At 65.6% G+C, this 55,536-nt stretch carries 53 protein-coding genes and 1 tRNA gene (1 of these 54 only partly in view); 38 read left to right on the top strand and 16 right to left on the bottom strand.

Annotation, left to right across the window (positions count from 1 at the left end):
* Nucleotides 1–782, bottom strand: the 5' portion of a protein-coding gene (locus AC07X5_RS19960) for an acyltransferase family protein (protein WP_494771537.1). 343 nt of this gene lie to the left of the window's left edge; only the first 782 of its 1,125 coding nucleotides appear in the window; it begins with the start codon at nucleotides 780–782; the stop codon falls past the left edge of the window.
* A gap of 67 nt (nucleotides 783–849) precedes the next feature.
* Nucleotides 850–1,104 (bottom strand): hypothetical protein, encoded by a 255-nt coding sequence (locus tag AC07X5_RS19955; protein ID WP_409954460.1) that lies wholly within the window; start codon nucleotides 1,102–1,104, stop codon nucleotides 850–852.
* A 57-nt stretch (nucleotides 1,105–1,161) separates the two neighbouring features.
* Here AC07X5_RS19955 and AC07X5_RS19950 point away from each other — a divergent pair, with 57 nt between their 5' ends.
* The 5 genes from AC07X5_RS19950 to AC07X5_RS19930 all read left to right on the top strand — a co-directional run bounded on the left by AC07X5_RS19950 (nucleotide 1,162) and on the right by AC07X5_RS19930 (nucleotide 6,583).
* Nucleotides 1,162–1,392: a hypothetical protein gene (locus AC07X5_RS19950; RefSeq protein WP_007849068.1), complete on the top strand. Its 231-nt coding sequence runs from the start codon at nucleotides 1,162–1,164 to the stop codon at nucleotides 1,390–1,392.
* A complete protein-coding gene (locus AC07X5_RS19945; RefSeq protein ID WP_494771536.1) occupies nucleotides 1,389–1,883 on the top strand; it encodes a molybdenum cofactor biosynthesis protein MoaE in 495 nt (164 codons plus the stop codon). Before AC07X5_RS19950 ends, AC07X5_RS19945 begins: the two co-directional genes overlap by 4 nt.
* A 143-nt stretch (nucleotides 1,884–2,026) precedes the next feature.
* Nucleotides 2,027–4,636 carry an ATP-dependent chaperone ClpB gene (gene clpB, locus AC07X5_RS19940; protein ID WP_494771535.1) on the top strand — a complete coding sequence of 870 codons (2,610 nt, stop codon included), beginning with the start codon at nucleotides 2,027–2,029 and terminating at the stop codon, nucleotides 4,634–4,636.
* A gap of 53 nt (nucleotides 4,637–4,689) precedes the next feature.
* Nucleotides 4,690–5,031, top strand: a complete 342-nt coding sequence (locus AC07X5_RS19935) for a hypothetical protein (RefSeq protein ID WP_494771534.1) — start codon at nucleotides 4,690–4,692, stop codon at nucleotides 5,029–5,031.
* 109 nt (nucleotides 5,032–5,140) lie between these two features.
* Nucleotides 5,141–6,583, top strand: coding sequence for a coniferyl aldehyde dehydrogenase (locus tag AC07X5_RS19930; RefSeq protein ID WP_409964215.1), 1,443 nt, complete (start codon nucleotides 5,141–5,143; stop codon nucleotides 6,581–6,583).
* Here the strand turns inward: AC07X5_RS19930 and AC07X5_RS19925 are convergent.
* Nucleotides 6,552–8,396 carry an ATP-binding response regulator gene (locus AC07X5_RS19925; protein WP_494771533.1) on the bottom strand — a complete coding sequence of 615 codons (1,845 nt, stop codon included), beginning with the start codon at nucleotides 8,394–8,396 and terminating at the stop codon, nucleotides 6,552–6,554. The genes AC07X5_RS19930 and AC07X5_RS19925 overlap by 32 nt on opposite strands.
* Nucleotides 8,383–9,018, bottom strand: a complete 636-nt coding sequence (locus AC07X5_RS19920; RefSeq protein ID WP_409964217.1) for a response regulator — start codon at nucleotides 9,016–9,018, stop codon at nucleotides 8,383–8,385. Before AC07X5_RS19920 ends, AC07X5_RS19925 begins: the two co-directional genes overlap by 14 nt.
* Nucleotides 9,019–9,204: 186 nt before the next feature.
* On the opposite strand from AC07X5_RS19920, the gene AC07X5_RS19915 reads away from it, so the two are divergent.
* From AC07X5_RS19915 to AC07X5_RS19905, 3 genes are all read left to right on the top strand, one after another.
* The gene (locus tag AC07X5_RS19915; protein WP_409964218.1) at nucleotides 9,205–9,759 is read left to right on the top strand and encodes a hypothetical protein; all 555 of its coding nucleotides are present in this window, start codon (nucleotides 9,205–9,207) and stop codon (nucleotides 9,757–9,759) included.
* Between the two features lie 145 nt (nucleotides 9,760–9,904).
* Nucleotides 9,905–10,429, top strand: a complete 525-nt coding sequence (locus AC07X5_RS19910) for a GNAT family N-acetyltransferase (RefSeq protein ID WP_409964219.1) — start codon at nucleotides 9,905–9,907, stop codon at nucleotides 10,427–10,429.
* 6 nt (nucleotides 10,430–10,435) lie between these two features.
* Nucleotides 10,436–11,587: a methyltransferase gene (locus AC07X5_RS19905; protein WP_494771532.1), complete on the top strand. Its 1,152-nt coding sequence runs from the start codon at nucleotides 10,436–10,438 to the stop codon at nucleotides 11,585–11,587.
* Between the two features lie 25 nt (nucleotides 11,588–11,612).
* On the opposite strand, the gene AC07X5_RS19900 is transcribed toward AC07X5_RS19905, so the two are convergent.
* Complete coding sequence (locus tag AC07X5_RS19900; RefSeq protein WP_409964221.1) at nucleotides 11,613–12,179, bottom strand: hypothetical protein; 567 nt, start codon at nucleotides 12,177–12,179, stop codon at nucleotides 11,613–11,615.
* Between the two features lie 159 nt (nucleotides 12,180–12,338).
* Here AC07X5_RS19900 and AC07X5_RS19895 point away from each other — a divergent pair, with 159 nt between their 5' ends.
* Nucleotides 12,339–13,352 (top strand): tRNA dihydrouridine synthase, encoded by a 1,014-nt coding sequence (locus tag AC07X5_RS19895; protein WP_494771531.1) that lies wholly within the window; start codon nucleotides 12,339–12,341, stop codon nucleotides 13,350–13,352.
* Here AC07X5_RS19895 and AC07X5_RS19890 read toward each other — a convergent pair.
* From AC07X5_RS19890 to AC07X5_RS19850, 9 genes are all read right to left on the bottom strand, one after another.
* A complete protein-coding gene (locus AC07X5_RS19890; RefSeq protein ID WP_494771530.1) occupies nucleotides 13,300–15,153 on the bottom strand; it encodes a phospholipase D family protein in 1,854 nt (617 codons plus the stop codon). The genes AC07X5_RS19895 and AC07X5_RS19890 overlap by 53 nt on opposite strands.
* A 135-nt stretch (nucleotides 15,154–15,288) precedes the next feature.
* A complete protein-coding gene (locus AC07X5_RS19885) occupies nucleotides 15,289–16,491 on the bottom strand; it encodes an ammonium transporter (RefSeq protein ID WP_494771529.1) in 1,203 nt (400 codons plus the stop codon).
* A 154-nt stretch (nucleotides 16,492–16,645) separates the two neighbouring features.
* On the bottom strand, nucleotides 16,646–17,764 hold the full coding sequence (ribD, locus tag AC07X5_RS19880; RefSeq protein WP_494771528.1) for a bifunctional diaminohydroxyphosphoribosylaminopyrimidine deaminase/5-amino-6-(5-phosphoribosylamino)uracil reductase RibD: 1,119 nt from the start codon (nucleotides 17,762–17,764) through the stop codon (nucleotides 16,646–16,648).
* 51 nt (nucleotides 17,765–17,815) lie between these two features.
* Entirely contained in the window at nucleotides 17,816–18,250 is a 435-nt protein-coding gene (locus tag AC07X5_RS19875; protein ID WP_494771527.1) for a type IV pilin protein, read from the bottom strand.
* A 26-nt stretch (nucleotides 18,251–18,276) separates the two neighbouring features.
* Nucleotides 18,277–21,825: a pilus assembly protein gene (locus AC07X5_RS19870; RefSeq protein WP_494771526.1), complete on the bottom strand. Its 3,549-nt coding sequence runs from the start codon at nucleotides 21,823–21,825 to the stop codon at nucleotides 18,277–18,279.
* 15 nt (nucleotides 21,826–21,840) lie between these two features.
* The gene (locus AC07X5_RS19865; RefSeq protein WP_409964228.1) at nucleotides 21,841–22,641 is read right to left on the bottom strand and encodes a pilus assembly PilX family protein; all 801 of its coding nucleotides are present in this window, start codon (nucleotides 22,639–22,641) and stop codon (nucleotides 21,841–21,843) included.
* 22 nt (nucleotides 22,642–22,663) lie between these two features.
* A complete protein-coding gene (locus AC07X5_RS19860) occupies nucleotides 22,664–23,635 on the bottom strand; it encodes a PilW family protein (RefSeq protein ID WP_494771525.1) in 972 nt (323 codons plus the stop codon).
* Nucleotides 23,635–24,267 (bottom strand): type IV pilus modification protein PilV, encoded by a 633-nt coding sequence (pilV, locus tag AC07X5_RS19855; RefSeq protein WP_494771524.1) that lies wholly within the window; start codon nucleotides 24,265–24,267, stop codon nucleotides 23,635–23,637. The genes AC07X5_RS19860 and pilV overlap by 1 nt, the downstream gene beginning before the upstream one ends.
* An 80-nt stretch (nucleotides 24,268–24,347) precedes the next feature.
* Nucleotides 24,348–25,004, bottom strand: coding sequence for a GspH/FimT family pseudopilin (locus AC07X5_RS19850; protein WP_494771523.1), 657 nt, complete (start codon nucleotides 25,002–25,004; stop codon nucleotides 24,348–24,350).
* Nucleotides 25,005–25,408: 404 nt separating this feature from the next.
* On the opposite strand from AC07X5_RS19850, the gene rpsO reads away from it, so the two are divergent.
* The 22 genes from rpsO to AC07X5_RS19740 all read left to right on the top strand — a co-directional run bounded on the left by rpsO (nucleotide 25,409) and on the right by AC07X5_RS19740 (nucleotide 46,044).
* A complete protein-coding gene (gene rpsO / locus AC07X5_RS19845) occupies nucleotides 25,409–25,675 on the top strand; it encodes a 30S ribosomal protein S15 (protein ID WP_005793232.1) in 267 nt (88 codons plus the stop codon).
* 207 nt (nucleotides 25,676–25,882) lie between these two features.
* A complete protein-coding gene (gene pnp / locus AC07X5_RS19840) occupies nucleotides 25,883–28,096 on the top strand; it encodes a polyribonucleotide nucleotidyltransferase (RefSeq protein WP_494771522.1) in 2,214 nt (737 codons plus the stop codon).
* Nucleotides 28,097–28,244: 148 nt separating this feature from the next.
* Nucleotides 28,245–29,231, top strand: coding sequence for an NAD(P)H-quinone oxidoreductase (locus AC07X5_RS19835; protein ID WP_494771521.1), 987 nt, complete (start codon nucleotides 28,245–28,247; stop codon nucleotides 29,229–29,231).
* Between the two features lie 7 nt (nucleotides 29,232–29,238).
* Nucleotides 29,239–30,000, top strand: a complete 762-nt coding sequence (tpiA, locus tag AC07X5_RS19830; RefSeq protein ID WP_494771520.1) for a triose-phosphate isomerase — start codon at nucleotides 29,239–29,241, stop codon at nucleotides 29,998–30,000.
* A gap of 28 nt (nucleotides 30,001–30,028) precedes the next feature.
* The gene (gene secG / locus AC07X5_RS19825) at nucleotides 30,029–30,409 is read left to right on the top strand and encodes a preprotein translocase subunit SecG (protein ID WP_494771519.1); all 381 of its coding nucleotides are present in this window, start codon (nucleotides 30,029–30,031) and stop codon (nucleotides 30,407–30,409) included.
* Between the two features lie 115 nt (nucleotides 30,410–30,524).
* Nucleotides 30,525–30,609 (top strand) — tRNA-Leu (locus tag AC07X5_RS19820).
* 73 nt (nucleotides 30,610–30,682) lie between these two features.
* Entirely contained in the window at nucleotides 30,683–31,042 is a 360-nt protein-coding gene (locus tag AC07X5_RS19815) for an NADH-quinone oxidoreductase subunit A (RefSeq protein WP_007849128.1), read from the top strand.
* A 27-nt stretch (nucleotides 31,043–31,069) separates the two neighbouring features.
* Nucleotides 31,070–31,549: a NuoB/complex I 20 kDa subunit family protein gene (locus AC07X5_RS19810; protein WP_007849129.1), complete on the top strand. Its 480-nt coding sequence runs from the start codon at nucleotides 31,070–31,072 to the stop codon at nucleotides 31,547–31,549.
* A gap of 9 nt (nucleotides 31,550–31,558) precedes the next feature.
* Complete coding sequence (locus tag AC07X5_RS19805) at nucleotides 31,559–32,167, top strand: NADH-quinone oxidoreductase subunit C (protein WP_409958184.1); 609 nt, start codon at nucleotides 31,559–31,561, stop codon at nucleotides 32,165–32,167.
* 27 nt (nucleotides 32,168–32,194) lie between these two features.
* A complete protein-coding gene (locus tag AC07X5_RS19800) occupies nucleotides 32,195–33,448 on the top strand; it encodes an NADH-quinone oxidoreductase subunit D (protein WP_409958182.1) in 1,254 nt (417 codons plus the stop codon).
* Nucleotides 33,445–33,954, top strand: coding sequence for an NADH-quinone oxidoreductase subunit NuoE (gene nuoE, locus AC07X5_RS19795; protein ID WP_494771518.1), 510 nt, complete (start codon nucleotides 33,445–33,447; stop codon nucleotides 33,952–33,954). Before AC07X5_RS19800 ends, nuoE begins: the two co-directional genes overlap by 4 nt.
* Nucleotides 33,951–35,309 carry an NADH-quinone oxidoreductase subunit NuoF gene (gene nuoF, locus AC07X5_RS19790; protein ID WP_494771517.1) on the top strand — a complete coding sequence of 453 codons (1,359 nt, stop codon included), beginning with the start codon at nucleotides 33,951–33,953 and terminating at the stop codon, nucleotides 35,307–35,309. Before nuoE ends, nuoF begins: the two co-directional genes overlap by 4 nt.
* Before the next feature lie 15 nt (nucleotides 35,310–35,324).
* Nucleotides 35,325–37,466 (top strand): NADH-quinone oxidoreductase subunit NuoG, encoded by a 2,142-nt coding sequence (nuoG, locus tag AC07X5_RS19785; protein WP_494771516.1) that lies wholly within the window; start codon nucleotides 35,325–35,327, stop codon nucleotides 37,464–37,466.
* Nucleotides 37,463–38,545 carry an NADH-quinone oxidoreductase subunit NuoH gene (gene nuoH / locus AC07X5_RS19780; protein WP_494771515.1) on the top strand — a complete coding sequence of 361 codons (1,083 nt, stop codon included), beginning with the start codon at nucleotides 37,463–37,465 and terminating at the stop codon, nucleotides 38,543–38,545. Before nuoG ends, nuoH begins: the two co-directional genes overlap by 4 nt.
* Before the next feature lie 12 nt (nucleotides 38,546–38,557).
* Nucleotides 38,558–39,070, top strand: coding sequence for an NADH-quinone oxidoreductase subunit NuoI (gene nuoI, locus AC07X5_RS19775; protein WP_007849136.1), 513 nt, complete (start codon nucleotides 38,558–38,560; stop codon nucleotides 39,068–39,070).
* A gap of 57 nt (nucleotides 39,071–39,127) precedes the next feature.
* On the top strand, nucleotides 39,128–39,796 hold the full coding sequence (locus AC07X5_RS19770) for an NADH-quinone oxidoreductase subunit J (protein WP_494771514.1): 669 nt from the start codon (nucleotides 39,128–39,130) through the stop codon (nucleotides 39,794–39,796).
* Complete coding sequence (nuoK, locus tag AC07X5_RS19765; RefSeq protein ID WP_005793248.1) at nucleotides 39,793–40,101, top strand: NADH-quinone oxidoreductase subunit NuoK; 309 nt, start codon at nucleotides 39,793–39,795, stop codon at nucleotides 40,099–40,101. The genes AC07X5_RS19770 and nuoK overlap by 4 nt, the downstream gene beginning before the upstream one ends.
* A gap of 31 nt (nucleotides 40,102–40,132) precedes the next feature.
* Nucleotides 40,133–42,187, top strand: coding sequence for an NADH-quinone oxidoreductase subunit L (nuoL, locus tag AC07X5_RS19760; protein WP_494771513.1), 2,055 nt, complete (start codon nucleotides 40,133–40,135; stop codon nucleotides 42,185–42,187).
* Nucleotides 42,188–42,200: 13 nt separating this feature from the next.
* Nucleotides 42,201–43,676: an NADH-quinone oxidoreductase subunit M gene (locus tag AC07X5_RS19755; RefSeq protein ID WP_494771512.1), complete on the top strand. Its 1,476-nt coding sequence runs from the start codon at nucleotides 42,201–42,203 to the stop codon at nucleotides 43,674–43,676.
* 24 nt (nucleotides 43,677–43,700) lie between these two features.
* Nucleotides 43,701–45,194 carry an NADH-quinone oxidoreductase subunit NuoN gene (gene nuoN, locus AC07X5_RS19750; RefSeq protein ID WP_494771511.1) on the top strand — a complete coding sequence of 498 codons (1,494 nt, stop codon included), beginning with the start codon at nucleotides 43,701–43,703 and terminating at the stop codon, nucleotides 45,192–45,194.
* 22 nt (nucleotides 45,195–45,216) lie between these two features.
* On the top strand, nucleotides 45,217–45,522 hold the full coding sequence (locus AC07X5_RS19745) for a DUF2818 family protein (RefSeq protein WP_409964327.1): 306 nt from the start codon (nucleotides 45,217–45,219) through the stop codon (nucleotides 45,520–45,522).
* A gap of 45 nt (nucleotides 45,523–45,567) precedes the next feature.
* Nucleotides 45,568–46,044, top strand: a complete 477-nt coding sequence (locus AC07X5_RS19740) for a DUF1178 family protein (RefSeq protein WP_494771510.1) — start codon at nucleotides 45,568–45,570, stop codon at nucleotides 46,042–46,044.
* 67 nt (nucleotides 46,045–46,111) lie between these two features.
* Here AC07X5_RS19740 and AC07X5_RS19735 read toward each other — a convergent pair whose 3' ends face one another.
* Nucleotides 46,112–47,008, bottom strand: a complete 897-nt coding sequence (locus AC07X5_RS19735) for a LysR family transcriptional regulator (RefSeq protein ID WP_494771509.1) — start codon at nucleotides 47,006–47,008, stop codon at nucleotides 46,112–46,114.
* Nucleotides 47,009–47,107: 99 nt separating this feature from the next.
* Between AC07X5_RS19735 and AC07X5_RS19730 the strand changes: the two genes are divergently transcribed.
* Both AC07X5_RS19730 and AC07X5_RS19725 read left to right on the top strand, forming a co-directional pair.
* The gene (locus AC07X5_RS19730) at nucleotides 47,108–48,127 is read left to right on the top strand and encodes an SDR family oxidoreductase (RefSeq protein WP_494771508.1); all 1,020 of its coding nucleotides are present in this window, start codon (nucleotides 47,108–47,110) and stop codon (nucleotides 48,125–48,127) included.
* Nucleotides 48,128–48,137: 10 nt separating this feature from the next.
* The gene (locus AC07X5_RS19725) at nucleotides 48,138–48,269 is read left to right on the top strand and encodes a hypothetical protein (protein ID WP_494771507.1); all 132 of its coding nucleotides are present in this window, start codon (nucleotides 48,138–48,140) and stop codon (nucleotides 48,267–48,269) included.
* A gap of 16 nt (nucleotides 48,270–48,285) precedes the next feature.
* Here the strand turns inward: AC07X5_RS19725 and AC07X5_RS19720 are convergent, their stop codons facing one another.
* The gene (locus AC07X5_RS19720) at nucleotides 48,286–50,106 is read right to left on the bottom strand and encodes an ABC transporter transmembrane domain-containing protein (protein WP_494771506.1); all 1,821 of its coding nucleotides are present in this window, start codon (nucleotides 50,104–50,106) and stop codon (nucleotides 48,286–48,288) included.
* Between the two features lie 345 nt (nucleotides 50,107–50,451).
* On the opposite strand from AC07X5_RS19720, the gene AC07X5_RS19715 reads away from it, so the two are divergent.
* From AC07X5_RS19715 to AC07X5_RS19695, 5 genes are all read left to right on the top strand, one after another.
* A complete protein-coding gene (locus tag AC07X5_RS19715) occupies nucleotides 50,452–51,222 on the top strand; it encodes an ABC transporter ATP-binding protein (protein WP_409964321.1) in 771 nt (256 codons plus the stop codon).
* 169 nt (nucleotides 51,223–51,391) lie between these two features.
* Nucleotides 51,392–52,123: an ABC transporter ATP-binding protein gene (locus AC07X5_RS19710; protein ID WP_494771505.1), complete on the top strand. Its 732-nt coding sequence runs from the start codon at nucleotides 51,392–51,394 to the stop codon at nucleotides 52,121–52,123.
* A gap of 53 nt (nucleotides 52,124–52,176) precedes the next feature.
* Complete coding sequence (locus AC07X5_RS19705) at nucleotides 52,177–53,373, top strand: ABC transporter substrate-binding protein (protein ID WP_409964319.1); 1,197 nt, start codon at nucleotides 52,177–52,179, stop codon at nucleotides 53,371–53,373.
* Between the two features lie 54 nt (nucleotides 53,374–53,427).
* Nucleotides 53,428–54,312, top strand: a complete 885-nt coding sequence (locus tag AC07X5_RS19700; protein ID WP_409964318.1) for a branched-chain amino acid ABC transporter permease — start codon at nucleotides 53,428–53,430, stop codon at nucleotides 54,310–54,312.
* 17 nt (nucleotides 54,313–54,329) lie between these two features.
* Nucleotides 54,330–55,331 (top strand): branched-chain amino acid ABC transporter permease, encoded by a 1,002-nt coding sequence (locus AC07X5_RS19695; RefSeq protein WP_409964317.1) that lies wholly within the window; start codon nucleotides 54,330–54,332, stop codon nucleotides 55,329–55,331.
* Nucleotides 55,332–55,536 lie beyond the last annotated feature (205 nt).

The following is a 55,536-nucleotide window of genomic DNA, read 5'->3' as shown; positions in this document are numbered from 1 at the left end:
ATCAGGAGGAGCACCAGTGCCACAGGCCACAGAACGCTGCTGGAAATGCGGCGCAGGACCGGCTCGTAGCGGTAGATCACCGTGCCCATCACGAAGAAGTACAGGTAGCTCACGATGCTGGAATTGATGAGCGCGTGCCGCAGCGCCGGAGTGAACTCGATGCCGGCCTGTTGGGCCTGACCCAGGTACAGGATGTCGAGCAAGCCGGTCTTGGCTGTATTGATCCAGGCGACGGACATCAGCGTGGACAGCACCAGCACACCCAGCCAGAAATGCCGCCAGCGCAGCCGGTGCGCCAGCAGGGCCAGCACCACCACGATCACGTACCAGAACAGTTCCACGGTGAGCGTCCAGCCCACGTGCACGCGATCAAAGAACAGGATGCTGCGCAGGGACAGCTGCTGCAGGTTCAGCAGGTTGAACAGGAAATGCGGGTAGTCGTTGGCTACGATTTGCCGGAACCCGGGAACCAGTGCCACCTCGAGCAGCAAAATGCCCACCAGGGTCACCCAGTACACCGGAAAGATGCGAAAGAAACGCGCCTTGGCATAGTCGCCCAGGCTGTTGCGCTCGGCGCTCTGGATGATGAGGTAGCCCGAGATCAGGAAGAACAACTGCACGCCGATGCCGCCGCCGTCCGGGCCGAACAGGGGCACCTGGATGCCCGAGTACACCGAGAAATGGTGCAGCGCCACCGAGAGGATGGCCATGGCGCGCAGGATGTCGATGTTGTTGTCGTGCTCGACCGAGTGCAGGCGCTGCGTGATGTCTGAAAGTTTCATGGGGAGGGTTGTCGGTTGCCCGCAGGCGGCTACCGGGCCGCGTGCAGCTTCCGTTGTAGGGTTCGGTTCAGTCGGGCGTGAACAGGCGCTCGAACTTCGCCCGGTCGGCATCCAGCTCGAAGGTCACCACCTGGCCCATCTTCATGTCCGACAGGCGGCAGGCGGCAAACAGCGTGGTCCTGCCAGCCAGGTCCATGCTGTCCAGGTCGACCAGGGCATAGGGGTGGGGAATGAACACCTCGTGCGCGAAGATGTCCTTGCTGCGGTTGCGCGGCGACGGGTAGAGCTTGTATTTTTCGGTGGTGATGGTTTGTGTGGCCATGGGCGAAGGGGGTACAGTGCTGCCGGATGCTAAACGACGTTCAGAAAAAACAATTCCATGGCAAAACCCAAGAGTGAATGGCCCACGAAGGTACTGGCGTTGATCCAATCAGGCAACCACCCTGCTGCCATAGCGCAGGTCAAAGTGGCCCCGACGGTGACCGACGTCACGCGTTTGCAGGCCCTGGTGGCCAAGCTGCCGCGCACCCCTGCACTGGTGCAACTGGAGAAAGTGCTGGAGGAAGAGCGCGCCCTGCTGGCCGCCCCCCGCCTGCACCGCTCGCCATGACTTTGCCCGGGGCGCGCAGCAGCATCTCCATCCAGACGGCGGACTTCGACCTGTCGGCCGAGGTCGCCGCGCTGCGCCGCGGCGACCGCCGCGTGGGCGCGGTGTGCGCCTTCGTGGGCACGGTGCGCGACCGCAACGACGGCGACGACGTCGCCTCCCTGGAGCTGGAGCACTACCCGGGCATGACCGAGAAATCCATCGCTGCGATGGTCGATGCGGCCTTCGAGCGCTTCGAGCTGTTTGGTGCGCGCGTGGTCCACCGTGTGGGGCTGCTCGCGCCGCTCGACCAGATCGTGCTGGTGGCGGTCACCAGCGCCCACCGGGGCCAGAGCTTCGAGGCCTGCGAGTTCCTGATGGATTACCTCAAGACCCAGGCGCCGTTCTGGAAGAAAGAGGTCACACCGGCGGGCGCGCGCTGGGTCGATGCGCGCGTGAGCGACGACGCTGCGCTGGCACGCTGGGGCATTGCAGCGGCCAATACGCCAATGTAAGCATTGGTAAATGGGCATGCCGGCTGCAAATGCGGGTCTGCGGGAGGGGGATGGCACTGGCTGCAGGCCTGGTTGCGCCCGGGATGCTTGAAATGCTTGCCGAAAGTCCCCATGTGTGACGCAATTCGGAAGGACATTCACCCATGCGTCTCGACAAATTCACCACCAAGTTCCAGGAAGCGCTGAGCGATGCCCAGACGCTGGCTCTGGGCAATGACAACGCCTACATCGAGCCCGTGCACATGCTCGTGGCCATGCTGCGCCAGGAAGATGGGCCGCGTGCGCTGCTGCAGCGCGCCGGTGTCAATGTGCAGGGCCTGCTGGCCGCCGCAGAGAGCGCCGTCAAGCGCCTGCCGGCCGTGCACGGCCAGGACCAGGTGCAGGGCGGGCCCGAGCTCGGCCGCGTGCTGCAGGCCACCGAGAAGGAAGCCATCAAGCGCGGCGACCAGTTCATCGCCAGCGAGCTGTTCCTGCTGGCCTTGATCGACAGCAAGGGCGAGGCCGCCACGATTGCCAAGGACAACGGCCTCACGCGCAAGAGCCTGGAGGCGGCCATCGAGGCCGTGCGCGGCGGCCAGAAGATGGACAGCCCCGAGGCCGAGGGCCAGCGCGGCGCCCTGGCCAAGTACTGCCTGGACCTGACCGAGCGCGCACGCATCGGCAAGCTCGACCCGGTGATCGGCCGCGACGACGAGATCCGCCGCGCCATCCAGGTGCTGCAGCGCCGCACCAAGAACAACCCCGTGCTCATCGGCGAGCCCGGCGTGGGCAAGACCGCCATCGTGGAAGGCCTGGCCCAGCGCATCGTGGCCGGCGAGGTGCCCGAATCGCTCAAGGGCAAGCGCGTGCTCAGCCTGGACATGGCGGCCCTGCTGGCCGGCGCCAAGTACCGCGGCGAGTTCGAGGAACGCCTGAAAGCCGTGCTCAACGAACTGGCCAAGGACGAGGGCCAGACCATCGTCTTCATCGACGAGCTGCACACCATGGTGGGCGCCGGCAAGGGCGAGGGCGCCATGGACGCGGGCAACATGCTCAAGCCGGCCCTGGCGCGCGGCGAGCTGCACTGCGTGGGTGCCACCACGCTGGACGAATACCGCAAGTACATCGAGAAGGACGCTGCGCTGGAGCGCCGCTTCCAGAAGATCCTCGTGGGCGAGCCCACGGTGGAGGCGACCATCGCCATCCTGCGCGGCCTGCAGGAAAAATACGAGGTGCACCACGGCGTGGACATCACCGACCCGGCCATCGTGGCTGCGGCCGAGCTCTCGCACCGCTACATCACCGACCGCTTCCTGCCCGACAAGGCGATCGACCTGATCGACGAGGCCGCCTCCAAGATCAAGATCGAGATGGACTCCAAGCCCGAGGTGATGGACAAGCTCGACCGCCGGCTGATCCAGCTGCAGATCGAGCGCGAGGCCGTGCGCCGCGAAAAGGACGAGTCCTCGGTCAAGCGCTTCGGCTTGATCGAGGAGGAGATCGTGCGCCTGCAAAAGGAGATCGCCGACTACGACGAGATCTGGCAGTCCGAGAAGGCCCAGGCCCAGGGCAGCGCGCATGTGCGCGAAGCCATCGACAAGCTCAAGTTCCAGATCGAGGAGTTCACCCGCAAGGGCGACTTCAACAAGGTGGCCGAGCTGCAGTACGGCAAGCTGCCCGAGCTCGAACGCCAGCTCAAGGAAGCCCAGGCCAAGGAAGCCGGCAAGGACGGCGTGGCCAGCGCGCCGCGCCTGTTGCGCACCCAGGTCGGCGCCGAGGAGATCGCCGAGGTGGTGAGCCGCGCCACAGGCATCCCCGTGGCCAAGATGATGCAGGGCGAGAAGGACAAGCTCCTGCAGATGGAGGCCAAACTGCATGAGCGCGTGGTGGGCCAGGAGGAGGCGATTGCGGCCGTGGCCAATGCCATCCGCCGTTCGCGTTCGGGCCTGTCGGACCCGAACCGCCCCACGGGCTCGTTCCTGTTCCTGGGCCCTACGGGCGTGGGCAAGACCGAGCTGTGCAAGGCGCTGGCGGGCTTTTTGTTCGACAGCGAGGACCACCTGATCCGCATCGACATGAGCGAGTTCATGGAAAAGCATTCCGTGGCCCGCCTGATCGGCGCGCCACCCGGCTATGTGGGCTACGAGGAGGGCGGCTACCTGACCGAGGCCGTGCGCCGCAAGCCCTACAGCGTGCTGCTGCTCGACGAGGTGGAGAAGGCCCACCCCGACGTGTTCAACGTGCTGCTGCAGGTGCTCGACGACGGCCGCCTGACCGATGGCCAGGGCCGCACCGTGGACTTCAAGAACACGGTGATCGTGATGACGAGCAATATCGGCTCGCACCTGATCCAGGCCATGGTGGGGCAGGACACGGACGACATCAAGGAAGCGGTCTGGGGGGAACTCAAGAGCCATTTCCGACCCGAATTCCTGAACCGCATCGACGAGACGGTGGTGTTCCATGCGCTGGACGCGAAGAACATCGAGGCGATCGCGCGCATCCAGCTGCAGTTGCTGGAGGCACGCCTGGCCAAGATGGACCTGCAGCTGCAGATATCGGGCCCGGCGCTCGAAGAGCTGGCCAAGGTGGGCTTCGACCCGGTGTTCGGTGCCCGTCCGCTCAAGAGGGCCATCCAGCAGCGGATAGAAAATCCGCTGTCCAAGCTGCTGCTGGAAGGCCGGTTTCCGCCCAAGAGCGTGATCCCGGTGACGGTGGATCCGGTGCTCGACCCCGGGGTCTTCCAGTTTGGCGGGGCGACCGAGCCCGCTTGAGCTGGGGAAAAAGGGCGGTCCATGGGGCCGCCCGTTGAAAGGAAAGGTGTCGTTTGAACGATCTTGTTTCGGGTTTGCTGCGCTTTCTGGTGCGTGCCCTTGTGCTGGCCATGGGGCTCGTGGTGTTCCTGAGCCTGCTGGCCGCAGCGCTGGTTCTGGGCCTGGTATGGGCCGCGCGCGCCACCTGGGCGCGGTTCACGGGCCGGCCCATGGCGCCCTGGGTGATGCGGGTCGACCCGCGCACCGGATTCAGCGCCGCCATGCGCTCCCGGGCCCAATGGGGGGCTGCGCGGCCGACCGAGGCTGCCGCCGAACCGGCAGCGCCATCGCGGCGCGGCGGGGTGTTGCCCGGGGCCGTGGAGGTGACCGACGTGGAGCCGCGCGAACTGCGTTGAGAAGGCCGGTCCGAGGCCCCGAAAGGGGCCGCCGGCAGCGCTCGGCATGCCCCTCTGGACGCGCTGGCATGGCCCGGTCGCAGGCGCAGGGGCCTCTATCATGCGTTCCATGACACCAGCCGACATCCACGCCCTCTTTGAAACCCAGCGGCAGGCCAGCCGCACACAGGTCGAGGTGCCTCTGCTTGTGCGCCGCGAACGCCTGCTGCGCCTGCGCAAGCTGCTCGACGAAAACGGCGCCGTGCTGGCGGCTGCGGTACAGGCCGATTTCGGCATGCGCTCGCCGCGGCTCACCGAGGTGGCGGATTTCTTCGTGCTGCGCTCGCTGCTGTCGCACACCCTCTCGCACCTGGCGCGCTGGATGAAGCCGCAGAAGGTGCGCACACCGATCTACCTTCAGCCTGCCTCCGCGCACATTCAGCGCCAGCCGCTCGGGGTGGTGGGGGTGATCGCTCCGTGGAACTACCCCATCCAACTGGCCCTGGCGCCGGCCATCACGGCACTGGCGGCGGGCAACCGCGTGATGCTCAAGCCCAGCGAGCTCACGCCCCACACCTCGGCCCAACTGGCGCTGCTGGTGGCCCAGTTCTTTGCGCCCGATGAATTCTGCGTGGTGCAGGGCGATGCCAACGTGGCGGCCCTGTTCGCCTCGCTCCCCTTCGACCACCTGGTGTTCACGGGTTCGACGCCGGTGGGGCGCAAGGTGGCGCTGGCCGCTGCGCAGAACCTCACGCCCACCACGCTGGAGCTGGGCGGCAAGTCGCCCTGCATCATTGACGGCGATTGCGACATGCAGGATGCCGCGCTCAAGATCGCGCATGGCAAGTTGCTCAATGCCGGCCAGACCTGCATTGCGCCCGACTACGTGCTGGTACCGCGCGGGCGCGAAACCGAGTTTGCCAACGCCTACCGGGCCGCCGTGGCGCGGCTGTTCCCGACCATCGAGGGCAACCCCGACTACGCCTCCATCATCACGCCGCGCCACCACGCGCGGCTGCGCACCATGCTGCAGCAGGCGCAGACGCAGGGGGCCGAGGTGCAGGCCATCGACCCCACGGCCGGCAAGCCGGTGGTGAACACGGTGGGCACGCTGGGCGATGGCGTGAGCCGTCAGATGGCGCCTACCCTGGTGTTCGGCGTCACGTCGGACATGCAGATCATGCAGGAGGAGATCTTCGGGCCCGTCTTGCCTGTGATCTCGTACGAGCGCCTGGACGATGCCGTGGCGCACATCAATGCCGGCCCGCGGCCGCTGGCGCTGTACTGGTTCGGCCAGAGCGAGGCCGTGCGCGACGACGTGCTGCGCCGCACCGTGAGCGGTGGCGTGACCGTCAACGACACCCTCATGCACATCACCCACGACAACCTGCCCTTTGGCGGCGTAGGTGACAGCGGCTGGGGGGCCTACCACGGGGAGCCGGGCTTTCTGCGCTTTTGCCACCAGAAGTCGGTGCTGGTGCAGTCGCGCTGGGCAATGGGATCGGTGTTCTACCCGCCCTACGGCGCGCGCTTCGACCAGGTCATGGGCTTTCTTCGCCGCTGGGTGCTGTAGCCGGTCGCGCAGGCCCTGGTATGGCCGGGGAGGCACCGCTGACCAGCTGCACGATGGCATCGCGCAGCTGTCCCGTGGACACGGGCTTGTGCAGCAGCAGGGCCGAGGTGGTCTGCGCGTCGCGCAGGCGCTGGGGTGAGGTGTCGCCGGTCATGATGATGGCCGGCACGGGCACGCCCAGATATGCGCGCAGCGCCTGCAGCACCTGCTTGCCGGTTTCTTCGTGGCGCAGGCGGAAGTCGGTGATGATCAGGTCGGGCGTGCTGTCCTCGATGTGTTCCAGCGCATCGGCGCTGGATTCGGCCGTGGTGCAGCGGCAGCCCCAGCTTTGCAGCAGGGCCTGCATGCCCAGGCGCACGGATTCGTCGTCGTCGATGGCCAGCACATGCAGGCCGGTGAGGTCGTAGTGGCTGAAGGAGGGCGGTGCTTCGTCCTCCAGGGCGCCCTGCCACAGGTCGAGCCAGAGCCTGAACACCGAACCCCGGCCCGGGTGGGAGTTGATTTCCACTGCGGTCCCCATTTCGCGCACCAGGCGCTTGACGATGGCCAGGCCCAGGCCCAGGCCCTTGCGTCGGTCGCGTTCGGGGTTGCCCAGCTGGTGGAATTCCTTGAACACGTTGTCCCACTGGCTTTGTGGAATGCCGGCGCCCGTGTCCCACACTTCCAGGGCGATGCGCCGGCCCCGGCGCCGGCAGGCGATGAGCACACCGCCGCGCGCGGTGTAGCGCAGTGCGTTGGAGATGAAGTTGTGCATGACCAGCATGACCAGCGAGCGGTCGGCATGGGCCGCGGCCGAGGTTTCGTGTGTGCGGTAGACCAGCCCGGCATTGTCGGCCTGCACGCCGAACTCCTGCTCCAGTGCGGTCAGCAGGGGCTGCACGGCGAAGGCGGTGGGCCGCACCTTGACCACGCCAGCCTCCAACCGGGAATAGTCGAGCAGGGTGGTGAGCATTTCCACGGCTGCGCTGGAGGCGGCGTGGGCATGGCCCAGCACGGTGAGCTGGTGCGGGCTCATGGGGCTGCGCTGCAGGGTTTCCAGGAACAGGCCCATGGCGTGCAGCGGCTGGCGCAGGTCGTGGCTGGCGGCGGCCAGAAAGCGCGATTTGTCCCGGTCGGCGCGCTCGGCCTCCTCCTGCGCGGCCAGGGCGCGTTGCGATTCGGCGCGCAGCTCGGCCACCAGGCGCTCGTTCTCGAGCTTGAGGGCGATGCTGCGGCGCGTGGCCGTATCGCCCGTGCTGGCCTGCAGGCCGGTGAGCGCGTAGTACACCAGCACCAGGAACAGCGCCGGCCACATGGCCGGGCCGCCGCTCATGGCCACGGCCACGAAGATGCCCCCCACGGCGCAGGTGAGGTAGGTGATATAGGCGCGGTACAGCGGCGCGCCCAGGCCCAGCGCGCCTGAGGACACGGTGCTGACGATGCCGATGGCGTAGATCACGCTCTCGGGTGTGCCCCAGTACAGCACCACGTAGCCCAGGCTGCCCCAGCTCAGGCCCATGGCGGCCATGCAGGCCATGAGCTTGCGCGCCGAGTGCAGTACCGGGTCGCGCTGCGGCGCCATGCCGCGCAGTGTGGCGTACACCCCGACGACCACCAGCGCATGCGAGACCAGCCAGATACTGACCACCTGGGTGTCCGCCACGCGTGCCATCACCCACAGGGTGCCCAGGGCCGTGGCCAGCGACGCCAGCAGGGTCATGGGAAAGTTCTGTCGCAGCAGCGTGACCTGCTCGCGCAGGACCTCTTCGCGCTCCCAGCGCCGGCGCGACCAGGGCCAGCGCGGGATCAGCGGCAGGGCTTCAGACAAGGTCATGGAGCGGCGGCGTGGACAGGCCCAGGCGCTGGGCCGCCAGCAGCGCGGCGCTGCGGCTGTTGACGCCCAGTTGCGCGAAGATGGCGGCCACGTGCACACGCACGGTGTTCTCGCTCAGGCCCAGGTGGCGCGCGATGACCTTGTTGGGCTTGCCGGTGCACAGCAGCGACAGCACTTCGAGCTGGCGCGCCGTGAGGGTGGGTGCGGCGGGCGCACGCACGGTGGCGGCGTTTCCGCTGTTCGGCGGGAAGCAGGGCTGGCCCGAGAGGGAGATGCTGATCGCCTCCAGGATGTCCTCGCCGCTGGCTGATTTGGGCAGAAAACCGTCGGCACCGCGCGAGCGGGCCTCGTACACGGCGTCGGGCGCAATGCTGGCCGAGACCAGGACGATGCGGGCGCTGGGATAGGACTGGCGCAGCAGGCGCAGGCCATCAAGGCCGCTCATGCCGGGCAGCTGGATATCCAGCAGCACCAGGTCCACAGCGGCCGGGGCCAGGGCGCAGGCGTCGGCAATGGAGCCGGCCTCGGCAATGGAACCCACGGCAGGGTGGTCTTGCACGATCAGGCGCAGCCCGGTGCGAAACAGGGTGTGGTCGTCAATGAGCAGCAGGCTGGCAGGCATGCCCTGAGTATTGCGCACAACACCGGGTGAGGGAACCGGGACCAACTAGTCCATTTGTGCGATGGACGCAAGGGCAGGTGGTTTCTAGACTTTACCCCATGGACTGAGCACACTACCGTATGTTGCCAGTGCACTGTGGCGGTTGGCAGGGACCAACCATCCATCCAACCACCAGGGGAATACAACATGACTGCCAGCGCTTTCCAGAATCCGACGCCTTCATCGCCCGAGCACAAGCCCTCCGCCGGCGTGGGCGTGGGCGGCAACTGCATCGCACAGATCGTGCACGACAACTGTCCCGATCTGCTGGCCTCGGCGGGTGTGATCATCGAGCACCTGGATGCGCAGGCGGGCAATTGGCAGTTTTCCACCGACAACGGCCTGACCTGGCGCAGCGCCCGCACCGACCTCATCAACCGCCCGGGCTGCATGGGCCTGGCACTGGACCGCGATGCACGCCTGCGCGTGCTGCCCTTCAGCGGCCACCGGGTCAGCGGGGTGCGCATCGTGTTCCATACCGTGCAACGCAGCCATGGCCAGGGCAGCGGCAGCTACCGCGCCTATGCCCCCGACGAGCGCGATGGCGGCTCGCGCACCGTGACGCTGGTCGTGGGCCTGAACGCAATCAACGGCATGCCGCCCGAGGTGAAGGTGCCACGCCCGCGCAACAAGCGCGCACTGGCCCAATCGGCCCGCGAGCGCGCCGAAAACGGGCTTGGCGGCTCGATGGCCCTGGCCTGACGAGGCGTTCGGAACCCGCCTTTCAGGGGCTGTCGGCGGGCAACCCGCAGGCCCGGGTACCCTACCGGCGAGGGGTGAAAAACCGTTTGCGGCGACAATGCCGGTCCTTTCGTTTTTTCACACCCTGTTTTCGTTCGGTTTTTTCATGTCCAGTATCCAGGTTCGTCCCGCTACGCTTCGCGATGCCAAAGCCATCGCCCAGATCCACACCGTCTCCGCCCAAGAGGCTTACAAGGGGCTGGTGCCAGACGAGCAATTGAAGTCCATGTCCTCCGTCGACAAGCGCCAGGCCTACTGGCGCGAAGCCATCGAGTATTGCGAACCCCAGGTGCAGGTGGCCATCGATGGCGAGAAGATTGTCGGCTTCGTCGGCTATGACCGCTCGCGCGATGAGAAGTCCCGCCCCACCACCGGCGAAATCTGGGCTATCTACGCGGCCCCCAGCCACTGGAACCAGGGCGTCGGCCTGGCCCTGTGGGATGCCGCCCGCGATGGCCTCCAGGAAGAAGGCTGCACCAATGTCACCGCCTGGGTGCCGCTGCGCAACGAGCGCGCCATCCGCTTCCACGAGCTGGCAGGCTTCAAGCAGGAGCTCTCCACCGCCAAGACCAATGTGATCGGCGGCGTCAAGATCGAAGAAGTGCGCCTGAAGCGCCCGATCACCAACTGAGCCCCCATGATCGCGTGGAACCACCTGGGCCAGGCCCACAGTGCCCGGTGGCGCTCTGAAAGCAGCGCGCCGGCCCCGCGCCGGGTGGTGACCGCCGACGACACCCTGTCTGCCGATACCGCCTACCGCCTCGCTTGCGAGGGGACAGGACTGCTCTGGCAGGGGGATTTCCAGAATGCGCGCATGCTGCTGCAGGCGCTGATGCGCCGGGTGGACCGCAAACCGCGCAAGGCGGCTGCCAAGGCCGCCGAGAAGGCGGCCACTGCCACCCCGGCCCAGGCGTTTCACCTGCACCGCCAGGCGCAGGCCCAGCGCGCGCGGGTTCTGTCATCGATCCTGATCCCCCTTTCGCCCGACTACGGCATCGACCTGCGCCGTGCGCCCGACTGGCGCCAGGCCTGTACCGAGGCCTGGGGCCCCGCCGACGGCGAAGCCTCGGTGGCCACGCTGCGTGAGCTGCTGGGCCTGGTGGGCGCCTTCGAATGGCGCAAGAAGGGCGTGGAAGTGCCCGCGCTGGGCGCAGGCCCGCACAACCGCATCCATCCGCACTACGGTGTGTTCTCTCCGGTGCGCGGCGAGTATGTGGACCTGGTGGCCCAGACCTCGCTGCCCTCCACCGCACTGGCGTTCGACATCGGCGTGGGCACCGGGGTGCTGTCGGCCGTGCTGGTGCGCCGCGGCGTGCAGCGCGTGGTGGCCACCGACCAGGATCCGCGCGCCATGGCCTGCGCGCGCGACAACCTCAAACGCCTGGGGGTGGCGGACCGGGTGGAGTTGCTGCAGGAGGACTTGTTTCCGCCGGGCCGGGCGCCCTTGGTGGTGTGCAACCCGCCCTGGGTGCCGGCACGCCCGAGTTCACCCATCGAGCATGCCGTGTACGACGAGGGCAGCCGCATGCTGCGCGGCTTTCTGGCGGGCCTGGCGGCCCATCTGGAGCCGGGCGGCGAAGGCTGGCTGATCCTGTCGGACCTGGCCGAGCACCTGGAACTGCGCCCGCGCGAGCAACTGCTGGGCTGGATCGCCGAGGGCGGCTTGCGCATCCTCGGCCGCCACGATGTGCAACCCCGGCATGCCAAGGCCGCGGATGCCGCAGATGCTTTGCACGCCGCCCGTTCCGCCGAAGTGACTTCCCTCTGGCGGTTGGCAGCCATCGGCTGAACCTGCGGACCCGCAAGAGCCCGGCTCAGGCCTCTGAGGTGGTGCTTTCGGGTTCCCGGGGCAGCAACTGGTCCATGCGGTCGCGGATGGTCTGCGCGCGTTCGGCCCCAGCCATCTGTGCCACTTCCTCCAGCAGGGCTTCGCCCACGTCGAGCATGCTGGCACGGTCGCGCGCACCACGCAGGGCCTCGTGGAATTGCCTGGCCAGGGCCGGGTCCCGGCGTGCGAACATGCGCTCGCAGATGTCGAACAGGTACATGCGCGTGCCGGCGAGCGAACGCAGGGCATCGCTGGGGTCCTGGGGCTTGTGGGCTGCGGCCACGGGTTCCTGGGGCACTGCCTTGGGAGCCTCGGCGATGTCGGCCGGCGCCACGGCGGCGCTGGGCGCATCCGGCAGCGTGGCCGGTCCGGCCAGGTAGCCCTGGCGCATGAGGTTGTCCACGATCTGCGCGCCGATGCCGTTGTACATGGCCTGCAGGTCCGACAGCGATTTGCCGTCGGCCAGCAGCAGCAGGGACCGTTCGCGCAGGCTCAGGGTGCGGACCCCGGGCGAGAGTTCCAGGCGGGCTTTGTCGGTTTTTTGGAGCAGCATGATGGAGGCGCGGGCGGGTACGGGACGGTGTACCTGCCATTGCAGCATCCCGGCATGACGCTGTGATGACCCGGGTGCCGCAAAATGGAGGTTTGTCGACGGGGGGGGGCTGCTCCAGGCCGCCCCGCGGCATTTCCTGTTCTTGGTGTTTTTGGTGCGATGACCCTGCTGCTGGCCCCGATGGAGGGGCTTCTCGATTTTGTGCTGCGTGACGTGCTCACCCGGGTGGGCGGCGTGGACCGCTGCGTGTCCGAATTCATCCGCATCACCGGCACGCTGCTGCCGGACAAGGTGTTCCTGCGCTACCTGCCCGAATTGCGCAACGGCAGCCGCACGCTGGCCGGGGTGCCGGTGCGCGCGCAGTTGCTCGGCTCCGACCCGGTGAGCATGGCCGAGAATGCGGCACGCCTGGCGGCGCTGGGCCCCGAGGGGATCGACCTGAACTTCGGCTGCCCGGCCAAGGTGGTGAATCGCCACGGCGGCGGGGCGGCGCTGCTGCAGGAACCCGAACGCATCGCCACGGTGGTGGCGGCGGTGCGGCGTGCCGTGCCGGCGCACCTGCCCGTGTCGGCCAAGATGCGCCTGGGCTTTAACGACGCCGGGCTGATGCGCGAATGCGCGCAGGCCATGGAGGCGGGCGGGGCCTGCGAGCTGGTGGTGCATGCCCGCACCAAGGCCGATGGCTACCGGCCGCCGGCCTATTGGGAGCAAATACCGGCCATCCGTGCTGCTGTGGCCCTGCCCGTGGTGGCCAATGGCGAGATCTGGACCGTGGCCGACGCGCTGCGTTGCCGCGCGGTGTCGGGTTGCGATGCCTTGATGCTGGGGCGCGGCATGGTGGCCGACCCGGGGCTGGCGCGGGCCATCCGTGCCAGCGATGCCGGCACGCCGGGGGCCGACACTGTGGGGTGGGGCGACTTGCTGCCGCACATCGCCGCGTTCTGGCAACTGGTCTGCGACGACCTGGAGCCACGCCAGCGCGCCGGCCGCCTCAAGCAGTGGCTGAACCTGATGCGCCGGCGCTTCCCCGAGGGCGAGGCGGCCTACCAGCATGTCCGCACGATGACCGACCAGCGGGCCATCAGTGCCTGGGTGGCGGCGCTGCAGGAGGGCGGGTCTGCTACAGCAGGTGGTCCGGTGCCAGCGGACCGAGCAACTGCAGCATCAGCCTGAGCGGGGCGGAGGCGTCCGGCTCGGTGGTGCTGTCCTGCAGGCCGCTGCCCTGGGGTGCATGCCACAGCAGTCGGTTGCCGGGCTGCTGCAGCTCCACGCGCCAGGCCAGTTCGCCCAGGGCCGGCTCGAGCCGGGTGGTGATGCGGCGTGCCAGTTCGGTGCTGCGGATCAGCAGTGCGATCTCGGTGTTCTGCTTTTGTGAGCGCATGTCCAGATTCATGGAGCCGATGGCGACCAGGCGGCCGTCCATCACCAGCACCTTGGAGTGCAGCATGGCGCGGGAGCCGCCCACCGAACCGGTGGGCGAGGTGTTGCCGCCCCCGGAGGAGCCGCCCGGCATTCCCAGCGCCGTGCCCAGGCCTGTGAGCTCGCTGCGCATCTCGTAGAGTTCCACCCCCATGGCCAGCAGCTCGGGCCGGTGCCGGGCATAGCCGGCATGGGCGATGGGCGCGTCGTTGGAGGCGAGCGAGTTGGTGAGCACCCGCACCCGCACACCGCGTTCGCGGGCTTGGGCAAAGGCCCGTTTCATGTCCGGGCCGGGCACAAAGTAGGGCGAAATGATGAGCAGCTCTCGCCGGGCCTGGCCCATCAGGTGCAGCAGGCCATCAACCACCGTATCGCCTTCGCCGGCATCCGCCATGTCCGTGGAAGGCAGTGGCGCTGCTGCCGTGCCACTGGCGGCTGCGGGGGCACCGCCGCCTGCCGGAGGGGCGATGCGCGCGGCCTGCCGGGCATTGCTCGACGCACTGGCGGTTGCCGGGGCTGGCGAAGAGGTGCTGGCCTGGCCTTCGGCCGGGATCTTGGCGGGCTGGTCGACCAGCACCACCGCCGGTGCCCAGACAAAAGCCGCGCTGCCCAGGTCCATGGGCTGGTAGTCCCAGATGCGGCTGCGGCCGGCTTGCGCAGCCCTGGGATGGTCCTGGTTCGGGGCCGGTTCGTCGACCGGGGGTTGGGGCGTGCCCAGGGCCACCTGGCGCTCACGCTCGGCGGCATCGGCCGCTTCGTACTGGCTGCGCATGGTGTCCAGTTCCTCGCGCGTGACCAGCGACTGCACGGGGTAGGCGCGCTGGTTGTTCCAGTAGTGGTCGAAGCTGCGCGAGAGGTCCTGCACGATGGGGCCGGCGGCCAGTACGTCGAGGTCGACGAAGTTGCCGGCATCGGCCGTGCCGAAGTAGGCGTCGCCCAGGTTGCGCCCGCCGGTGACGCCCATGGCGTTGTCGGCAATGAAGAGCTTGTTGTGCATGCGCTGCTGGGCCCGCGAGAAATCGTTGGCCGCCCCGAGCATGCGGCCCAGCGTGGAGCTGCGCGCCCCGGTGAGCGGGTTGAACATGCGCATCTCGATGTTGGGCACGAAGGCCAGGCGCATCACCTGCGCATCCCGCCCGGCGCTGTGGAAGTCATCGAGCAGGACCCGCACCCGCACCCCGCGCTGTGCGGCATCCACCACACCGCGCAGTAGGCGCTCGGTGCTGGCATCGGCATGGATGGCGTAGTACTGCAGATCCAGGGTCTTCTGCGCCGCCTCGACCAGCGCCAGGCGGCTGCTGTAGGCCTCCTGGGGCCCTCCCAGCAACAGGAAACCCGAGGGGTGGCGGGCGCCTGCCGCCTTGCGGTTGGCCTCCACCAACTGCCCCAGCGGGGTGCTGGCGGGCGCCGAGAGGGCCGTGGACTCGGGGCGCGCCACATCCTGCGGCAAGCTGGTGCAGCCCGTGATCACCGCCATGGCAAGGGTGACCGCAAGACCCATCCAGCCGAACCGGGCGGTGGCTGCGAGGCTCTTCAAGGTGAGGGCGGTGGGCATAGGTGGGCGGCAGGCTTCTGGAGACTACCCAGGTATAGCCTGCCGCTTCACCGCAGGGTGTCGGACGGGGCGCCGATACGTAACGCTGTGTGAATGGCGCCACGCCGAACAGGCGCGGGTCGGCCCCTTCCGTGCCTACCAGCTCACTTCACGGTCCGGCGTGGCGCTGATCTTGTGGATGGAGAGGTCCGCGCCGTCGAATTCCTCTTCCTGCGACAGCCTGAGGCCCACCGTGGCCTTGAGGGCGCCGTACACCACCAGCCCGCCCAGCAGGGCCCAGGCCACGCCCAGGGTGGTGCCGATGAGCTGTGCGCCGAAGGCCACGCCGCCGAGACCGCCCAGGGCCTTGCTGCCGAAAATGCCTGCCGCCAGGCCGCCCCAGGTGCCGCACAGGCCGTGCAGGGGCCAGACGCCGAGCACGTCGTCGATCTTCCATTTGTTCTGGGTCAGGGTGAACAGCAGCACGAAAATGCTGCCCGCGATGGCGCCCGTGACCAGGGCGCCCAGAGGGTGCATGAGGTCAGAGCCCGCGCAGACTGCCACCAGGCCCGCCAGGGGGCCGTTGTGCACGAAGCCCGGGTCGTTCTTGCCCAGCACCAGCGCGGCCAGTGTGCCGCCCACCATGGCCATCAGCGAGTTGACCGCCACCAAGCCCGAAAGCTTGTCCACGGTCTGTGCGCTCATCACGTTGAAGCCGAACCAGCCCACCACCAGCACCCAGGCACCGAGGGCCAGGAAGGGGATGTTCGATGGCGGGTGGGCCGAGATGGCGCCATCCTTGCGGTAGCGGTTGGCGCGCGAGCCGAGCAGAACCACGGCCGGCAGGGCGATCCAGCCGCCCACGGCATGCACCACGATCGAACCGGCGAAGTCATGGAACTCCTCGCCCGTGAGCGACTTGATCCAGGCCTGCACGCCGAAATGCTGGTTCCAGGCGATGCCCTCGAAGAAGGGATAAACAAAGCCGACGATGATGGCCGTGGCGATCAGCTGCGGCCAGAACTTGGCGCGCTCGGCGATGCCCCCGGAAATGATGGCCGGAATGGCCGCCGCGAAGGTCAGGAGGAAGAAGAACTTGACCAGCGAATAGCCGCTTTGCTGGACCAGGGTGTCGGCCCCCACGAAGAAATGGGTGCCGTAGGCCACGCTGTAGCCCACCGCGAAATACACCACGGTGGACACGGAGAAGTCCACCAGGATCTTGACCAGTGCGTTCACCTGGTTCTTCTTGCGGACCGTGCCCAGCTCCAGAAAGGCGAACCCGGCATGCATGGCCAGCACCATGATTGCCCCGAGCAGAATGAACAAGGCGTCCGTGCCCTGTTTGAGTGCTTCCATACCATCTCCACGCGATTGTTTGATCTGTTTTGGTGCGCTTCACTGCGTCATGCAATGAATGCACCAATATAAAGCAAAAAATGCGCCAGCATGTGGCATGGCTCACCGTGGTGGTGCTGTACTGTTTTGGTGCGTGTGCAGGTTGGTAGCCAGGTCAGAAGCGGTCGCGCCCCTGAACCCGGGCAACGATGCGCAGATCGGGCCCGATCCGGTCCGCGGAGACGTAGTCGAGCGCGGTCCCATCCGCCAGCGCCTGCAAGGGGGTTGTCTGGGCCATGCCCAGGCCGGGGCCCAGCAGCCGGGGCGCCAGATAGAGCAGCAGCTCATCCACCAACCCCTCGCGCAGGAAGGATCCATTGAGCTTGTGGCCGGCCTCCACGTGCAGCTCGTTGACGGCTCGCTTGCGGCCCAGGTCCTGGAGCATGGCGCCCAGGTCCACTTTGCCCTGGGCATTGGGAAGGCGGATCACCGTGGCGCCCTGGCCCTCCAGGGCTGCTTGTTTGGCGGCATCGTCGCTGGCGGTGTAGATGAGGCAGGTGCGGCCCGGGATGGAGAACAAACGGGCCTGCAGCGGGGTCTGCAACTGGCTGTCGACGATCACCAGGTGCGGCTGGCGCGGCGTGGCGACATCGCGCACATCCAGCCGCGGGTCGTCGTCGAGCACGGTGCCGATGCCCGTGAGCACGGCGCAGGCACGCGCGCGCCAGGCATGGCCATCGGCCCGGGCCTCGGGCGAGGTGATCCACTGGCTCTGCCCGTTGGTCAGGGCGGTGGTGCCGTCAAGCGAGGCGGCCGTTTTCATGCGCACCCAGGGCGTGCCGCGCACCATGCGGCTGAAGAAACCGATGTTGAGTTCACGCGATTCCGCAGCGCCCAGCCCCACGACCACCTCCACGCCCGCCGCGCGCAGGCGCGCAAAGCCCTGGCCGGAGACCAGGGGGTTGGGGTCGGCAATCGATGCCACCACCTTGCCGATGCCGGCGCCGATCAGCGCATCGCAGCAGGGCCCTGTGCGCCCCTGGTGCGAGCACGGCTCCAGCGTGACGTAGGCGGTGGCCTTGCGCACATCATTGCCCCGGGCCGCCGCATCGCGCAGCGCCATGACCTCGGCATGCGGGCCTCCGGCCTGCTGGGTGAAGCCCTGGCCGAGGATGCTGCCATCAGGGGCGGTGATCACGCAGCCCACGCGGGGGTTGGGGTTGGAAAGAAAAAGCGCCTGAGTGGCTAGCTCAAGCGCTTTGGTGGTGTGCTGTTGTTCCGAAGAGGTCGCCATGGTGGCGTGCATGCTAGCGCATGCGGGGGCTGCTGTCGGAGGTTTGCGGGGTCACTTGTTCCAGCATTCGGCCGGGGTGAGGGTGGTGGTGCCCGTGGCCATTCCCTGAACGCCTGCCTGGGTAAGAGTCAGGTTGCCGCATTTATCGTTTGCCTGGGCGGTTCCTGCATCACGTGTGGCAGTGAGAGTGAAGGTGGTTGCGGTGGAGTTTGACACCGAAATGGTGTAGCGCTTGTCGGGGTTGTTGAGCCAAGTCAGGCTGGTAGGGAGGGGGGCGGCCGAAGTCACGACAGGGTAGGACCCCGTCGCAGTGGCCGCGCGCTCCATGTACTGGGCTGCCTGGAGCAGGCCGGCACGGGCGTCCGCGCGGTGTCCACGGCGCACATACTCGGCATAACTGGGTACGGCGATCGCTGTCAGGATACCGATGACCGCCACTACGATCATCAGTTCAATCAGCGTAAAGCCCTGGTTTTTCTGACGCATGGGGTGCCTGCTCCTGTAAGCGGTGTTCATTGCAGTTGGCGCCAGCTGGGGCGCATGGATTGCTCTGGCATGGTGTTGAACTCATCCTTCTGGCCCTTGCCATAGTTGATGATGCGGTTGCCCTTCTTGATCATGGTTTGCGCCCCTTTGGACACGCCCATGCGGGATACGCCCTTGTCCGCGCTGTTGTACTTGCCGTCGCCGGTCAGGTCCATCAGCGGAACGGTTGCAGGCTTTGCATCCATGATGTTGATCAATGTCAGATATTGACGCTCGGCTTCCGTGGAGGCTTCGCAGACTTCCACCGTCAGGTCCACTGCTTCGTTGCCCATGGCAGGCACCTGCGAATATATGGCCATGATGTTGCTGCCGTCAAAGAAGGACATGGGCTTGAGTTGCCTTTCGCCGGTGTCGGGCAGATCCAGATACCAGCCTTTCTGGGTGGTCCAGTCTACTGTCACGGTGCTGCCTTCCTTGGTCATGTTCCAGAAGGTGCGGCCGGCACTGGCCAATTGGCCCGCTTCGGACGACACACTCACAGACTGCTTGGCCAGGCTGCTGACGCCGGTTCCAACCGCCGCTGGGGCGGGAACACAATCGGCTCCTGATGGGCATGTGCCACCGCCGGGGTGCACTTCCAGGCGCTGTGCAGCACCGGTTCCCACGGTGCGGTAGCGGGTGTTGTCCAGTATGGAATAGATGCTCTGCACGGTAACGGCCCGACGGTCCGCCACTGCCAGGTTCTGGCCCGTGCCAAACGCCACCATCATGCCCCCCACTGCCTTGCCGCTGGCAAACCGGTCATTGGCGCGCACGGTGGGCGGAATAGTGATGGGCTGGGGAACATTGCGTGTCGTTGCCGAAGCCGTGGCGAGCCCCACTGCCGTGTACAACGGAGCACCGCCGAAGGCAACACCCCACTCGGTCGGCGTGCTGCTGGCGATGATGAACTTCCACATATTGCCTTTGAGGTCGCCCGCATATGCCACGTCGGGACGGCCATCGCCGTTGATGTCCACAAGGCGAGGTGCCGACAGGCCGTTGTCGGTTGTCTTGATGTCGGCGCCCGTGGCCAGGCTACCGGTTGCCACCAGGCGCAAAACTTCCTTGGCGCCATCCAGGTACTGGATCATGAGCACGGGCCGCTGGTTCTTGCTGTTGTAGCCGTTGCCCATCACCACCGCCCAGCGGTTGTTGTTCATGCGCGTGATTTGCGTGGTGCGCTGTGGGTTGGCGTCGTCCAGCACCGGTGGCGCGAAGATATGGCCCATGTCCTCACTGTCCTTGCACTTGGCCTTGTCCGTCGCATTGGTGATGGCATCGCAGTTGGGGATGGTGTCGCTGGCATGCAAAGTCTTGTCCATCACCACCAGGGTTTTGGCATTGGCTTCGGTGAAATTGCTGGCGCCACCCGACGTGGTTCCAGGGTTGGTCACGTCCAGTACGAAGTAGCCTTTGCCGCCCGCACCGAGGGTGCCCACCAGCATGGTGCGCCAGTCCGGTACGTACGCCGCGTCCAGTATGTCCCCGGTGGCGGTGTCCACGTCGCCTGTGAACGGAGAGCCGTCCACGTAATAAAGGTGGCGGTCATCGAAGGTGGGATCGGCAAGGCGGCCCAGTTGCCGAATCACGCCCTTGGGCACGTAGGCAATCTTTTCGCTGCCATCGGCCATCGAGAAGCCGTGCAGCATGCCATCGTTGCCACCCACATAGACCATGGGTTGGCGGTCCTTGTTCAGGCGTGCGAAAGTCGTGTAGCCCTTGAGCGCGTAGTTGCTGACGGGTGCGCCTGTGTACCAGACATTGGAATTGATGATGTCGCCCTGTATGGAGTAGCGCTGGCGAAATGGCTTGAGCGCAGTGTATACAGGCGTGACTGGCGGGGTCGTCTCGGCGATTGGAGGGGCGCCCAATGGCGACAGGCTGCTGCTGCCACGAATGAAGTTGAGCCGATCCTGTCCCTTGCCATCATTGGCACCGGCGTCGGTCAGGCTGAGGTAGGTTTTCTGCGTGGTGCTCAGATTGCTCTGATCGGTTGCCCACTTGAAAGGCACACCCCAGTTGTTGAGATCGCTGTAACTGAGGATCAGGCGGGTGTTGATATCCCTCACGTCCAGTTTTTCCGCCGTGTTTTTGCCGCCCCAAGCCACATTGGGCACAACGGTTCCGTCCTTCTGGACCGTTTCGCTGGTGATCCAGCCTTTCCAGGCCTTCGTCGGGTCGAACCCCGCAGTGAAGCTGGCGACGTCATTGCGGGTCACGGTAGTGCCACTGGCGGCAGTGGAACCGGCATCTGGAGAGTTCTCTCCGCCGATGCGTGCCAGAATGGCGCGAAAGGCCTCCTGCAAGTCATTGCCTTCCTTGACGGCATAGAACTTGCCGCGCCCATTGATGGACGCATGCCAGAGGTCCAGTGCGCGGCGATCCTCTGCACTCATCTGAGGCCATTCCTTGGTGCCGCTGATCAGATCCGGGACGCTGCCGTCATAGCCAAACGGCACGGTTTCCGTGGGCTTGGTGAGGTTGTATTTGGTGTTGGCGCCGGTGAAATCGGCTTTCCATGTCTGTGCCAGGTCACTGAAGCCGATGGTGTAGGTCACCATGTGCTGCCAGGTTGCAGGGTCGTACTTGGGGTTCCAATACTTCTCTACCGCCACGCCGCCAATGGTTTCCGTGGGGGGGGCCTTGCGGTATTCGCTGGTCTCCGGCACGTTGTTGATCATGCTGGCGGCCGTCTGCATGTCCACGGACCAGCTGTAGAAGGCCCAGTCGGCCAGCGTATCGCCCCACGCATCGCGGTAAATCCGGGTCTGGGCGTAGTTGGGGCTCGTCGTTGCGGTATTGGCAACGTACTGGGTGCCATCGGGCAGGGTCAGGGCGGCCGCCGGGCCATCCTTCTGTCCGCCCGATACCGCACCGTTCCATCGGCCGTCGGTCATCATGATGTGGTAGCTGCGGCGGCATCCCAGAAATGGGGTGGCCTGCACCATCGGCTTCGATGCCCAGGGGTTGGTATGGTCCATCGTGGTGCGCCGCATGTAGGCATCGGCCTGGCTCATCATCAGATGGGATGGCGTGCCGCCGCTGGGTTTCAGCTTGTCGACGAACGTGAGGAAGTTGGTGCGGTGGGTGGTGTCCAGTATGCGCATGGCATTCTGGTCGTTGTTGCCCACATCCTTGGCGCCGGGTGAGCCGCCGTTGTTCCACAGCACCTGCCAGGCCAATCGGATCTTGCCGTCAGGAACCAGGCTCAGATCATTGAAGACGTTCTTGAGGGCGTACTTCAAGACGTTCATGCGCCGGCTGTTGGCGGGCCAGGTTCCGTCGGCGTTGGGCACCGTGTTGTTGTTGGCATCCGTGGTGCCAATGCAGTCCGAGGCGCTTTCCTTGTTCAGGCAGAAGTCCATACTGCCCGAGTCGTCTACGGAGATAATGACGTTGGGGGCCACAAAAGGCTCCACGGAGCCCGCCGGTGTCTGCGCGAAGTCGATTGCCCAGGCGGCATGCGGCGCCAAGGCCGCGCTGATCATCGACGCCAGCAGCGTTTTCTTGAAGTGAGAATGCTTTGAAGTCATGGTGAGCTCCAGGGATCAGTCTTTGCGTTTTTGACGCGCGTAGGTTTGCTGCAATACCACGCGCGTATTGGGCTTGAGGCCGTAGGCGATGGCCGTGACCCGGTACACCACGTTGGGCTGCAGATTGAGGGCAAGGTTGTTGGATCCGTTGGTGACAAGGCCGGTGTTGCCTGCCGTGGCGTCGTAGGGCAGCACTTCGATCCAGTACCAGCCGCCGCGGTTGGCGGCGCTGCGATCAGCCAATATGGGGTTGCTGGTGCTGCCACTGCCTGTCAAGCCAAAGGCGGCGCCGGTGTACTGTCCGTAGCGAGCGCCCACGCCGCTGGTCATCTGGGCCAGAGTAACGCCCGAAGCTGCGGTGTTGTTGTTCCAGAAGTCCTGCAGTCCCACGCGCTTGAGACACAGCCCATTGCGGCATTTTGTCAAGGGGACATTGGGGCTGGCCGTTGCGTTGAAAGCGTCACCCGTTGCTCCATCGAGATCTGCCAACAGGGCGGCGACATCCTTTTCTTCGAGGGGAATCTTGTCCTGGGTGGTATTGCGGCAGACATTGCCATTGCTCCCATCTATCACGCAAGTTGAACCATTGGAGTTTTCACCCCGCACATCCAGTTCTGCATCCTGCAGCAATGCCTGGGCGGCTTCGAATGCGCGTTGGTAGTCGGCGTCGTTGCCCACGATCATTTCGTTGAACAGTGCTGTGCGCGACGCCCACAGGGCGATGAGCATTGACAGCATGACGAGCACGATCACGACGAACAGCGAAATGCCGCGCTGGCGTTGGCGCGCTAAGAAGAAGGGGGGGGTACGTTGCATGGTGTTTTCCATTTGACCGGTGTCAGCCGGCCAGGCCTTGGCTGCGCAGCATGTAAACGTTGCGGAAGGTCATGTGCATGCGCCGGGTCCGGGGCGAGGCCAGTGTTGTCATGTCAACGTTGGTGGTGCCATCGCAGTCGCGGTAGGTACTGCCCGCTGGCATGTCGATCCTTTCCGTGCCGTAGACCACCAGGCACACCTCCACGCCGAACACGCTGGCCCAGTTTCCTGCTCCTACCTGGGTGGCGGTGCGGTATTGGATCTGGGGGTTGCCGAAGGGGGCGGGGTCGGTCTGCACCATGTAGCGCACCTGGAAGTTGGCTACGTTCTGGATGATGGGCTGCGCAGCACCCAACCCGGCACACTGCAGCTCATTCGTGGTGGTGTTCAATACAAACCGGCTCTGGATCAACGCATTGGCCGTCTGTCCGCCCAGGCAATCGCGCAGCAGGGAGTCCGTGCCGGTTGTCACCGTCTCGGTGTAGTTGCGGTATCCCACGGTGAGCTTGTACTGGCTGCTCGTGGGGTTGTCTATCCCGCTGAGTGTGTCAACAAACGGATCGAACGTTGTACTGTCGCTGCCGGTCGCCTTGGTTTCAAATGCGACGGCCTCCACGGGGTCGATCACGGCGCCGGCATCCGGCTTCTGGGGAGCAAGGTTCAGGCGCAGCGATCCCGCCTGCCGCAATTGCTTGCTCATGACGCGAAAGGCATATGCAGCTTGCTGCTGCAACTGGCTGGCATCGCTGACTGTTCCAGATACTCCGCGCGAGGCCACGATGGCGCCCAGTGCCACTGCGATGGTCAACAGGCCGATGGTGATGCCTACGAGCAACTCCACCAGCGTGAAGCCACGCTGGCCAGGGTGTGGCCGCTTGTGCGGCGCCCGTAGTGTGCGGTGGCGGCCTGCAATGGATAGGGTGATAGGGGATTTCATGGGGCTTGCCTGGAGAAGCGCGGGTCCAGCGAAGGGCTGACTGGGGTCTTGTGCCATCAGGTTTTCCTGGTGGTTGCGGCGCAGAAGAACTGCACGTTGGTATCTGCAAAGTAGGGCGCGCAACGGGCGCTCACCGAGATGTATTGCAGGTGGCATGTGCGATTGGCGGGGCAGGTGACGGTGCCGCCATCGACACCGGCATTGATGGCATCTTTGTAGGTGCCTGCCGTATCCCGCTCGTTTTCACGCCAACTGATCATGATCCCCAGTTGGCGGCGGTTATTCGCATCGGTCTCCGCTCCGGCAAGAAAAACCGCTGCGTCGGACGCGGGGAGCGTGTTTATGACGGACTGCTTCCATTGGGAAAGGTCGTAAGCGGCGAGCTCGGAGTTGCTGCACGTGGCCGTTGCGCAGTTCTTGGAGGGGGCGGTGGGGGTGGCCCCGAACGCGGTAGGGTAGGAATTGATGTTGTTGAGCGCATTGGGGTTGACACTCAGGCGCTCGCTCAGGTCTTCGATCAGCCGCACGGCTTGTGCGCGCCGCACACTGGTCTGGGTATCGGCCAGGGTGCGCATCTGCACCCCCAGGATGCCGAGAATTCCCAGTGACATGACCACAATGGCGACGAGGGATTCGATCAGGCTGACGCCACGTTGCGAGCCATTGCTTTGGAAGCTTGCGGAATGCATGGAATGTCCTTTGGAGCAAGGGACTGCGTTGCTGTGGCCCGTGGTTGCAGTCCGCGCAGGTTTCGAGGGGCGTGTGGTTTTCAGCATGCTTCGCTCCCTTTCTTGCGGACAACGCGGCCACCCATGCCAACGCAAAGGCGGGCTGCATTGGGGTCGGTCATGTCCTTGCCCTGGGGGGTGATGGCAAAGAACATGCTCGTTGGCGCTGTGCTGGCGCCCCCTGTGTGGGATGCCATGCCCCAGCGATCAATCGAAATCCCTCCATTAACGCTGCCTGTCAGGGTGACCGTCACACGGGTGGGGGGGGTGACAGTTTGAATGGGGCATTCGTTGGGGGTTGCCGTCGATACGCAGGCGTTTCGAATCCCATTGGCATTGACGTCGGCGAAGACCTCCCAACCGCATCCCCACTGGGTCGCGCCTGTGCCGTTGGTGCAGGTGGGAGCGTTGGTGGTGTCGCCGCTGTTGAACTTGCGGATGACAACGTTGCCGCCCCGCTTGATGGCTTCCGAGCGCGCAAGATAAACGGAGGCAGTGATGCTTTCTGCCGCATCGCGAACACGCCAGCGCTCGATCAAGGGCGTGAAACTCGGCGCCGCGAGTGCGGTCAACACACCAACGATGGCCACCACCACCATGAGCTCGATCGCCGTGAATCCTGCGCTGGCGCGAACTGCTCTTCGGAGGGCGAAAATTCCTGGCGAATGGGAGGGGCTCAATGCTTGCATGGTTTTCATATTAAGTGACCGGATGTGACGTGACCATTGCGTGCTGACCAGTGGCATGGAAGCCGGGACAAGCGGCCAAAGACGGTGTTTCCCAAGGGCGCCGCCGCTACCTCGCCCGCATGCAAGTGTTGGCGCATGCCTGCTGTTTCGCGCATTCTGTTGCATTTGGGGGTATTTTGTCCGCTTGCTTTTGGCGGCCCCCTTGAGATGGCTGGGTGCTCGCTATTGAGCCCATTCTGGGCGCCTCCTGGGGCTTCGGCAAGGCCGAAAAGACCGCTTTGCCGGGCTGCGGGTTATAATCCGACGGTTTTGCATGGTGCAAGACGCACGCCCCCAGCCTTTCCAGCCGGTGGCGCAAGTAAAAACCGGGGTCTTCGGCGTTCTGCCTGGGGCCTCATCCAAGGAAAAACCCAATGATCGCATCCTCCATCAAGGCCGAAGTCGTCAAGGCCAACGCCCGTGCTGCCAACGATACTGGCAGCCCAGAAGTGCAAGTGGCCCTGCTGACGGCCCGCATCAACGAACTGACCCCCCACTTCAAGACGCATGCCAAGGACCACCACGGTCGCCGCGGCCTGCTGCGCATGGTGAGCCGTCGTCGCAAGCTGCTGGACTACCTCAAGGCCAAGGACGCCGACCGTTACACCGCGCTGATCGCCAAGCTGGGTCTGCGCAAGTAAGCTGCATCGCATGCAAAAACGCCTGGGTTAGTCCGCTAGCTCAGGCGTTTTTTACTTCGGAGCCGCAAAACAGAGCGAAGCTGTGTCATTCCAACGGGCCTGCCGCCGCCGCTGCGGGGTCAGGTCCGCTGGAATGGCATCGTGTTCTGAATTGCACTCCAAGCCATGCTGGCATTGCATTGCCAGCTACAACAATAGGAGCTGAACATGAGCATTTTCAACAAAGTCACCAAGACCTTCCAATGGGGCGACAAGACCGTCATCATGGAAACGGGCGAAGTCGCCCGCCAGGCCTCCGGCGCCGTGCTGGTGAACATCGATGACACCGTGGTGCTGGCCACCGTGGTGGCTTCCAAGTCGGCCAAGCCGGGCCAGGACTTCTTCCCCCTGACCGTCGACTACATCGAAAAAACCTACGCCGCCGGCAAGATCCCCGGCAGCTTCTTCAAGCGCGAAGCCAAGCCCAGCGAACACGAAACGCTGACCAGCCGCCTGATCGACCGCCCGATCCGCCCGCTGTTCCCCGAAGGCTTCTTCAACGAAGTGCACGTGGTGATCCACACGGTGTCGCTGAACCCCGAAGTCGATGCCGACATCGCCGCCCTGATCGCCACCAGCGCTGCCCTGGCCATCTCCGGCATCCCGTTCACCGGCCCCATCGGCGCCGCGCGTGTGGGCTACATCAATGGCGAATACGTGCTGAACCCTGGCCAGACCGCGCGCAAGAGCTCGCAGATGGACCTGGTCGTGGCCGGTACCGAAGCCGCCGTGCTGATGGTCGAATCCGAAGCCCAGCAGTTGTCCGAAGAAATCATGCTCGGCGCCGTGGTCTTCGGCCACCAGCAGGGCAATATCGCCATCAACGCCATCCATGACCTGGTGCGCGATGCCGGCAAGCCCGCATGGGACTGGCAGCCGCCCGCCAAGGACGAGGCCCTGATCGCCAAGGTCGGTGCCCTGGCCGACGACAAGCTCGCCGCCGCCTACCAGATCCGCAACAAGCAAAGCCGCACGCAAGCCTGCCGCGAAGCCTATGCTGCCGTGATGGCCGGCCTCAAGGCCGAAGGCGTGGAATTCGACGCCGTCAAGGTCGAAGGCATGCTGTTCGACATCGAAGCGCGCATCGTGCGCAGCCAGATCCTGGCGGGCGAACCCCGCATCGATGGCCGCGACACGCGCACCGTGCGCCCCATCGAGATCCGCAACAGCGTGCTGCCCCGTGCCCACGGCTCGGCCCTGTTCACGCGCGGTGAAACCCAGGCGCTGGTCGTGACCACGCTGGGTACCGAGCGCGATGCCCAGCGCATCGACGCCCTGGCCGGCGAGTACGAAGACCGCTTCATGATGCACTACAACATGCCTCCCTTCGCCACCGGCGAAGTGGGCCGCATGGGCTCCACCAAGCGCCGCGAAATCGGCCACGGCCGCCTGGCCAAGCGCGCCCTGGTGGCCGTGCTGCCGACCAAGGAAGAGTTCCCCTACACCGTGCGCGTGGTCTCGGAAATCACCGAATCCAACGGCTCCTCGTCCATGGCCTCGGTCTGCGGCGGCTGCCTGTCGATGATGGACGCCGGTGTGCCCATGAAGGCGCATGTGGCCGGCATCGCCATGGGCCTGATCAAGGACGCCAACCGCTTTGCCGTGCTGACCGACATCCTGGGCGATGAGGACCACCTGGGCGACATGGACTTCAAGGTCGCTGGTACCACCGCTGGTATCACCGCGCTGCAGATGGACATCAAGATCCAGGGCATCACCAAGGAAATCATGCAGGTCGCCCTGGCCCAGGCCAAGGAGGCGCGCATCCACATCCTGGGCAAGATGCAGGAAGCCATGGGCGAAGCCAAGACCGAAGTGTCCAACTTCGCGCCCAAGCTCTACACGATGAAGATCAACCCCGAGAAGATCCGCGACGTGATCGGCAAGGGCGGCGCCGTCATCCGTGCGCTGACGGAAGAGACCGGTTGCCAGATCAACATCGAGGAAGACGGCACCATCACCATCGCCGCCACCGACGCCGCCAAGGCCGACGAGGCCAAGCGCCGGATCGAGCAGATCACCGCCGAAGTCGAAATCGGCAAGGTCTACGAAGGCCCTGTGACCAAGATCCTGGACTTCGGTGCTTTGATCAACCTGCTGCCTGGCAAGGACGGCCTGCTGCACATCAGCCAGATCGCGCACGAGCGCGTCGAGCGCGTCGGCGACTACCTGACCGAAGGCCAGATCGTGAAGGTCAAGGTCATGGAAACCGACGAAAAGGGCCGCGTCAAGCTGTCCATGAAGGCCCTGGCCGAGCGTCCTGCGGGTGGTGGTTTCAGCGATCGCCCTGCGCCCGCAGAGCGTGGTGACCGCGAGCCCCGCCGCGACCACGGTCGCGACCGCCAGCCTGTGGACCAGCAACAACAGCAACAGCAGCAATAACGGGTACTGCCAGCGGGTGGTGCGATCGGTCCGATGAGCGGTCGATCCGCTGCCCCGGCTGCCATGCGGGTGGGTCGTCTGGACGGCGGGCCCGCGGTGGCGGCCGGTGCCGGCTATCCCCATGCCCTCGATGACAACAGAGCATCCTATGCAAGCGGTGGAAATCTCCTCGTTCGGTGCACCGGACGTGCTGCGCCTGGGCGCGCGTCCCGTGCCGGTGCCCGGTGTGGGCGAACTGCTGATACGCGTGGGTGCCAGCGGCATCAACCGCCCTGACGTGCTGCAGCGCATGGGCCACTACGCACCTCCGCCTGGTACCTCCGACCTTCCGGGTCTGGAGGTGGCGGGCGTGGTGGAGGCGGGCGATGCCGCTGCCATGGCCCAGGCGGGCCTGGCCATTGGCGACCGCGTCTGCGCGCTGGTCGCCGGTGGCGGCTATGCCCAGTGGTGCGTGGCGCCGGTGGAGCAGTGCCTGCCTGTGCCGGCGGGCTTCAGCGACATCGAGGCGGCCTCGCTGCCCGAGACCTTCTTCACCGTGTGGAGCAATGTCTTCGACCGCGGCCGCCTGCAGGCGAGTGAAACCCTGCTCGTGCAGGGCGGTACCAGCGGCATCGGCGTCACGGCGATCCAGCTGGCACGCGCCTTTGGTGCCACGGTGATCGCCACCGCGGGCAGCGATGAGAAGTGCCGGGCCTGCCTGGAGCTGGGTGCGCACCATGCCATCAACTACAAGTCGCAGGACTTCGTGGCCGAGGCCAAGCGCATCACCGACGGCAAGGGGGTGGATGTGGTGCTGGACATGGTGGCGGGCGGCTACGTCGCGCGCGAGGTCGAGTGCCTGGCCGAGGATGGCCGCATCGTCATCATCGCCGTGCAGGGTGGGGTCAAGAGCGAGGTCAACGCGGGCCTGGTCCTGCGCCGCAGGCTCACCATCACCGGTTCCACCCTGCGTCCGCGCTCCGTGGCCTTCAAGGGGGCTATTGCCCGCGCGTTGCGCGAGCGGGTGTGGCCTCTGCTGGCGGCGGGCACGGTGCGTCCGGTCATCCACAGCACCTTCGCGGCAGCCGATGCGGCCCAGGCGCATGCGCTGATGGAGTCGAACCAGCACATTGGCAAGATCGTTTTGACGTGGTGAACGGAACATGAAAAAGAAGCTCATCGCAGGCAACTGGAAGATGAACGGCGGCCTGGCCGCCAACGAAGCGCTGCTGCAGGCGCTGCTGCAGGGCATGGCCTCGGCTGCGGTGCAGTGCGACGTGGCCGTGGCCGTGCCGGCACCCTACCTGGCCCAGGTCCAGGCGCTGGTGGCTGGTTCGGGCATTGCCCTGGCCGCGCAGGATGTATCGGCCCACGAGCAGGGTGCCTACACCGGCGAGGTGTCGGCCGCCATGCTCAAGGAATTCGGTGCGCGCTACGCGCTGGTGGGGCACTCCGAGCGCCGCCAGTACCATGGCGAAACCGATGCCGTCGTGGCCATCAAGGCGCAGCGCGCGCTGGCGCTGGGCGTCACGCCCATCGTCTGCGTGGGTGAAACCCTGGCCGAGCGCGATGCCGGTGAGACCGAGGCGGTCGTCAAGCGCCAACTGGCTGCGGTGATCCATCTCAATGGCCACTGCATCAGCGAGATCGTGGTGGCGTATGAGCCGGTCTGGGCCATCGGCACCGGCCGCACGGCCACGCCCGAGCAGGCCCAGGCGGTGCATGCCGTGCTGCGTGCGCAACTGGCCGCGGCCAGCGAGCACGCTGACCGCGTGCACCTGCTGTACGGCGGCAGCATGAATGCCGCGAATGCGGCCGAACTGCTGTCGCAACCCGACATCGATGGTGGCCTGGTGGGCGGTGCTTCGCTCAAGGCCGGCGATTTCTTGCAGATCATGGGGGCGGCCTCTGCGGGCCGCGCCTGAAGTTATCCAAATCAGGAGTGAACAGAGAATGAATGTGATCGTGAACGTGATTCTGGCGGTGCAGATGCTGACCGCCCTGGGGATGATCGGGTTGATCCTGATCCAGCACGGCAAGGGTGCGGACATGGGTGCTGCCTTCGGCAGCGGCAGCTCGGGCAGCCTGTTCGGTGCCAGCGGCAGTGCCAACTTCCTGTCGCGCACCACGGCAGTGCTGGCGGCTGTGTTTTTCGCTGCCACGCTGGCTCTGGCATACTTCGGCAATGCGCGCCCCGCCAGTTCTGGCAGCGTGCTCGAAGCGCCTGCAGCGGCTTCGCCCGCGCCAGCGTCTGCGGCATCGAGTGCGGCCCCTGCGGTGGTTCCTGTGCCCGTGGTGCCGGCTTCCGGCGCGGCGCAGATCCCGACCAAATAATCTGCACTAATTTGGGCTCTGAAACACGGAGCAGGGTTTTTACGGAGTAGAATCCTGGATTGTCTGGAAAGCCAAAACCGCAAGGTTCCTCATGCCATCCAGGCACATACATCCAGCCGTCGTGGTGAAATTGGTAGACACGCTATCTTGAGGGGGTAGTGGCGAAAGCTGTGCGAGTTCGAGTCTCGCCGACGGCACCAAAACAAAGGCCTCCCCGCATGACCCGCCAAGGGTCATGTCGGGCCAGGCCACAGCGGTGAGCACATCCTCCAGATGAACCTCGATCAGTACCTCCCCGTCCTCTTGTTCATCCTGGTCGGCATCGCCGTTGGCGTCGTGCCCCTGGTCATCGGATATGTCCTCGGTCCCAACCGCCCGGACGACGCCAAGAATTCCCCCTACGAGTGTGGCTTTGAAGCCTTCGAGGACGCGCGCATGAAGTTCGACGTGCGCTACTACCTCGTCGCCATTCTCTTCATCCTGTTCGACCTCGAAATCGCGTTCCTTTTCCCGTGGGCGGTCACGCTGCACGAGGTGGGTGCCGCCGGTTTCGTGGCTGTGGTGATCTTCCTGACGATCCTCGTCGTGGGCTTCGCCTACGAGTGGAAAAAAGGCGCCCTCGACTGGGAATGACAGCGGGCTTCAACAAGGACTGATGCAATGATTGAAGGCGTGATGAAGGAAGGCTTCATCACCACGAGCTATGACTCCGTGGTGAATTGGGCCAAGACCGGCTCGCTCTGGCCCATGACCTTCGGTCTGGCCTGCTGCGCTGTCGAAATGATGCACGCGGCGGCGGCCCGCTACGACATCGGCCGCTTCGGCGCCGAAGTGTTCCGCGCCAGCCCCCGTCAGTCCGATCTGATGATCGTGGCCGGCACGCTGTGCAACAAGATGGCACCGGCGCTGCGCAAGGTGTACGACCAGATGTCCGAGCCCCGCTGGGTGCTGTCGATGGGCTCGTGCGCCAACGGTGGCGGCTACTACCACTACAGCTACTCCGTCGTGCGCGGCTGCGACCGCATCGTGCCCGTGGACGTCTACGTGCCCGGCTGCCCGCCCACGGCCGAAGCGCTGATCTACGGCATCATCCAGCTGCAGCAGAAGATCCGCCGCACCAACACCATTGCACGCGTCTGAGGGTCGATGATGACATCTGTTGCCATTCACCCTGAAAAAATCAAGGACACCGTCGCTGCCGTGCTGGGCGACAAGGTCCGCAAGATCCATGTGGCCCTCGAAGAGGTCACCATCGAAGTCTCCGCCGCCGACTACCTGGCTGCCATGCAGCAGCTGCGCGACGCGCCCGGTTGCCAGTTCGAGCAGCTTATCGACCTGTGCGGCGTGGACTACTCGGCCTACGCCGACGAGGTCAACGAAGGCGCGCGCTACTGCGTGGTCTCGCACCTGCTGTCCGTCAGCCTGAACCAGCGCCTGCGCGTCAAGGTGTTCTGCGCCGACGACGATTTTCCCGTCGTGGCCTCGGTTGCCGACCTCTGGAACTCGGCCAACTGGTACGAGCGCGAAGCCTTCGATCTGTTCGGTATCGTGTTCGACGGCCACAACGACCTGCGCCGCATCCTGACCGACTATGGCTTCATCGGCCACCCCTTCCGCAAGGACTTCCCGCTGTCCGGCCATGTCGAGATGCGCTACGACACCGAGCAGCGCCGGGTGGTCTACGAGCCCGTCTCGATCGAGCCGCGCGAGATCACGCCGCGCATCATCCGCGAAGACAAGTACGGAGGCCTGCACTAAGGCGCTCGTCGCCCCACGTGACCCACCATGGCTGAAATCAAGAACTACTCCCTGAACTTCGGACCGCAGCACCCGGCAGCGCACGGCGTGCTGCGCCTGGTGCTCGAGCTCGACGGCGAAGTCGTGCAGCGCGCCGACCCGCACATCGGCCTCTTGCACCGCGCCACCGAAAAGCTGGCAGAGCACAAGACCTACATCCAGTCGCTGCCCTACATGGACCGCCTGGACTACGTGTCCATGATGTGCAACGAGCACGCCTACTGCCTGGCCATCGAAAAGCTGCTGGGCCTGGAAGTGCCTGTGCGTGCGCAGTACATCCGCGTGATGTTCTCCGAGATCACGCGCCTGCTCAACCACCTGATGTGGCTCGGTTCGCACGGAAACGACTGCGGCAGCTCCACCATCCTGATCTACACCTTCCGCGAGCGCGAAGACCTGTTCGACATGTACGAAGCCGTCTCCGGCGCGCGCATGCACGCGGCCTACTTCCGTCCGGGCGGCGTCTACCGCGACCTGCCGGACAGCATGCCGCAGTACAAGGTCAGCAAGATCAAGAATGCCAAGGCCCTGGAGGCCATGAACCAGAACCGCCAGGGTTCGCTGCTTGACTTCATCGACGACTTCACCAAGCGCTTCCCGGGCTGCGTGGACGAGTACGAGACCCTGCTGACCGACAACCGCATCTGGAAGCAGCGCACCGTCGGCATCGGCGTGGTGCCGCCCGAGCGCGCGCTCAACCTGGGCATGACCGGCCCCATGATCCGCGGCTCCGGCATCGCCTGGGACCTGCGCAAGACCCAGCCCTACGATGTCTACGACCGCATGGACTTCGACATCCCGGTGGGCAAGACGGGCGACTGCTATGACCGCTACCTTGTGCGCGTGCAGGAGATGCGCGAGTCCAACCGCATCATCAAGCAGTGCGTGGACTGGCTGCGCGCCAACCCCGGTCCTGTCATTACCGACAACCACAAGGTGGCTGCGCCTGATCGTGAATCCATGAAGTCGAACATGGAGGAGCTGATCCACCATTTCAAGCTCTTCACCGAAGGTTTCCACGTGCCCGAAGGCGAGGCCTATGCCGCCGTCGAGCACCCCAAGGGCGAGTTCGGCATCTATTTGGTGAGCGACGGTGCCAACAAGCCCTACCGCCTGAAGATCCGTGCGCCGGGCTTCGCCCATTTGGCCACGCTCGATGAAATGGCGCGCGGCCACATGATCGCCGACGCCGTGGCCATCATCGGCACCATGGATATCGTGTTCGGGGAGATCGACCGATGAGCAGCAGCAATACCAAGATCACCGATGCCACGCTGGCGCGCTTTGCGCGCGAAGTGGCCAAGTACCCGCCCGAGCAGAAGCAGTCGGCCGTGATGGCCTGCCTGTCCATCGTGCAGCAGGAACAGGGCTGGGTCAGTGCCGAGAGCGAGGCCGTGATCGCCGACTACCTGGGCATGGCCCAGATCGCGGTGCACGAAGTCACCACGTTCTACAACATGTACAACCAGCAGCCGACGGGCAAGTACAAGCTCAACGTCTGCACCAACCTGCCGTGCCAGCTGCGCGACGGCCAGAAGGCGCTGCACCACCTCGAGAAGAAGCTCGGCGTGACCATGGGCGAGACCACGCCCGACGGCCTGTTCACGCTGCAGCAGTGCGAGTGCCTGGGCGCCTGTGCCGATGCGCCCGTGATGCTGGTCAACGACCGCACCATGTGCAGCTTCATGGACAACGACAAGCTCGACCAGCTGGTGGACGGCCTTAGGGCTGCGGAAGGACAAGCATGAGCACCGCCGCACAGAAGATCCTCTCGCAGTTCCAGGCCACGGGCGTCCAGACCTGCTTCCACGACCGCCACATCAACCCGCAGATCTACGCGGGCCTGGACGGCACGAACTGGGGCATCAAGGACTACGAAGCGCGCGGCGGCTACCAGGCCCTGCGCAAGATCCTGGCACAAGGAGAGGGCGCAGGCCTGACCCAGGACCAGGTGATCGCCACCGTCAAGGAATCGGGCCTGCGCGGCCGCGGCGGTGCGGGCTTCCCCACTGGCCTCAAGTGGAGCTTCATGCCCCGCTCGTTCCCCGGCCAGAAGTACCTCGTCTGCAATTCCGACGAAGGCGAGCCGGGCACCTGCAAGGACCGCGACATCCTGCAGTTCAACCCGCACATCGTCATCGAGGGCATGATCATCGCGGCCTACGCGATGGGCATCTCCGTGGGCTACAACTACATCCACGGCGAAATCTTCCAGACCTACGACCGCTTCGAGGAAGCGCTCGAAGAGGCGCGCGCCGCCGGCTACCTGGGCGACAAGATCCTGGGCAGCAGCTTCAGCTTCCAGCTGCACGCTGCGCACGGCTTCGGCGCCTACATCTGCGGCGAAGAAACCGCGCTGCTCGAATCGCTCGAAGGCAAGAAGGGCCAGCCGCGCTTCAAGCCGCCGTTCCCCGCCAGCTTCGGCCTGTACGGCAAGCCCACCACCATCAACAACACCGAGACCTTCGCGGCCGTGCCGTGGATCATCCGCAACGGCGGCCAGGCCTACCTGGAGTGCGGCAAGCCCAACAACGGCGGCACCAAGATCTTCTCGGTCTCGGGCGACGTGGAAAAGCCCGGCAACTACGAAGTGCCCATGGGCACGCCGTTCGCCAAGCTGCTCGAACTCGCCGGTGGCGTGCGCAAGGGCCGCCAGCTCAAGGCCGTGATCCCGGGCGGCTCGTCCTCCCCGGTGCTGCCCGCCTCCATCATCATGGAATGCACGCTGGACTACGACTCCATCGCCAAGGCCGGCTCCATGCTGGGCTCGGGTGCCGTGATCGTGATGGACGACTCCCGCAGCATGGTCGAGAGCCTGCTGCGCCTGTCCTATTTCTACTCGCACGAGTCCTGCGGCCAGTGCACGCCGTGCCGCGAAGGCACGGGCTGGATGTGGCGCGTGATCGACCGGATCCAGCATGGCCAGGGGCGCGATGGCGACCTGAACCTGCTCAATTCGGTGGCAGACAACATCCAGGGCCGCACCATCTGTGCGCTGGGTGACGCAGCGGCCATGCCGGTGCGCGCCATGATCAAGCACTTCCGTCCGGAATTCGAAGCGCTGATCCGCAAAGACACCCCTCAGGCTTCCGCCTCCGCCTGATCGCGAGAAACGCATATGGTTGAAATCGAACTCGACGGGCAGAAGGTAGAAGTCGCCGAAGGCTGCATGGTCATGCATGCAGCCGAAAAGGCCGGCACCTACATCCCCCACTTCTGCTACCACAAGAAGCTTTCCATCGCCGCCAACTGCCGCATGTGCCTGGTGGACGTGGAAAAAGCCCCCAAGCCCATGCCTGCCTGCGCCACGCCCGTGACGCAAGGCATGATCGTGCGCACCAAGAGCGACAAGGCCATCAAGGCCCAGCAGTCGGTCATGGAATTCCTGCTCATCAACCACCCGCTGGATTGCCCCATCTGCGACCAGGGCGGCGAGTGCCAGCTGCAGGACCTGGCCGTGGGCTACGGCGGTTCCTCCTCGCGCTACGAGGAAGAAAAGCGCGTGGTCTTCCACAAGGACGTGGGCCCGCTGATCTCCATGGAGGAGATGAGCCGCTGCATCCACTGCACCCGCTGCGTGCGCTTCGGCCAGGAAGTGGCCGGCGTGATGGAGCTCGGGATGATCCACCGCGGCGAGCACTCCGAGATCACCACCGTGGTCGGCGATACCGTGGACTCCGAGCTGTCGGGCAACATGATCGACATCTGCCCCGTGGGTGCGCTCACGAGCAAGCCGTTCCGCTACAGCGCCCGCACCTGGGAACTGTCGCGCCGCCGCTCCGTCAGCCCGCACGACTCCACCGGTGCCAACCTGATCGTCCAGGTCAAGAACCACAAGGTCATGCGCGTCGTTCCGTTCGAGAACGAAGCCGTCAACGAATGCTGGATCGCCGACCGCGACCGCTTCTCGTACGAATCGCTGAACAGCGACGAGCGCCTGACCCAGCCCATGCTCAAACAGGGCGGCGTCTGGAAGACCGTCGACTGGCAGACCGCGCTCGAGTACGTGGCCAATGGCCTCAAGAACATCAAGGCCGACCACGGTGCCAACAGCATCGGTGCCCTGGTCAGCCCGCACAGCACGCTGGAAGAGCTGTACCTGGCCTCCGCCCTGGTGCGCGGCCTGGGCAGCGACAGCATCGACTACCGCCTGCGCAACGCCGAATTCGCAGCGCCCGAAGGGATTCGCTGGCTCGGCACGTCCATCGCCTCCCTGTCCACGCTGCAACGCGTGCTGGTGGTGGGCTCCAACCTGCGCAAGGACCATCCGCTGTTCGCACTGCGCATCCGCGCCGCCGCCCGCCAGGGTTGCCAGGTCAGCGTGGTCGACTCGGCCCTGGCCGACTGGGCCATTCCCGTCAAGCACTCGCTGCTGCAGGGCGCCAGCCAATGGCTGCAGGCCCTGGGCAGCATCGCTGCCGCCGTGGCCCAGGAAAAGGGCGTGTCCGCACCCGCAGGTGCCGGTGAAGCCACCGAAGCCGCGCTGGCCATTGCCCGCTCGCTGCTGGGCGGTGAGCGCAAGGCCGTGCTGCTGGGCAACGCTGCCGCGCACCACAGCCAGGCCACGCAACTGCTGGCCCTGGCCAACTGGATCGGCGAGCAGACCGGCGCCACCGTCGGCTACCTGACGGAAGCCGCCAACACCGTGGGAGCCCAGTTCGCCGGCGCCCACCCCGTGGGCAGCGGCCTGAACGCGGGCCAGATGCTGGCCGGCGGCCTCAAGGCCGTGCTGCTGCTCAACACTGAGCCCGCCTTCGACGCCGCCAATGGCGCCCAGGCCGCTGCCGCCATCGGCCAGGCCCAGATGGTCGTGACCATGAGCCCGTTCAAGGCCAACATGGACATCAGCGACGTGCTGCTGCCCATCGCCCCGTTCACCGAAACCTCGGGCAGCTTCGTCAACGCCGAAGGGCGCCTGCAGAGCTTCCACGCCGTGGTGCGCCCGCTCGGCGACACGCGCCCCGCCTGGAAGGTGCTGCGCGTGCTGGCCAACGTGCTCGGTGTGCCCGGTTTCGACTTCGAAACCTCGCAGGACGTGCTGGCCCGTGCCACCAACGCCCCTGCGGGCAAGCTGGCCATGCTGCCGGCCGAGCAGCTGTCCAATGCCGTGGGCCAGGTGCCTGCTGCTGCAGGCGCGGCCAGCGTGGCCGAGCCCGCTGTCGCTTCGATTTACCAGCTCGATGGTCTGGTGCGCCGCGCCACCTCGCTGCAATTGACGGCCGATGCCCGCATGGCGGCCGGTGAAGGAGTGGCGGCATGATCGACGCGCTGTACAACGGCGGGCTGAACCTCCTGCCCTTCGCATGGTGGACGGGCGCGGCCTGGCCCGTGCTCTGGATCCTGCTCAAGATCGTCGTGATCGTCGCGCCCCTGATGGGCGCGGTGGCCTACCTCACGCTGTGGGAGCGCAAGCTCCTCGGTTTCATGCAGGTGCGCCACGGCCCCAACCGCGTGGGCCCCATGGGCCTGCTGCAGCCTCTGGCCGACGGCCTGAAGCTGATGACCAAGGAAATCATCCAGCCGGCGGCCGCCAGCAAGGGCCTGTTCGTACTGGGCCCGTTGATGGCCATCATGCCCGCGCTGGCCGCGTGGGTGGCGATTCCCTTCGGCCCCGATGTGGCCCTGGCCAACGTCAATGCGGGCCTGCTGCTGGTGATGGCGATTACCTCCATCGAAGTCTATGGCGTGATCATCGCCGGCTGGGCATCGAACTCCAAGTACGCCTTCCTGGGCGCGCTGCGCGCCTCGGCACAGATGGTGAGCTATGAGATCGCCATGGGCTTTTGCTTCCTGGTGGTCATCATGGTCTCGGGCAGCATGAACCTGACCGAGATCGTGATGTCGCAGGGCCGTGGCATGGCGGCCGACATGGGCCTGTCCTTCCTGTCCTGGAACTGGCTGCCGCTGCTGCCGATCTTCCTGGTCTACCTGATCTCCGGCGTGGCCGAGACCAACCGCCACCCCTTCGACGTGGTCGAAGGCGAAGCCGAAATCGTGGCCGGCCACATGGTCGAGTACTCGGGCATGGGCTTTGCCGTGTTCTTCCTGGCCGAATACGCCAGCATGTGGCTGGTGTCCATCCTGGCAGCGCTGATGTTCCTGGGCGGCTGGCTGTCGCCCATCGACAGCGTGCTGTTCAACTGGATCCCGGGCTGGATCTGGCTGGGCATCAAGACCTTCGTCGTGGTGTCCATGTTCATCTGGATCCGCGCCACCTTCCCCCGCTTCCGCTATGACCAGATCATGCGCCTGGGTTGGAAGATCTTCATTCCGGTCACCCTGGTGTGGCTGCTCATCGTCGGCGGGTGGTTGCTCTCGCCATGGAACATCTGGAAGTAAGCGGGGACACACATGACTGCTGCTGTTGCTGCCGCACCTTTTTCGTTCAAGGACTTCTTCAAGAGCTTCATGCTCGTGGAGCTGCTCAAGGGCATGGCCCTGACGGGCCGCTACGCGTTTCGCCGCAAGGTGACCGTGCAGTTCCCTGAAGAGAAGACGCCTTTGTCGCCGCGTTTCCGCGGCCTGCATGCCCTGCGCCGTTACGACAACGGCGAAGAGCGCTGCATTGCCTGCAAGCTGTGCGAGGCCGTGTGCCCCGCCATGGCGATCACCATCGAATCCGATGTGCGTGACGACGGCTCGCGCCGCACCACGCGCTACGACATCGACCTGACCAAGTGCATCTTCTGCGGCTTTTGCGAAGAGAGCTGCCCGGTGGACTCGATCGTCGAGACGCACATCTTCGAATACCACGGCGAAAAGCGTGGCGACCTGTACTTCACCAAGGACATGCTTCTGGCGGTCGGTGACCGGTACGAGGGTGAGATTGCCGCAGCCAAGGCTGCGGACGCCAAGTACCGCTGAGCAAGCGGTCGCGATCCCATCCATCCCGTCGCCAGACTTTCTATAAAGACCTGATTCATGGACGCCAAGACTGGTTTCTTCTACCTCTTCTCGGTCGTGCTGCTGTTTGCAGCCTTCCGGGTGATCACCGCACGCAACCCCGTGCATGCGGTGCTCTACCTCATCCTGGCTTTCTCGCAGGCGGCGGCCGTGTGGCTGCTGCTCAAGGCCGAGTTCCTGGCCATCGCCCTGGTGCTGGTGTACCTGGGCGCGGTGATGGTGCTGTTCCTGTTCGTGGTGATGATGCTGGACATCCACATCGACACCGTGCGCAAGGGCTTCTGGAAGCACTTCCCGCTTGCCGCCTTCGTGGGCGCGCTGATCGCCCTGGAAATGGCCGCCGTGCTGATGGGCGGTTTCCGCGGCATGGAAGAGCCCAAGGCCGCAGCGGTCGTGCTCGATGCGGCCGGCAAGGTCGTGCAGTACTCCAACACCAAGGAGCTGGGCAAGCTGCTGTACACCCAGTACCTGTACCCTGTAGAGATCGCCGCCGTCATCCTCCTGGTGGCCATGATCGCCGCCATTGCCCTGACCCTGCGCCAGCGCAAGGACAGCAAGGCCATCAGCCCGTCCGAGCAGATCCGCGTGCGCGCTGCCGATCGCCTGGAAGTGGTGAAGGTCGCCGCCACGCAAAAGGCCGTGCCTGAAGCGCCTGCCGAGCCCGCCGCCGAGGAGAAGAAGCCATGACGTTGACCCTGGGACATTTTCTTTCGCTGGGCGCGATGCTGTTCGCGCTCGCGGTGATCGGCATCTTCCTGAACCGCAAGAACCTGATCGTGCTGCTCATGGCCATCGAGCTGATGCTGCTGGCCGTGAACATGAACTTCGTGGCGTTCTCGCACTACCTGGGTGACATGCACGGACAGGTGTTCGTGTTCTTCATCCTGACGGTGGCCGCGGCCGAGTCGGCCATCGGCCTGGCCATTCTGGTGCTGCTGTTCCGCAACAAGTCCAGCATCAACGCGGAAGACCTCAACACCCTCAAGGGTTGATGAGCCACCCGAATTCCCAAGGTTCTCAAGAATGAGTCAAACCCTCTCTGCTTCAACGCTCCTGGCCGTGCCGCTGGCACCGCTGGCGGGCGCACTGCTGGCCGGCATCTTCGGCACGACCTTCGGCGGCAACTGGATCGGCCGCCGGCTGAGCCACACCTTGACCATCCTGGGCGTGCTGGTGGCGTTCATCCTGTCGGCCATGACGCTCAAGAGCGTGGCGGTCGACGGCGCGCGCTTCAACGAGACGCTCTACACCTGGATGGTGGTGGGCGGCCTGAAGATGGAAGTGGGCTTCCTGATCGACAGCCTCACCGCCATGATGATGGTGGTGGTGACCTTCGTGTCGCTGATGGTGCACATCTACACCATCGGCTACATGGAAGAGGACGAGGGCTACAACCGCTTTTTCGCCTACATCTCGCTGTTCACGTTCTCCATGCTCATGCTGGTCATGAGCAACAACCTGCTGCAGCTGTTCTTCGGCTGGGAAGCCGTGGGCCTGGTGTCCTACCTGCTGATCGGCTTCTGGTTCAACAAGCCCACGGCCATCTTCGCCAACATGAAGGCCTTCCTGGTCAACCGCGTGGGCGACTTCGGCTTCATCCTGGGCATCGGCCTGATCGCCGCCTACACCGGCACGCTCAACTACAGCGAGATCTTCGCCAAGTCGGGCGAGCTCGGCGGCCTGCCGTTCCCCGGCACCGACTGGATGCTGATCACCGTCATCTGCATCTGCCTGTTCATCGGCGCCATGGGCAAGTCCGCCCAGTTCCCGCTGCACGTCTGGCTGCCCGACTCGATGGAAGGCCCGACCCCCATCTCGGCACTGATCCACGCGGCCACCATGGTGACCGCCGGCATCTTCATGGTCTCGCGCATGTCGCCGCTGTTCGAGCTGTCGGACACCGCGCTCAACTTCATCCTGATCATCGGCTCCATCACGGCGCTGTTCATGGGTTTCCTGGGCATCATCCAGAACGACATCAAGCGCGTGGTGGCCTACTCCACGCTGTCCCAGCTCGGCTACATGACCGTGGCGCTGGGTGCCTCGGCCTACTCGGTGGCCGTGTTCCACCTGATGACGCACGCCTTCTTCAAGGCGCTGCTGTTCCTCGGTGCCGGCTCGGTCATCATGGGCATGCACCACAACCAGGACATCCGCTTTATGGGCGGCGTGCGCAAGTACATGCCCATCACCTGGATCACCTCGCTGCTCGGTTCGCTGGCGCTGATCGGCACGCCGCTGTTCTCGGGCTTCTACTCCAAGGACAGCATCATCGAGGCGGTGCACTTCAGCCACCTGCCGGCTGCGCACTTCGCCCACTTCGCGGTGCTGGCCGGTGTGTTCGTCACCGCGTTCTACTCGTTCCGCATGTACTTCCTGGTCTTCCACGGCAAGGAACGCTACGACCAGAACCCCGACGCACACCACGATGCGCACCACGACGACCATGGCCACGGCCATGACGACCACCACCACGATCCGCACGAGTCCCCCTGGGTGGTGACAGTGCCGCTGGTGCTGCTGGCGATTCCTTCGGTGGTGGTGGGCTTCCTGTTCATCCAGCCCATGCTGTTCGGCGACTTCTTCAAGGACGTGATCTTTGTCGACGCGGCCAAGCACCCCGCCATGGCCAAGCTGGCCGAGATCTTCCACGGCCCCGTGGCCATGGCCGTGCACGGCCTGCAGACCGCGCCGTTCTGGCTGGCCGCGGCCGGCGTGGCCCTGTCCTACTACATGTACATGGTGAACCCGGCCCTGCCCGCCGCCATCAAGCGCATGTGCATGCCGATCTACACCCTGTTCGAGAACAAGTACTACCTCGACTGGATCAACGAGAACATCCTGGCGCGCGGTGCGCGTGCCCTGGGTACCGGCCTGTGGAAGGGTGGCGACCAGGCCATCATCGACGGTGCGCTGGTCAATGGCTCCTGGAAAGTGGTGCGCGGTATCTCCGGCGTGGTGCGCTGGGTGCAGACGGGCTTCATCTTCCACTACGCCCTGGTGATGATCCTGGGTGTGTTTGCCCTGATGACGTGGTTCGTCTGGGGTGACTTCTTCATGCAGCTCATCCGGAAATAAGGAAAACAACAAAATGGGTCTGTTGAGTCTTGCTATCTGGGTGCCGATCGCCTTCGGCGCGGTGCTGCTCGCGCTCGGCCGCGATGAGCATGCGCCGGCCGTGCGCTGGCTGGCGCTGCTGGGGTCGGTGATCGGCTTCATCGTCACCATTCCGCTCTACCAGGGCTTCAAGCTCGGAACTGCTGCCATGCAGTTCGTCGAGAAGTTCGAGTGGATCGAGCGCTTCAACGTGCACTACCACCTGGGCGTGGACGGCATCTCCTTCTGGTTCGTGCCGCTCACGGCCTTCATCACCGTGATCGTGGTGATCGCCTCGTGGGAAGCCATCACCGAGCGCGTGAATCAGTACATGGGCGCGTTCCTGATCCTGTCGGGCCTGATGATCGGCGTGTTCAGCGCGCTCGACGGCATCCTGTTCTACGTGTTCTTCGAAGCCACGCTGATCCCGATGTACCTGATCATCGGCATCTGGGGTGGCCCCAACAAGATCTACGCGGCGTTCAAGTTCTTCCTGTACACGCTGCTCGGCTCGCTCTTGATGCTGATCGCGCTGATCTTCCTGTACAACCAGTCCGGCGGCAGTTTCGACATCGCCACCTGGCACAAGCTGCCCCTGAGCTCCACGGCCCAGACGATGCTGTTCTTCGCCTTCTTCGCCGCCTTCGCAGTGAAGGTGCCGATGTTCCCGTTCCACACCTGGCTGCCCGACGTGCACGTGGAAGCGCCCACCGGCGGCTCCGCCGTGCTGGCGGCCATCATGCTCAAGCTGGGTGCCTACGGTTTCCTGCGCTTTTCCATGCCCATCGCCCCCGACGCCTCGCGCGAATGGGCCTGGCTGATGATCGCACTGTCGCTGATCGCGGTGATCTACGTGGGCCTGGTGGCCATGGTGCAGAAGGACATGAAGAAGCTGGTGGCCTACTCGTCCGTGGCGCACATGGGCTTCGTCACCCTGGGCTTCTTCATCTTCAACGACCTGGGCGTCTCCGGCGGCCTGGTGCAGATGATTGCCCACGGCTTCGTGTCGGGCGCGATGTTCCTGTCCATCGGCGTTCTGTACGACCGCGTGCACTCCCGCGATATCGCCGCCTACGGCGGCGTGGTCAACACCATGCCCAACTTCACGGCCTTCGCTCTGCTGTTCGCCATGGCCAATTGCGGCTTGCCGGGCACCGCCGGTTTCGTGGGCGAGTGGATGGTGATCCTGGGCGCGACCAAGGCCAACTTCTGGATCGGCCTGGCCTCGGCCACGGCCCTGATCTTCGGCGCCGCCTATACCCTGTGGATGTTCAAGCGCGTGTACCTGGGCCCGGTGGCCAACGACCACGTCAAGGAACTCACCGACATCAACAGCCGCGAGTTCCTCGTCATGTCGCTGCTGGCGATTGCCGTGCTGGCCATGGGCCTGTACCCACGCCCCTTCACGGACGTGATGGACACCTCGGTCGCGGAACTGCTCAAGCATGTCGCACTGACAAAGCTGAACTGACCAGACTGAACTGAGAGATTCGAGATGATTGACAACATCAGCTGGCTTGCGATTTACCCCGAGATCGTCCTTCTGGTCATGGGCTGCGTGATCGCGCTCGTGGACCTGGGCGTCAAGAGCCCCCGCCGCACGGCCACCTACGTGCTGACCATGCTCACGCTGGCCCTGGTGGCCGCCCTGCAGGCCATGTATGCCAGCACCGGCAGCACCTTCTACGGCTTCGGCAACATGGTGGTCAGCGACTCCATGGGCAACTGGCTCAAGTGCTTCGCCACCGTGGCCGTGATGGTCACCCTGGTCTATGGCCGTCCCTATGCGGCCGACCGCGACATGATGCGCGGCGGCGAGATCTTCACGCTGTCGATGTTCGCGCTCCTGGGCATGTTCATCATGATCTCGGGCAACAACTTCCTCATGCTCTACCTGGGCCTGGAACTGCTGACCCTGTCGAGCTATGCCCTGGTGGCCCTGCGCCGCGACAACGCCACTGCGACCGAAGCGGCGATGAAGTACTTCGTGCTCGGCGCCATGGCCAGCGGTTTCCTGCTGTACGGACTGTCCATGGTCTACGGCGCTACGGGTTCGCTCGACATCGGCCAGGTGTTCAAGGCCGTCAATTCCGGCCAGATCCGCCACCAGGTGCTGGTGTTCGGCCTGGTGTTCGTGGTGGCCGGCCTGGCCTTCAAGCTCGGCGTCGTGCCCTTCCACATGTGGATTCCCGACGTCTACCAGGGTGCCCCCACGGCCATCACGCTGATGATCGGCGGCGCGCCCAAACTGGCCGCCTTCGCCATCACCATCCGCCTGCTGGTGGACGGCCTGCTGCCCCTGGCCATCGACTGGCAGCAGATGCTCGGGGTGCTGGCCATCGGTTCGCTGCTGGTGGGTAACCTCGCGGCCATCGCACAGACCAACCTCAAGCGCATGCTGGCCTACTCCACCATCTCGCAGATGGGCTTCGTGCTGCTCGGACTGATGTCCGGCGTGGTCAACGGCAATGTGGAAGCCGCTGCGGTCGAGAACGCCTACAGCGCCTCGATGTTCTACGTGGTGAGCTATGTGCTGACCACCCTGGCCGCCTTCGGCGTGATTTTGCTGCTGGCGCGCGAAGGCTTCGAGAGCGAAGAGATCGCCGACTTCGCCGGCCTGAACCAGCGCAGCCCGCTGTACGCCGCCGTGATGGCCGTGTGCCTGTTCTCCATGGCCGGCATTCCGCCCATGGTCGGCTTCTACGCCAAGCTGTCGGTGCTGCAGGCACTGGTGGCCTCGGGCCAGGCGGCCTACATCGCCATGGCGGTATTCGCGGTCATCATGTCGCTGATCGGCGCCTTCTACTACCTGCGCGTCGTCAAGGTCATGTACTTCGATGCGCCGCTCACGGCCACCAGCGTCTCGGCACCTGTGGACGTGCGCGTGGTGCTCACCATCAACGGCGCCCTGGTGCTGGTGCTGGGCCTGCTGCCCGGCGGCCTGATGGCCCTGTGCGCCGAAGCCGTCGTGCGCGCCCTGGCGACCTGAGCACTGCCCCAGGACTGCTCCCGTGTCCCTGACCGGCTCCGTCTGGCTGGTGATCGTGGCGGCGCTGATCGCCGCCAACCTGCCCTTTGCCAACCAGCGCTGGCTTGTGGTGGGGCCGGTGGCTCAGCCCAAGAAGGGCCTGCCGGTTCGTATCGCTGAACTCGTATTGGCCTACTTCCTCGTCGGCGGCCTGGCCTTGCTGCTGGAGCGCCGCGCCGGGCAGATCGCTCCGCAGGGCTGGGAGTTCTATGCCATCACCGGCACGCTGTTCCTGACCCTGGCCTTTCCCGGATTCGTCTACCGCTACCTGCTGCGCCGCCACGGCTGAAGGCCGGCAGCCCTTTCTCCCTTCCTCACTGCGACCCCTCCGACCATGAAAGTGCTCGACCTGCACTGCCACGCGGGCCATGTCTTCGAGGGCTGGTTCGCCTCGGAGGACGACTTCCAGGGCCAGAACCAGCGTGGTCTGGTGCAATGCCCTTTCTGCGGCGACTCCGGCATTTCCAAGCGCCTGAGCGCTCCCCGCCTGAACCTGGGCGCCAAACCGCCGGCTCCACAGGCCTCGGCCCAGCCGGCGAAGGCAGGCAGCACCCCCGGCAGCCAGGATTCCGTGGCCTTGCCGCCGGCCCTGCAGGCCGCCTGGCTGGAGCTGGCGCGCAAGATCGCCGCCAACACCGAAGACGTGGGGGAGCGTTTTGCCGACGAGGCCCGGCGCATGCACCACGGCGAGACCGAGGAGCGTGCCATCCGCGGCCAGGCCACGCCCGATGAGGCCGCCCAACTGCTCGACGAGGGCATTGCCGTGCTGCCGCTGCCCTTGCCGGTCACCGCCAAGGAAACGCTGCACTGAAGACCGCCTTGCCCGCTCAGGCCAGGGCCGCTGTGTGAAAAGGCGCGGGGCGGATCCGAATCAGCGCTCAGGACATGTGGGATGACAGGCCCGTGACCAGGGCATCGAACGCCACCCTGCAGCGCGGGCTGTCGCGCAGGTCCTCGTGCATCGTGACCCAGGTGTGCAGCGGCAGCGTGAAATGTCCGGGCAGCACCCGCACCAGGTCTGGATCGCGCCGAGCCAGGGCCACCTGGCACACCCCGATGCCGCAACCTGCCCTGAGCAGCGCCAGCTGACCCAGGTCGCTGTCGGTGCGCAGCGTGAAGTTGCGCCGCGTCCAGCCCGACAGCGCGGGCACTGCCTTGGCGGCCGCACGCAGAAAGGGCGTTTCTTCGTCGAACCCGATCAGCGCATGGCCCGCCAGGTCGCCGGGCTGTGACGGAGTGCCGTGCCGGTCCAGATAGCGTTGGTGGGCATGCAGGCCCAGCTCCACGGTGCCCACGCGGCGGGCCACCAGCACGTCCTGCTTCGGGCTGGTCATGCGCACCGCGATGTCGGCCTCGCGGTGCAGCAGGTCCTGCACCCGGTTGGTCAGCACCAGCTCGATCCTGAGCTGCGGGTAGGCGTCGCGCAGCCCTGCCACGATGGGCGGCAGCACTTCGACGCCGATGACTTCGCTGGCCGATACCCGCACCGTGCCCTTCACGCCCTCGCCTTGGCTCTCGGCGGCGCGCTGCAGCGCCGCGGCGGTGCTGCGCATCGCCTCGGCATGGCCGCGCAGGGCCAGCGCCGCCTCGGTCGGCAGCAGGCCCGTCTGCGTGCGTGTGAAGAGGGCAAACCCCAGTGATTTCTCCAGCGACTGGACATGCCTGCCCACGGTGGGTTGGGTGATACCCAAAGCCCGCGCCGCGCCAGAGAGCGAACCCTCCACCAGCACCCCCAGAAAGCTGCGGTACAGCTCCCACCTGATTTCCTTGTCCATGCATAAATGTATAGCTGGTGAGCTATGTTGGGTAATTTCTTTTGTTCTACCCCGCGCCCAGAATTCCCCCATCGCAACACGGTTCACTGGAGAGAAGTCATGGAAAACGCAAATCAGAACATCGCCCTGGTGCTCGGTGCCACGGGGGGCATCGGCGGCGAGGTGGCACGCCAGCTGCGCGATGCCGGCTGGCAGGTGCGCGCGCTGAAGCGTGGCCTGGCACAAGAGCGGGAACTGCGCGACGGCCTGGTCTGGCTGCGCGGCGATGCGATGAACCCGGCCGATGTGCTGAACGCCGCGCAGGGCTGCTCCGTCATCGTGCATGCCGTCAATCCGCCGGGCTACCTGCGCTGGGCCGAGCTGGTGCTGCCCATGCTGGACAACACGGTGGCCGCCGCGATCGCGCAGCGCGCCACCATCGTGCTGCCCGGCACGGTCTACAACTACGGGCCCGACGCGTTCCCGCTGCTGGCAGAGACCTCGCCGCAGCAGCCAGCCACCCGCAAAGGCGCCATCCGCGTGGAGCTGGAGCGCCGCCTGGAGACTGCGAGCCGGCAGGGCTCGCGGGTGATCGTCGTGCGCGCCGGCGACTTCTTCGGCCCCCAGGTCGGCAACAGCTGGTTTGCGCAAGGCCTGGTCAAGCCGGGCCGGCCCGTAAGCGCCGTCAGCCTGCCGGGCGACCGGGGCGTGGGCCACCAGTGGTCCTACCTGCCCGACGTGGCCCGCACCATGGTCGCGCTGCTGGACCGCCGTGCTGCGCTGCCGCCCTTTGCCGTCTTTCACATGGCCGGGCACTGGGACGCGGACGGCGCGCAAATGGCCGCGGCGATCCGCCGCGTGGTGCAGCGCCGCAGCGGTAAACAGCCGAAGGTGCGCGCATTCCCCTGGTGGCTGGTGCGGCTGGCCGCGCCGTTCGTGCCGACCCTGCGCGAGTTGCTGGAGATGCGCTACCTGTGGCGCCAGCCGGTGGCCATGGACAACACGCGCCTGAAGGCCGTGCTGGGCCAGGAGCCGCACACACCACTGGACGAGGCGGTGCAGGCGACGCTCGAGGGACTCGCGTGCCTGCCAGGACCCACCGCCCAGGTGCTCCCGCCGGCTGGCACGTCACGGGCCTGAGGAGTGCGCCATGGCCAACCATCTTCATCCCGCACGCAGCGCCGGCACGCCGGCCATGGCCTGGAGCGCAAGGCCGGCGCTGGGCCTCGTCCTGGCCCACGGACACCCGGGTACCCCGTCCGCCGCTCGGCAGGGCACCTGAGGCCCCGCCGAGCGGCTTACGCCGTGAACTGCAGCGCCGCCAGCCGCGCATAGATGCCATCGGCCGCCAGCAGATCGGCATGGGTGCCCTGTTCCACGATGCGGCCATGTTCCAGCACCACGATGCGGTCGGCGTTCTGCACCGTGGCCAGGCGGTGGGCGATCACGAGCGTCGTGCGCTGGCCTGTATGGCGCTGCATGGCCGTGTCCAGGGCCGCCTGCACCATGCGCTCGCTCTCCGCGTCGAGTGCACTGGTGGCCTCGTCGAGCAGCAGCAACGGCGGGTTCTTGAGCATGGCGCGTGCGATGGCGATGCGCTGGCGCTGGCCGCCGGACAGGCGCACGCCGCGTTCCCCGAGGAAGGTGGCATAGCCCTCGGGCAAGGCCATCAGGAAGTCGTGCGCAAAGGCCGAGCGCGCGGCGGCCATGACCTCTTCGTCGCTGGCATCCGGGCGCCCGTAGCGGATGTTCTCCATGGCCGAGGAGGAGAAGATCACGGCGTCCTGCGGCACCACACCCACATGCGAGCGCAGTTCGGTCAGCGACAGGGCGCGGATGTCCGTGCCGTTCAGTCGGATCGATCCCTGCGGGCCGCCGGTACCCGCTGCGACCGCCTCCACGTCATAAAAGCGCTGCAGCAGCTGGAACACGGTGGTCTTGCCGGCGCCGCTGGCGCCCACCAGGGCCACGGTTTCACCGGCGGCCAGGCGCAGATCGAAATCCTGCAGCGCCGGCTGCTCGGGCCGTGACGGGTAGCGGAAGTTCACCTGGTCGAACTCCACGGCCAGGCCCTGGCCCGTGGATGGCAGGACCACAGGCGACGCAGGCTCGGTCACCGGCGAGCGGCTGCCCAGCAGCTCCATCAGTCGCTCGGTGGCACCGGCCGCGCGCAGCAGGTCGCCGTACACCTCGCCGAGCACGGCCACGGAGCCGGCCAGCAGAATCACGTAGACCACGGTCTGCCCCAGGTGTCCGGCTGTCATCTGGCCGGCCAGCACGGCCTGCGTGCCCTGGTACAGGCCCCACAGCAGCAGGGCCGCATTGGCGATGATGATGAAGGCCACCAGCACCGCGCGCGACAGGGTGCGCCGCACGGCCACGTGGAAGGCGTTCTCGGTGGCCTGGTTGAAGCGCTGGGCCTCGCGCCGCTCTGCGGTGTAGCTCTGCACCACGGGAATGGCGTTGAGCACCTCGGCCGCGATGGCGCTCGAGTCGGCCACGCGGTCCTGGCTGTCGCGCGAGAGGCGCCGCACGCGCCGCCCGATCCACATGGTGGGCACCACCACCAGCACGATGGCCAGCAGCACCCAGGACATCACGTAGGGATTGGTCCACACCAGCATGGCCAGCGCGCCGATGCCCATGACCGCATTGCGCAGCCCCATCGACAGCGACGAGCCCACCACCGTCTGCACCAGGGTCGTGTCCGCCGTCAGGCGCGAGAGCACCTCCCCGGTCTGCGTGGTCTCGAAGAACTGCGGGCTCTGCTGCAGCACATGGCCGTAGACCGCATTGCGCAGGTCGGCGGTCACGCGCTCACCCAGCCAGCTCACCATGTAGAAGCGCCCGGCCGAGAACACGCCGAGCGCAATGGCCACGGCGAACAGGGCCTCGAAGTGGTTGCGCAGCGCCATGGCCTGCTCGCCCCGGTCGGCGCTGACCAGGCCGCCATCGACCAGGGTGCGCAGCGCGATGGGAAAGGCCAGCGTGGCCAGCGCCGCCAGCAGCAGGAACACGCCGGACAGGGCAATGCGCCCGCTGTACGGGCGCAGAAACGGAAGCAGGCCGGTCAGGGAGCGCGGTGCCCCGCGCGCAGGGGAGGAGGGAGTGGATGCCATGCGCGCAGTGTAGGGCGGCGGCGCGCCGCATGCGGAGGCCGGCGGGCGGCTGCCCACCAGTCAGTAAAAAGTCAGCCTGTGGTTCCCGCGGGGCCGGTCGCCAAACTGGTGGCGCACCCAGTTGCTGCGCCCTGTTTCAGAGGGGGCATCCGGGTATACGAGCATGCCCTTGGAGCCGCGCTCGCGGCCCCGCGCTGTCACCTAGGCGTTTATACATAGGCATTAGTCCCAGTATCTGCCCGGGGGCGCCCCCGCATACGATGCGTTGCAACAACAAATAAGCATGCATGGAGACCTTGCAGCAAGGCTCTCCCACACCGCACACCACGGAGCAGCCAAGGCGCAATGAGCGACGTCATCCTCGAAACCACCAGCCTGACCAAAGAGTTCAAGGGCTTCACCGCAGTCAGCGATGTGAACCTGGCCGTGCGCCGGGGTTCCATCCATGCGCTGATCGGTCCCAATGGCGCAGGCAAGACCACCTGCTTCAACCTGCTGACCAAGTTCCTGACACCGACCTCGGGCAGCATCCGCTTCAACGGCCATGACATCACGCGCGAGCAGCCCGCGCAGATCGCGCGCCGCGGTGTCATCCGCTCGTTCCAGATCTCGGCCGTGTTCCCGCACCTCACGCTGATGGAGAACGTGCGCCTGGGCCTGCAGCGCAAGCTCGGCACCTCGTTCCACTTCTGGCGCAGTGAGCGCAGCCTGCACCAGCTCGACGATCGGGCCATGCAACTGCTCACCGAAGTGGGCCTGGCCGACATCGCCGACGAAGTCACCGTCAACCTGCCCTACGGCCGCAAGCGCGCGCTGGAGATCGCCACCACGCTGGCCATGGAGCCCGAGCTCATGCTGCTCGACGAGCCCACCCAGGGCATGGGCCATGAGGACGTGGACCGCGTCACCCAGCTCATCAAGAAGGTCTCTGCGGGCCGCACCATCCTGATGGTGGAGCACAACATGAAGGTGGTCTCCACCATCGCCGACTGCATCACCGTGCTGCAGCGCGGCGCCGTGCTGGCCGAAGGGCCGTATGCCGAGGTCTCGAACAACCCGCAAGTGATGGAAGCCTACATGGGCACCACCGACGGCCAACTCCAGGGAGCGCATTGAATGAAGCTCCCCCTGAGTCGCTTCGCGCCTTCCCCCTCTCTCGACTCGCTGCGCGAGTCGGGAGGGGGACGCCCCCAGCACGGCGGGGCGGCCCTTGCGCGGGGGCACTGGCCTTGTGCGTGCCGGTTTCGTAGGCAGCAGGTGGCGCGTAGCGCAATGGATAACTGAGATGGCAAATCCCCCAATCAACAACGGCGTGCCTGCGCTGGAAATCAAGGGCCTCGAAGCCTGGTACGGCGAATCCCATGTGCTGCACGGCGTGGACATCGTGGTCCAACCTGGCGAGGTCGTGACCCTGCTGGGCCGCAACGGCGCAGGCCGCACCACCACCATGCGCGCCATCATGGGCCTGACCGGGGCGCGCAAGGGCTCGGTCAAGATCAACGGCGTGGAAACCGTGGCCATGGCCACGCACCGCATCGCCCACCTGGGCGTGGGCTACTGCCCCGAAGAGCGTGGCATCTTCGCAAGCCTCTCGTGCGAAGAGAACCTGCTGCTGCCCCCCGCACTCAAGACCGGCACGCCCGGCATGTCGGTGCAGGAGATCTACGCCATGTTCCCCAACCTGGCCGAGCGCAAGAACAGCCAGGGCACGCGCCTGTCCGGCGGCGAGCAGCAGATGCTGGCCGTGGCCCGCATCCTGCGCACCGGGGCCAAGCTGCTGCTGCTCGACGAGATCTCCGAAGGCTTGGCACCCGTGATCGTGCAGGCCCTGGCGCGCATGATCACCATGCTGCGCGAGAAGGGCTACACGGTGGTCATGGTGGAGCAGAACTTCCGCTTTGCCGCGCCGCTGGCCGACCGTTTCTACGTCATGGAGCACGGCCGCATCGTCGAGAAGTTCGGCGCCGCCGAGCTCGAAGCCAAGATGCCGGTGCTCACCGAGCTGCTGGGCGTCTGATCCCATCCCCTCAACCGATTCTTCACCACCACCACACCTACAGGAGACAAACCATGAAGAACCAACTCAAAGCGCTGGCCCTGATGCTGGGCGCCGCCGGTCTTGCGACCTCGGCTGCGCACGCGCAGGACAAGGTCAAGATCGGTTTCATCACCGACATGTCCAGCCTGTACGCCGACGTGGAAGGCAAGAACGGTGCGCTGGCCATCCAGATGGCCATCGACGACTTCGGCGGCAAGGTGCTGGGCATGCCCATCGAGCTGCTGAGCGCCGACCACCAGAACAAGGCCGACATCGCCGCCTCCAAGGCGCGCGAGTGGATCGACACCCAGGGCCTGACCATGGTCTTCGGCGGCACCAATTCTGGCACGGCCCTGGCCACGGCCAAGGTCGCGCAGGAGAAGAAGCGCGTCTACATCAACAACGGCGCGGCCAGCTCGGCGCTGACCAACGAACAGTGCTCGCCCTACACCGTGCACTATGCCTATGACACCGTGGCGCTGGCCAAGGGCACGGGCTCGGCCATCGTCGACACGGGCGGCAAGAGCTGGTACTTCCTGACCGCCGACTATGCCTTCGGCCATGCGCTCGAAGCCGACACCACCACCGTGGTCAAGGCCAAGGGCGGCAACGTGGTGGGTGCCGTGCGCCATCCGCTCAATGCCTCGGACTTCTCGTCCTTCCTGCTGCAGGCACAGAACTCCAAGGCCCAGATCCTGGGCCTGGCCAACGCCGGCGGCGACACCATCAACTCCATCAAGGCCGCCAAGGAATTCGGCATCGGCAAGAGCATGAAGCTCGCCGGCCTGCTGATCTTCATCAGCGACGTGCACAGCCTGGGCCTGCGCAACACCGAAGGCCTGCAGTTCACCACCAGCTGGTACTGGGACCTGAACGAAGAGACGCGCAAGTTCTCGGCCCGCTTCTTCGAGAAGACCAAGCGCATGCCCACCGAGATCCAGGCCGCCGACTACTCGGCCACCATGAACTACCTCAAGGCCGTGGACGCTGCCAAGAGCGTCGATGCCGACAAGGTCATGACCGCTTGGCGCGGCATGAAGATGAACGACTTCTTCGGCTCGGGCCAACTGCGTGCCGATGGCCGCTACGTGCACGACATGTACCTCATGGAGGTGAAGAAGCCTTCGGAATCGACCAAGCCCTGGGACTACTACAAGCTCGTCAAGAAGCTGCCCGGCGACACGGTGTTCACCACCAAGGCCGAGAGCAAGTGCCCGCTCTGGAAATAAGCCCTCGTCCACGGACCTGAACGACCTCCTTCGCACCTGCTGCCGCCTTCGCCCATGGAAATCTTTGGTGTCTCATTGCCAGGCCTGTTGAGCCAGCTCCTTCTGGGGCTGGTCAACGGATCCTTCTATGCAATCCTCAGCCTGGGGCTGGCCGTGATCTTCGGCCTGCTCAACGTCATCAACTTTGCGCATGGAGCGCTGTTCATGACGGGGGCACTGATCACCTGGATGGCCATGAACTACTTGGGGCTGAACTACTGGTGGATGCTGGTGCTGGCGCCGCTGGTGGTGGGGGTGTTCGGGGTGGTGATCGAGCGCCTGCTGCTGCGCTGGATCTACAAGCTCGACCATCTGTACGGGCTGCTGCTCACGCTGGGCCTCACGCTGCTGATCGAGGGGGTGTTCCGCTCCATCTACGGCGTCTCGGGCCTGGGCTACGACACGCCCGAGCTGCTCGAGGGCGCGACCAACCTCGGCTTCATGATCCTGCCCAACTACCGCGCCTGGGTGGTGGTGGCCTCGGTGGTGGTGTGCCTGGCCACCTGGTACGTGATCGAGAAGACCAAGCTCGGTGCCTACCTGCGCGCCGGCACCGAGAACCCCCGCCTGGTCGAGGCCTTCGGCATCAATGTGCCGGTGATGGTGACGCTGACCTATGCCTTCGGCGCCGCCCTTGCGGCCTTTGCCGGTGTGCTCGCCGCGCCGGTCTACCAGGTCACGCCGCTCATGGGGCAGAACCTCATCATCGTGGTCTTCGCCGTGGTGGTGATCGGGGGCATGGGCTCCATCATGGGCTCCATCCTCACGGGCCTGGGCCTGGGCGTCATCGAAGGCTTCACCAAGGTGTTCTATCCCGAGGCATCGTCCACCGTGGTGTTCGTCATCATGGTCATCGTGTTGCTCATCCGCCCCGCCGGCCTGTTCGGCAAAGAGAAATAAGCCCGGGGCCTGTCCGCATGAACTTCAAGAACAACATCGCCCCCATCGGCTACGGCCTGTTGCTGCTGGGCCTGATCGCTGCACCCTTCCTGGGGGCCTATCCCGTCTTCGTGATGAAGCTGATGTGCTTTGCACTGTTCGCTTCCGCATTCAACCTGCTGCTCGGTTTCACCGGCCTGCTGTCCTTCGGCCACGCCGCCTTCCTGGGGGGCGCCGCCTACGTGACCGGCCACGCCATCAAGGTCTGGGGCCTGACGCCCGAAGTCGGCCTGCTGCTGGGCACGGCCGGCGGCGCGCTGCTGGGCCTGCTCTTCGGCTGGCTGGCGATTCGCCGCCAGGGCATCTATTTCTCCATGATCACGCTGGCCCTGGCCCAGATGCTGTTCTTCGCCTGCCTGCAGGCGCCGTTCACCGGCGGCGAGGACGGACTGCAGGGCGTGCCGCGCGGCAAGCTCTTCGGCATCATCAGCCTGCAGAACGACCTGGTCATGTACTACGTGGCGCTGGTGATCGTGGTGCTGGCCTTTTTGCTCATCGTGCGCACCATCCATTCCCCCTTCGGCCAGGTGCTCAAGGGCATCAAGGAGAACGAGCCGCGCGCCATCTCGCTGGGCTACGACACGCACCGCTTCAAGCTGCTGGCCTTCGTGCTCTCGGCCGCCCTGGCCGGGCTGGCGGGTTCGCTCAAGACCGTGGTGCTGGGTTTTGCCACGCTGTCCGATGTGCACTGGACGGCGTCAGGGCAGGTGATCCTGATGACGCTGGTGGGCGGGTTGGGGACTTTGTCCGGTCCGCTGATCGGGTCGGCGGTGGTGGTGATGCTGGAGAACAAGATCGGTGAGTTCGGCAACCTGCTGGCTGCGCTCACCAGTGTCGAATGGTTCAAGACGCTGGGTGAGTCGGTCACCATGGTCACTGGCTTGATCTTCGTGATCTGTGTGCTGGCCTTCCGCCGCGGGATCATGGGGGAGATCATTGCCTGGCTGGCCAGTCGTCGGGCAGCCGGTTCGCGGCACTGAGGTTTTTTATTGGCCGTATGCCTTTGTTAAGGGCGGGAGCCGGGATGTGCGCCCGGCGGCGCACCTACTTTCTTTTTGCGCAAAAAGAAAGTAGGCAAAGAAAAGGCGCCCCGCTGTCTGCGTCCCTCCGCTTCGCTACGGGCAACCTGCGATGCTCGGTCCTGGGGTGGCGTCGCGGAACTCGCTACGTTCTTCGAACTCCGCT

This window comes from Acidovorax sp. GW458-11-26-14-TSB4 (genome assembly GCF_059423865.1).
The sequence above is the reverse complement of the archived record's forward strand: the minus strand, read 5'-3'. Positions and strand labels throughout refer to the sequence as shown.

Excerpts from the sequence above, each read along its gene's own strand:
- AC07X5_RS19860 (WP_494771525.1), bottom strand. The coding sequence starts at position 23,635 with ATGGCACAAGACCCCAGTCAGCCCTTCGCTGGACCCGCGCTTCTCCAG.
- nuoG (WP_494771516.1), top strand. The coding sequence starts at position 35,325 with ATGGTTGAAATCGAACTCGACGGGCAGAAGGTAGAAGTCGCCGAAGGC.
- AC07X5_RS19815 (WP_007849128.1), top strand. The coding sequence starts at position 30,683 with ATGAACCTCGATCAGTACCTCCCCGTCCTCTTGTTCATCCTGGTCGGC.
- clpB (WP_494771535.1), top strand. The coding sequence starts at position 2,027 with ATGCGTCTCGACAAATTCACCACCAAGTTCCAGGAAGCGCTGAGCGAT.
- AC07X5_RS19850 (WP_494771523.1), bottom strand. The coding sequence starts at position 25,004 with ATGAAAACCATGCAAGCATTGAGCCCCTCCCATTCGCCAGGAATTTTC.
- nuoE (WP_494771518.1), top strand. The coding sequence starts at position 33,445 with ATGAGCAGCAGCAATACCAAGATCACCGATGCCACGCTGGCGCGCTTT.
- AC07X5_RS19720 (WP_494771506.1), bottom strand. The coding sequence starts at position 50,106 with ATGGCATCCACTCCCTCCTCCCCTGCGCGCGGGGCACCGCGCTCCCTG.
- AC07X5_RS19930 (WP_409964215.1), top strand. The coding sequence starts at position 5,141 with ATGACACCAGCCGACATCCACGCCCTCTTTGAAACCCAGCGGCAGGCC.
- ribD (WP_494771528.1), bottom strand. The coding sequence starts at position 17,764 with ATGGCGACCTCTTCGGAACAACAGCACACCACCAAAGCGCTTGAGCTA.
- AC07X5_RS19770 (WP_494771514.1), top strand. The coding sequence starts at position 39,128 with ATGGACGCCAAGACTGGTTTCTTCTACCTCTTCTCGGTCGTGCTGCTG.
- AC07X5_RS19920 (WP_409964217.1), bottom strand. The coding sequence starts at position 9,018 with ATGCCTGCCAGCCTGCTGCTCATTGACGACCACACCCTGTTTCGCACC.
- AC07X5_RS19895 (WP_494771531.1), top strand. The coding sequence starts at position 12,339 with ATGACCCTGCTGCTGGCCCCGATGGAGGGGCTTCTCGATTTTGTGCTG.
- AC07X5_RS19725 (WP_494771507.1), top strand. The coding sequence starts at position 48,138 with ATGGCCAACCATCTTCATCCCGCACGCAGCGCCGGCACGCCGGCCATG.
- AC07X5_RS19715 (WP_409964321.1), top strand. The coding sequence starts at position 50,452 with ATGAGCGACGTCATCCTCGAAACCACCAGCCTGACCAAAGAGTTCAAG.
- AC07X5_RS19950 (WP_007849068.1), top strand. The coding sequence starts at position 1,162 with ATGGCAAAACCCAAGAGTGAATGGCCCACGAAGGTACTGGCGTTGATC.
- AC07X5_RS19835 (WP_494771521.1), top strand. The coding sequence starts at position 28,245 with ATGCAAGCGGTGGAAATCTCCTCGTTCGGTGCACCGGACGTGCTGCGC.
- AC07X5_RS19945 (WP_494771536.1), top strand. The coding sequence starts at position 1,389 with ATGACTTTGCCCGGGGCGCGCAGCAGCATCTCCATCCAGACGGCGGAC.
- AC07X5_RS19695 (WP_409964317.1), top strand. The coding sequence starts at position 54,330 with ATGAACTTCAAGAACAACATCGCCCCCATCGGCTACGGCCTGTTGCTG.
- rpsO (WP_005793232.1), top strand. The coding sequence starts at position 25,409 with ATGATCGCATCCTCCATCAAGGCCGAAGTCGTCAAGGCCAACGCCCGT.
- nuoF (WP_494771517.1), top strand. The coding sequence starts at position 33,951 with ATGAGCACCGCCGCACAGAAGATCCTCTCGCAGTTCCAGGCCACGGGC.
- nuoN (WP_494771511.1), top strand. The coding sequence starts at position 43,701 with ATGATTGACAACATCAGCTGGCTTGCGATTTACCCCGAGATCGTCCTT.
- AC07X5_RS19955 (WP_409954460.1), bottom strand. The coding sequence starts at position 1,104 with ATGGCCACACAAACCATCACCACCGAAAAATACAAGCTCTACCCGTCG.
- nuoH (WP_494771515.1), top strand. The coding sequence starts at position 37,463 with ATGATCGACGCGCTGTACAACGGCGGGCTGAACCTCCTGCCCTTCGCA.
- AC07X5_RS19890 (WP_494771530.1), bottom strand. The coding sequence starts at position 15,153 with ATGCCCACCGCCCTCACCTTGAAGAGCCTCGCAGCCACCGCCCGGTTC.
- AC07X5_RS19705 (WP_409964319.1), top strand. The coding sequence starts at position 52,177 with ATGAAGAACCAACTCAAAGCGCTGGCCCTGATGCTGGGCGCCGCCGGT.
- AC07X5_RS19870 (WP_494771526.1), bottom strand. The coding sequence starts at position 21,825 with ATGACTTCAAAGCATTCTCACTTCAAGAAAACGCTGCTGGCGTCGATG.
- AC07X5_RS19915 (WP_409964218.1), top strand. The coding sequence starts at position 9,205 with ATGACTGCCAGCGCTTTCCAGAATCCGACGCCTTCATCGCCCGAGCAC.
- AC07X5_RS19735 (WP_494771509.1), bottom strand. The coding sequence starts at position 47,008 with ATGGACAAGGAAATCAGGTGGGAGCTGTACCGCAGCTTTCTGGGGGTG.
- AC07X5_RS19875 (WP_494771527.1), bottom strand. The coding sequence starts at position 18,250 with ATGCGTCAGAAAAACCAGGGCTTTACGCTGATTGAACTGATGATCGTA.
- AC07X5_RS19905 (WP_494771532.1), top strand. The coding sequence starts at position 10,436 with ATGATCGCGTGGAACCACCTGGGCCAGGCCCACAGTGCCCGGTGGCGC.
- AC07X5_RS19805 (WP_409958184.1), top strand. The coding sequence starts at position 31,559 with ATGACATCTGTTGCCATTCACCCTGAAAAAATCAAGGACACCGTCGCT.
- AC07X5_RS19700 (WP_409964318.1), top strand. The coding sequence starts at position 53,428 with ATGGAAATCTTTGGTGTCTCATTGCCAGGCCTGTTGAGCCAGCTCCTT.
- AC07X5_RS19755 (WP_494771512.1), top strand. The coding sequence starts at position 42,201 with ATGGGTCTGTTGAGTCTTGCTATCTGGGTGCCGATCGCCTTCGGCGCG.
- AC07X5_RS19740 (WP_494771510.1), top strand. The coding sequence starts at position 45,568 with ATGAAAGTGCTCGACCTGCACTGCCACGCGGGCCATGTCTTCGAGGGC.
- pnp (WP_494771522.1), top strand. The coding sequence starts at position 25,883 with ATGAGCATTTTCAACAAAGTCACCAAGACCTTCCAATGGGGCGACAAG.
- AC07X5_RS19730 (WP_494771508.1), top strand. The coding sequence starts at position 47,108 with ATGGAAAACGCAAATCAGAACATCGCCCTGGTGCTCGGTGCCACGGGG.
- AC07X5_RS19925 (WP_494771533.1), bottom strand. The coding sequence starts at position 8,396 with ATGACCTTGTCTGAAGCCCTGCCGCTGATCCCGCGCTGGCCCTGGTCG.
- AC07X5_RS19710 (WP_494771505.1), top strand. The coding sequence starts at position 51,392 with ATGGCAAATCCCCCAATCAACAACGGCGTGCCTGCGCTGGAAATCAAG.
- nuoI (WP_007849136.1), top strand. The coding sequence starts at position 38,558 with ATGACTGCTGCTGTTGCTGCCGCACCTTTTTCGTTCAAGGACTTCTTC.
- nuoK (WP_005793248.1), top strand. The coding sequence starts at position 39,793 with ATGACGTTGACCCTGGGACATTTTCTTTCGCTGGGCGCGATGCTGTTC.
- AC07X5_RS19800 (WP_409958182.1), top strand. The coding sequence starts at position 32,195 with ATGGCTGAAATCAAGAACTACTCCCTGAACTTCGGACCGCAGCACCCG.
- secG (WP_494771519.1), top strand. The coding sequence starts at position 30,029 with ATGAATGTGATCGTGAACGTGATTCTGGCGGTGCAGATGCTGACCGCC.
- AC07X5_RS19885 (WP_494771529.1), bottom strand. The coding sequence starts at position 16,491 with ATGGAAGCACTCAAACAGGGCACGGACGCCTTGTTCATTCTGCTCGGG.
- AC07X5_RS19910 (WP_409964219.1), top strand. The coding sequence starts at position 9,905 with ATGTCCAGTATCCAGGTTCGTCCCGCTACGCTTCGCGATGCCAAAGCC.
- pilV (WP_494771524.1), bottom strand. The coding sequence starts at position 24,267 with ATGCATTCCGCAAGCTTCCAAAGCAATGGCTCGCAACGTGGCGTCAGC.
- AC07X5_RS19865 (WP_409964228.1), bottom strand. The coding sequence starts at position 22,641 with ATGCAACGTACCCCCCCCTTCTTCTTAGCGCGCCAACGCCAGCGCGGC.
- AC07X5_RS19900 (WP_409964221.1), bottom strand. The coding sequence starts at position 12,179 with ATGCTGCTCCAAAAAACCGACAAAGCCCGCCTGGAACTCTCGCCCGGG.
- tpiA (WP_494771520.1), top strand. The coding sequence starts at position 29,239 with ATGAAAAAGAAGCTCATCGCAGGCAACTGGAAGATGAACGGCGGCCTG.
- AC07X5_RS19810 (WP_007849129.1), top strand. The coding sequence starts at position 31,070 with ATGATTGAAGGCGTGATGAAGGAAGGCTTCATCACCACGAGCTATGAC.
- nuoL (WP_494771513.1), top strand. The coding sequence starts at position 40,133 with ATGAGTCAAACCCTCTCTGCTTCAACGCTCCTGGCCGTGCCGCTGGCA.